Annotated in this window: 43 protein-coding genes and 2 tRNA genes (1 of these 45 running past the window's edge); 11 read left to right on the forward strand and 34 right to left on the reverse strand. The window is 38.6% G+C overall.

Annotation, left to right across the window (positions count from 1 at the left end; translation table 11 throughout):
* Window positions 1-61 precede the first annotated feature (61 nt).
* The 6 genes from HMPREF1321_RS00635 to HMPREF1321_RS00660 all read right to left on the reverse strand — a co-directional run bounded on the left by HMPREF1321_RS00635 (window position 62) and on the right by HMPREF1321_RS00660 (window position 15,711).
* Complete coding sequence (locus HMPREF1321_RS00635) at window positions 62-511, reverse strand: hypothetical protein (protein ID WP_009420959.1); 450 nt, start codon at window positions 509-511, stop codon at window positions 62-64.
* Window position 512: 1 nt separating this feature from the next.
* Complete coding sequence (locus HMPREF1321_RS00640) at window positions 513-968, reverse strand: hypothetical protein (protein WP_009420924.1); 456 nt, start codon at window positions 966-968, stop codon at window positions 513-515.
* 386 nt (window positions 969-1,354) lie between these two features.
* Complete coding sequence (locus HMPREF1321_RS00645) at window positions 1,355-13,207, reverse strand: T9SS type B sorting domain-containing protein (RefSeq protein ID WP_034575386.1); 11,853 nt, start codon at window positions 13,205-13,207, stop codon at window positions 1,355-1,357.
* Window positions 13,208-13,693: 486 nt separating this feature from the next.
* Window positions 13,694-13,766 (reverse strand) — tRNA-Met (locus HMPREF1321_RS00650).
* A gap of 71 nt (window positions 13,767-13,837) precedes the next feature.
* Window positions 13,838-14,947, reverse strand: a complete 1,110-nt coding sequence (gene alr / locus HMPREF1321_RS00655; RefSeq protein WP_002672735.1) for an alanine racemase — start codon at window positions 14,945-14,947, stop codon at window positions 13,838-13,840.
* The gene (locus HMPREF1321_RS00660; protein ID WP_034575388.1) at window positions 14,944-15,711 is read right to left on the reverse strand and encodes an enoyl-CoA hydratase/isomerase family protein; all 768 of its coding nucleotides are present in this window, start codon (window positions 15,709-15,711) and stop codon (window positions 14,944-14,946) included. Before HMPREF1321_RS00660 ends, alr begins: the two co-directional genes overlap by 4 nt.
* An 89-nt stretch (window positions 15,712-15,800) precedes the next feature.
* On the opposite strand from HMPREF1321_RS00660, the gene HMPREF1321_RS00665 reads away from it, so the two are divergent.
* Window positions 15,801-15,874: transfer RNA gene (locus tag HMPREF1321_RS00665), tRNA-Ala, on the forward strand.
* A gap of 560 nt (window positions 15,875-16,434) precedes the next feature.
* Here the strand turns inward: HMPREF1321_RS00665 and nqrF are convergent.
* The 11 genes from nqrF to HMPREF1321_RS00720 all read right to left on the reverse strand — a co-directional run bounded on the left by nqrF (window position 16,435) and on the right by HMPREF1321_RS00720 (window position 29,312).
* Window positions 16,435-17,748, reverse strand: coding sequence for an NADH:ubiquinone reductase (Na(+)-transporting) subunit F (nqrF, locus tag HMPREF1321_RS00670; RefSeq protein ID WP_009410222.1), 1,314 nt, complete (start codon window positions 17,746-17,748; stop codon window positions 16,435-16,437).
* A complete protein-coding gene (gene nqrE, locus HMPREF1321_RS00675; RefSeq protein ID WP_009421025.1) occupies window positions 17,732-18,475 on the reverse strand; it encodes an NADH:ubiquinone reductase (Na(+)-transporting) subunit E in 744 nt (247 codons plus the stop codon). Before nqrE ends, nqrF begins: the two co-directional genes overlap by 17 nt.
* A gap of 20 nt (window positions 18,476-18,495) precedes the next feature.
* The gene (locus HMPREF1321_RS00680) at window positions 18,496-19,143 is read right to left on the reverse strand and encodes an NADH:ubiquinone reductase (Na(+)-transporting) subunit D (protein WP_009420940.1); all 648 of its coding nucleotides are present in this window, start codon (window positions 19,141-19,143) and stop codon (window positions 18,496-18,498) included.
* 6 nt (window positions 19,144-19,149) lie between these two features.
* Window positions 19,150-19,887, reverse strand: coding sequence for a Na(+)-translocating NADH-quinone reductase subunit C (locus HMPREF1321_RS00685; RefSeq protein WP_009421015.1), 738 nt, complete (start codon window positions 19,885-19,887; stop codon window positions 19,150-19,152).
* Window positions 19,888-19,890: 3 nt separating this feature from the next.
* Window positions 19,891-21,120, reverse strand: coding sequence for an NADH:ubiquinone reductase (Na(+)-transporting) subunit B (locus HMPREF1321_RS00690; protein WP_009421023.1), 1,230 nt, complete (start codon window positions 21,118-21,120; stop codon window positions 19,891-19,893).
* Window positions 21,117-21,641 carry a ClbS/DfsB family four-helix bundle protein gene (locus HMPREF1321_RS00695; RefSeq protein ID WP_009410217.1) on the reverse strand — a complete coding sequence of 175 codons (525 nt, stop codon included), beginning with the start codon at window positions 21,639-21,641 and terminating at the stop codon, window positions 21,117-21,119. The genes HMPREF1321_RS00690 and HMPREF1321_RS00695 overlap by 4 nt, the downstream gene beginning before the upstream one ends.
* A 5-nt stretch (window positions 21,642-21,646) precedes the next feature.
* Window positions 21,647-22,522, reverse strand: coding sequence for a hypothetical protein (locus HMPREF1321_RS00700; protein WP_009420953.1), 876 nt, complete (start codon window positions 22,520-22,522; stop codon window positions 21,647-21,649).
* A gap of 40 nt (window positions 22,523-22,562) precedes the next feature.
* Complete coding sequence (locus tag HMPREF1321_RS00705; protein WP_009421004.1) at window positions 22,563-23,918, reverse strand: Na(+)-translocating NADH-quinone reductase subunit A; 1,356 nt, start codon at window positions 23,916-23,918, stop codon at window positions 22,563-22,565.
* 376 nt (window positions 23,919-24,294) lie between these two features.
* Entirely contained in the window at window positions 24,295-24,966 is a 672-nt protein-coding gene (folE, locus tag HMPREF1321_RS00710; RefSeq protein WP_009410213.1) for a GTP cyclohydrolase I FolE, read from the reverse strand.
* A gap of 37 nt (window positions 24,967-25,003) precedes the next feature.
* On the reverse strand, window positions 25,004-27,457 hold the full coding sequence (gene lon, locus HMPREF1321_RS00715) for an endopeptidase La (RefSeq protein WP_009421019.1): 2,454 nt from the start codon (window positions 27,455-27,457) through the stop codon (window positions 25,004-25,006).
* A gap of 592 nt (window positions 27,458-28,049) precedes the next feature.
* Window positions 28,050-29,312: an acetyl-CoA hydrolase/transferase family protein gene (locus HMPREF1321_RS00720; protein WP_009420929.1), complete on the reverse strand. Its 1,263-nt coding sequence runs from the start codon at window positions 29,310-29,312 to the stop codon at window positions 28,050-28,052.
* Window positions 29,313-29,426: 114 nt separating this feature from the next.
* Between HMPREF1321_RS00720 and HMPREF1321_RS00725 the strand changes: the two genes are divergently transcribed.
* Window positions 29,427-29,837, forward strand: a complete 411-nt coding sequence (locus HMPREF1321_RS00725; RefSeq protein ID WP_009418093.1) for a BrxA/BrxB family bacilliredoxin — start codon at window positions 29,427-29,429, stop codon at window positions 29,835-29,837.
* A 58-nt stretch (window positions 29,838-29,895) separates the two neighbouring features.
* Here the strand turns inward: HMPREF1321_RS00725 and HMPREF1321_RS00730 are convergent, their stop codons facing one another.
* The 4 genes from HMPREF1321_RS00730 to pdhA form a co-directional block, all read right to left on the reverse strand.
* Window positions 29,896-31,047, reverse strand: coding sequence for a serine hydrolase domain-containing protein (locus tag HMPREF1321_RS00730; RefSeq protein ID WP_009410209.1), 1,152 nt, complete (start codon window positions 31,045-31,047; stop codon window positions 29,896-29,898).
* A 16-nt stretch (window positions 31,048-31,063) separates the two neighbouring features.
* Window positions 31,064-31,939 carry a succinate--CoA ligase subunit alpha gene (gene sucD / locus HMPREF1321_RS00735; protein WP_002672787.1) on the reverse strand — a complete coding sequence of 292 codons (876 nt, stop codon included), beginning with the start codon at window positions 31,937-31,939 and terminating at the stop codon, window positions 31,064-31,066.
* A 214-nt stretch (window positions 31,940-32,153) separates the two neighbouring features.
* Window positions 32,154-33,770 (reverse strand): pyruvate dehydrogenase complex dihydrolipoamide acetyltransferase, encoded by a 1,617-nt coding sequence (locus HMPREF1321_RS00740; protein WP_009420951.1) that lies wholly within the window; start codon window positions 33,768-33,770, stop codon window positions 32,154-32,156.
* A gap of 35 nt (window positions 33,771-33,805) precedes the next feature.
* Window positions 33,806-34,804 carry a pyruvate dehydrogenase (acetyl-transferring) E1 component subunit alpha gene (gene pdhA, locus HMPREF1321_RS00745; RefSeq protein WP_002672792.1) on the reverse strand — a complete coding sequence of 333 codons (999 nt, stop codon included), beginning with the start codon at window positions 34,802-34,804 and terminating at the stop codon, window positions 33,806-33,808.
* 577 nt (window positions 34,805-35,381) lie between these two features.
* Between pdhA and HMPREF1321_RS00755 the strand changes: the two genes are divergently transcribed.
* Window positions 35,382-37,721: a beta-N-acetylhexosaminidase gene (locus HMPREF1321_RS00755; protein WP_009420996.1), complete on the forward strand. Its 2,340-nt coding sequence runs from the start codon at window positions 35,382-35,384 to the stop codon at window positions 37,719-37,721.
* A gap of 57 nt (window positions 37,722-37,778) precedes the next feature.
* Here HMPREF1321_RS00755 and HMPREF1321_RS00760 read toward each other — a convergent pair whose 3' ends face one another.
* From HMPREF1321_RS00760 to HMPREF1321_RS00785, 6 genes are read right to left on the reverse strand one after another with little or no spacing between them, the layout of a single operon-like run.
* Window positions 37,779-38,723 carry a GSCFA domain-containing protein gene (locus tag HMPREF1321_RS00760; protein WP_009420923.1) on the reverse strand — a complete coding sequence of 315 codons (945 nt, stop codon included), beginning with the start codon at window positions 38,721-38,723 and terminating at the stop codon, window positions 37,779-37,781.
* Between the two features lie 13 nt (window positions 38,724-38,736).
* Window positions 38,737-39,261: a methylated-DNA--[protein]-cysteine S-methyltransferase gene (locus tag HMPREF1321_RS00765; RefSeq protein ID WP_009420974.1), complete on the reverse strand. Its 525-nt coding sequence runs from the start codon at window positions 39,259-39,261 to the stop codon at window positions 38,737-38,739.
* A complete protein-coding gene (locus HMPREF1321_RS00770) occupies window positions 39,218-42,013 on the reverse strand; it encodes an AsmA family protein (RefSeq protein WP_009421036.1) in 2,796 nt (931 codons plus the stop codon). Before HMPREF1321_RS00770 ends, HMPREF1321_RS00765 begins: the two co-directional genes overlap by 44 nt.
* Window positions 42,014-42,037: 24 nt before the next feature.
* Window positions 42,038-42,457, reverse strand: a complete 420-nt coding sequence (gene aroQ, locus HMPREF1321_RS00775; protein WP_009420930.1) for a type II 3-dehydroquinate dehydratase — start codon at window positions 42,455-42,457, stop codon at window positions 42,038-42,040.
* Window positions 42,458-42,464: 7 nt separating this feature from the next.
* Window positions 42,465-43,184, reverse strand: coding sequence for a head GIN domain-containing protein (locus HMPREF1321_RS00780; RefSeq protein WP_009420992.1), 720 nt, complete (start codon window positions 43,182-43,184; stop codon window positions 42,465-42,467).
* Window positions 43,185-43,193: 9 nt separating this feature from the next.
* A complete protein-coding gene (locus tag HMPREF1321_RS00785; RefSeq protein WP_009421012.1) occupies window positions 43,194-44,231 on the reverse strand; it encodes a glycosyltransferase family 9 protein in 1,038 nt (345 codons plus the stop codon).
* A gap of 310 nt (window positions 44,232-44,541) precedes the next feature.
* Between HMPREF1321_RS00785 and HMPREF1321_RS00790 the strand changes: the two genes are divergently transcribed.
* Window positions 44,542-45,801, forward strand: coding sequence for a M64 family metallopeptidase (locus tag HMPREF1321_RS00790; RefSeq protein ID WP_009420948.1), 1,260 nt, complete (start codon window positions 44,542-44,544; stop codon window positions 45,799-45,801).
* Window positions 45,802-46,069: 268 nt separating this feature from the next.
* Here the strand turns inward: HMPREF1321_RS00790 and HMPREF1321_RS00795 are convergent, their stop codons facing one another.
* The gene (locus tag HMPREF1321_RS00795; protein ID WP_410492491.1) at window positions 46,070-48,490 is read right to left on the reverse strand and encodes a glycosyl hydrolase family 95 catalytic domain-containing protein; all 2,421 of its coding nucleotides are present in this window, start codon (window positions 48,488-48,490) and stop codon (window positions 46,070-46,072) included.
* Between the two features lie 131 nt (window positions 48,491-48,621).
* Window positions 48,622-49,587, reverse strand: a complete 966-nt coding sequence (locus tag HMPREF1321_RS00800) for a hypothetical protein (RefSeq protein WP_002672807.1) — start codon at window positions 49,585-49,587, stop codon at window positions 48,622-48,624.
* A gap of 126 nt (window positions 49,588-49,713) precedes the next feature.
* On the opposite strand from HMPREF1321_RS00800, the gene HMPREF1321_RS00805 reads away from it, so the two are divergent.
* The 5 genes from HMPREF1321_RS00805 (at window position 49,714) to HMPREF1321_RS00825 (ending at window position 53,148) form a co-directional block, all read left to right on the forward strand.
* Entirely contained in the window at window positions 49,714-50,058 is a 345-nt protein-coding gene (locus HMPREF1321_RS00805) for a CidA/LrgA family protein (RefSeq protein ID WP_009410752.1), read from the forward strand.
* Window positions 50,058-50,750, forward strand: a complete 693-nt coding sequence (locus tag HMPREF1321_RS00810; RefSeq protein WP_009420963.1) for an LrgB family protein — start codon at window positions 50,058-50,060, stop codon at window positions 50,748-50,750. The genes HMPREF1321_RS00805 and HMPREF1321_RS00810 overlap by 1 nt, the downstream gene beginning before the upstream one ends.
* A gap of 156 nt (window positions 50,751-50,906) precedes the next feature.
* Window positions 50,907-51,254 (forward strand): 50S ribosomal protein L19, encoded by a 348-nt coding sequence (rplS, locus tag HMPREF1321_RS00815; protein ID WP_002672812.1) that lies wholly within the window; start codon window positions 50,907-50,909, stop codon window positions 51,252-51,254.
* Between the two features lie 99 nt (window positions 51,255-51,353).
* Window positions 51,354-52,682: an exonuclease domain-containing protein gene (locus HMPREF1321_RS00820; protein ID WP_009420937.1), complete on the forward strand. Its 1,329-nt coding sequence runs from the start codon at window positions 51,354-51,356 to the stop codon at window positions 52,680-52,682.
* Window positions 52,675-53,148 carry a hypothetical protein gene (locus HMPREF1321_RS00825; RefSeq protein ID WP_009421003.1) on the forward strand — a complete coding sequence of 158 codons (474 nt, stop codon included), beginning with the start codon at window positions 52,675-52,677 and terminating at the stop codon, window positions 53,146-53,148. The genes HMPREF1321_RS00820 and HMPREF1321_RS00825 overlap by 8 nt, the downstream gene beginning before the upstream one ends.
* Here HMPREF1321_RS00825 and hemW read toward each other — a convergent pair.
* The 5 genes from hemW to HMPREF1321_RS12065 all read right to left on the reverse strand — a co-directional run bounded on the left by hemW (window position 53,122) and on the right by HMPREF1321_RS12065 (window position 56,491).
* Window positions 53,122-54,273: a radical SAM family heme chaperone HemW gene (gene hemW, locus HMPREF1321_RS00830; protein ID WP_083832698.1), complete on the reverse strand. Its 1,152-nt coding sequence runs from the start codon at window positions 54,271-54,273 to the stop codon at window positions 53,122-53,124. The genes HMPREF1321_RS00825 and hemW overlap by 27 nt on opposite strands.
* A 13-nt stretch (window positions 54,274-54,286) precedes the next feature.
* Window positions 54,287-54,832, reverse strand: a complete 546-nt coding sequence (gene ruvC, locus HMPREF1321_RS00835; protein ID WP_002672831.1) for a crossover junction endodeoxyribonuclease RuvC — start codon at window positions 54,830-54,832, stop codon at window positions 54,287-54,289.
* A 13-nt stretch (window positions 54,833-54,845) separates the two neighbouring features.
* Entirely contained in the window at window positions 54,846-55,379 is a 534-nt protein-coding gene (locus HMPREF1321_RS00840) for a hypothetical protein (protein WP_009410747.1), read from the reverse strand.
* Window positions 55,380-55,547: 168 nt separating this feature from the next.
* Window positions 55,548-56,240, reverse strand: coding sequence for a dipeptidase PepE (pepE, locus tag HMPREF1321_RS00845; protein WP_009421007.1), 693 nt, complete (start codon window positions 56,238-56,240; stop codon window positions 55,548-55,550).
* Between the two features lie 89 nt (window positions 56,241-56,329).
* On the reverse strand, window positions 56,330-56,491 hold the full coding sequence (locus HMPREF1321_RS12065) for a phosphinothricin acetyltransferase (RefSeq protein ID WP_083832703.1): 162 nt from the start codon (window positions 56,489-56,491) through the stop codon (window positions 56,330-56,332).
* A gap of 631 nt (window positions 56,492-57,122) precedes the next feature.
* On the opposite strand from HMPREF1321_RS12065, the gene HMPREF1321_RS00850 reads away from it, so the two are divergent.
* Together HMPREF1321_RS00850 and HMPREF1321_RS00855 are read left to right on the forward strand one after the other, a co-directional pair.
* Window positions 57,123-57,413: a DUF493 family protein gene (locus HMPREF1321_RS00850; protein ID WP_009410743.1), complete on the forward strand. Its 291-nt coding sequence runs from the start codon at window positions 57,123-57,125 to the stop codon at window positions 57,411-57,413.
* Window positions 57,410-57,671, forward strand: partial view of a DUF4290 domain-containing protein gene (locus HMPREF1321_RS00855; RefSeq protein WP_002672843.1) — the start only. 401 nt of this gene lie beyond the right edge of the window; 262 of the gene's 663 nt are visible here — the first part of the coding sequence; it begins with the start codon at window positions 57,410-57,412; its stop codon lies off the right edge, out of view. Before HMPREF1321_RS00850 ends, HMPREF1321_RS00855 begins: the two co-directional genes overlap by 4 nt.

Below are 57,671 nucleotides of genomic sequence, written 5' to 3' on the forward strand. Positions count from 1 at the left end.
TGAGCAACCGCACCCCACTATTAACAATAGCAGCAGTGCTAAAAATGTTTTTGTTTTCATTTTAATTACTTTTTTGAATGTTAAAACTTACATTGGCATTGTTAGGTAGTTTTTTAACAACAATACCATAGAGAAAAGTATCAGGTTTTGTTGCCAATCCTGATATTTTAACTGTTAGACTATAGTTATTAGCCTTTATTTTCACGAATTGGAAATGAAAATCAGCTTGATTAGCATAATTATCATATCCTAATAAAAGAGTTTCTGTTGTAAAATCTATATCCTTAAACTGTTCAAGAGTACTAAATTCTACATTAGAAAATGCACTATCCAATGCTTTTTTATTTTGTATCACTTTATAGGTGCCAAATTTTTCATCACCCAAATAAACTCTTATCTTAGATATTTCTCTTACAATCACAGCCTCAGGAGAAGTATCCTTGTCTGTTTTTGAACAACCACAACCCGCTATTACTAATAGCAGTAGTGCTAAAAATGTTTTTGTTTTCATTTTAATTACTTTTTTGAATGTTAAAACTTATATTAACATTGTCAGATATTTTCTTCACTATAATACCATAATAAAGTACTCTTGGTTGAGTAAAAAATGTATCCGAAAGACCAACTTCGAGAGTATACTCATTATTCCCTTTTTTTCTAAAATCGTAAGATTTCACCCCATAAGTATGAACAAAAAACTTACTTCCTAATAAAACAGTCTGTGTAGAAAAATCTATTTCTTTAAAAATAGTTCTTTCTCCTAGATTCTGATTAGGAAACAAATCTTGTAATTCTTTCCTACTCTGGATTACTTTTAGAGTATCTTTCTCAAGATTAATTCCCAAGAGTTGCTCTTGAGGAATTTCTCTTACAATCACAGCCTCAGGAGAAGTATCCTTGTCTGCTTTTGAGCAACCGCACCCCACTATCACCAATAGCAGTAGTGCTAAAAATGTTTTGATTTTCATAGTTATATTGCTTTTAAAGTTTTATGCTACAAAGTTACGAAAAAATTTGTTATAATATATTGTATTTTACAGAAATCTTTGTTGGGTCATCTATTTTATGATTTACAGCTATATTTTTATTATTCTTAAAATCCAGTGGCAAAGCTGAGCAATCCACAAAACACTTGTCTGCTGTTCTACAATACTCTCCATTTCTCTCAAAGGTCACCAAGCAATCAAGCTTCTTTAATCAATTTGTCTTAAAAAGCTAAGCCTCTACTTGTTTAATTTTTATAGATTTGTAAGGCTAAAGCCTTACTCTTTTTACGTTGAACTTCCATAATAAATTAAAAAAAAGAGCTGTTCAGCAATGAACAGCTCTTTTTAGTTATGAAAACTATTAACGATTATCGGTATAATGTAAAGTTGCCGTAGAACTCACGTTTGTCGTATAATTCATCGTTCACCTCAATGATATACCAGTAGTCACCAGCTGGTAAGCTACGACCGTCGTAATTACCATCCCAACCCTCTCCTGATCTGAGCAGTGCTACACGTCTACCATAGCGGTCGAAGATGTAGAAGCGAGCATTCACGTTGTTGTCTAAGTTTTTAGGTTTCCAAACATCGTTAATTCCATCGCCATCTGGAGTGAAGAAGTTCGGTACTTCAATGTCAAGATATTCTTTTTCTATCGTCATTGTACGTACACAACCTTGTGCATCTTCCACCTTCACTTCTATGATTTTAATGCGTCTGCCATTATCTATTCGTTCAGGGTCATTATGCTTGATTTTGTATACACGGTTATCGCCACTATCTACTCCGTTGAAGTAGTAAGTATAGCCCTTCACTGTGCTAGTTACCCCTCCTGTAGCTATCACTTCTATCGTATTGAGGGTAGTGTTGGTTACCTGACTCAATACAAGCGGAGTGATTTGATCTACCGTAAAGGTCTTGCTTGTTGTACAATATCCTGTGATAGGAGCTACCGCAGTGTAATGTATATGAATAGTTTGAGTGCGGGTTGTTCTATCAAAGTTATCGATATAAGCTATATTACCTACCGTACGAGTAAAGGCTGTACGACTTGCTGTACCGTTAAGACTATAAGTTATCTTAGAGTAATCTACTTCTGTATTTCTGAAACGTACTATCAAATGGTCTACATAGTTATTAGTATTCATTTCACAAGTACCTTCTTGTTCTACATAGCTTATAGCTATATCAGGGAACTCTTCTACAGTAAAGCTGAGTGTCTTAGTCATCGTACACTTATTAGTATCTTGTATCACTACTTGATAATAAGTGTTCTTAGGTGATGGAGCTAATCCTGAGAACGTTTCTGATGAACCTGCTGTTACTCCTGAGCGTCCGTCTATCTTTTGGTTATTATCAGCTCTCACGATATTCACTGTATAAGAACCTGTACCGCCTGCGATATTGTGAACTGTTACACTTCCTCCATTCTCACCATAGCAAGTAAAGAAGGTTGAGTTAGTCACATCGATATCAGCAGTAATAGGTTGTGGATTCGTAAAGGTATAGCTTCCTGCTACGGTTACTGAACAGTTCTTAGCATCTACTATATCCACACGGTAAGTACCTGGTTTAATACCTGTAAAGGTTGCTTCACCTTCATTAGTAGCTATTTCAGGTAAATCACTGCCCGTTGCCGATGTTCTCACTAAAATATAGTGATAAGGACGTGCTCCTCCTGTTACACCTGTTACTTTAAGAGTACCGTCATCAGCATCAATACAAGTGATTGGGGTTGTGGTTACTGAAATAGTAGAGGTATTGATACCACTATATGGGTCAATAGTCACACTCAAAGTACCTGTAGCGGTTGCACAACCTAAGGCATCGGTTACTGATATAATATAGCTACCTGCGTCTAAGCCACCAAACTCAATTCCTGGAGCACCTGCTCTCACATTAGTTTGTACGTGTGGAGTACCACCTCCTACAGGAGTAAGTGTTACAGTAAAGGTTTCTTGACCTCCTACTACTGTTAAGGCTGCTACCCCATTCTTATTAGCACAATCGACAGATACTTTTTGTCGAGCATCTCTCACTTCTATCTCAGCAGGGTTAGAAGGAATAGTAAAGCGTGTTTTCGGTACTTTACATCCTACTCCATTCACTGTTACTTCAATATCATATGAACCACCTTTCAAGTTCACAGTAAAGCTACGTGTACCTGCTGGTATCGTTGCCGAAGTAGAAGTAGCTACTGTAGCTCCCACTGAGGTAATGGTATAAGTATATCCATTTGTTGATTGATCGCCGTTAGAAAGGTCTGTATCCACTAATCCAAGTGTGATAGAACCATTGTCGTTATGGCAAACCGCTCTGACTGGGTTAGTTGATTCTATCGCAAAAGTATTAGGCTGTCTAATACTGTGTACTCCTGTAATGCTACAACCAGTACGTTCATTAATTACTTCTATTGTATAATTGCTATTACCAAAGCCACTTGAACCTATAAGTGGTACACTAAGGGTAGTAGCAGTAGTAGAAGTAATAGTCACAAATCCATTATCAGTACCTCGGATAGTATAGCGCAATGGAGTGCCTGCTATATAAGTAGGCGTTACCGTTAAGCTAATATTTATCACTTCATCTACCACACAAGTTACTGAGGTAGTTGTAGTAATGCTCATTGAGGTAAGAGCAAAGGCAGGAGCTACTGTTACGCTAGCGGTATTGGTACTACAAGTGCCTGAAGCGTCTTTTATGCTTACGTAGAAGCTACCTCCATTGAGGTTTGTTAAGGTGTACTCAGTACCTGTACCTAAACTATTACCTGCTCCGTCAAAGAACTCAGTAGTATAAGGTGGTATACCTCCTCGTATCTTAGTTACGTCTACGCTTACTTTTGGTGTAGTCATTCCTGCACCTCCCTCACATACATATTGAGTAGCTGAAAGAACATCTGCATCAAAGCTCAAAGGCTCTGGTGAAGTAAGTATTGTTTCTACCATTGCAGTACAACCTGTACTATTAGTAACGGTTATTTGGTATCTTACCCCTTGCGTAGTACCTCGTAGCTGTGTAAAGGTAGCATTATGAGTTCCTGCGGTTGAAGGCGTAGTGGTTACCGTTACGTTGCTACCATCGGTTAAGTCTATGGCACTTGTAATTCTAAATGTATAGGTATCAGGGTCGGTAGGGATAGCTACGTCTATGCTTCCTGTTGGGGTAGCTGTGAGACCTAAGTTACATTTTTCGTTATAAGCTTGAGTTACTATGGTCGATGGGTCGATAGGTGTTGGGTCTACCACTTGAACTTCTTTCACGATAGGACAATCGCGTGTTTCAGCATCAAATATACTGATGCGGTAGGTAGCAGCCTCAGTTGGGTTGGTAATAGTTACTATACCACCTGCTGGCAAGGCTACATTCTCTCTGATAATTTCACCTGCTAACGAACCGTTATCTAAACGCTCTAAGGTATAGCTGTATACACCTGTACCTCCAGTGGCTACTACGGTTATTTCAGCCGTAGGTGTAGCACACGTTTTTACTTTGCTTACGGTAGCCGTAGCTGTGATGATAGCCGTAGTACTGAATGTTGTACTAGTAGCACAACCATTCACATCTTTCACAACGATAGTGTGATTTATTAATGGGCTTACTTCTACCTCAAAGGCTTGATTAGCTATTGTCCAAACCACAGGCTGATCAGCACTACCATCTAAGGTGTAATAGTGGTTACCTTGACCTATCTGGTTGAGGGTCACTCTCACTGGTATCTTACCTGTTATATTGTTATAGGCTTGGCAATTCAAGGCTGTAACATCCGATATACTTGGTACATCAAACATTCCTATGGTTACAGCAGCGTGCTGTATACAGCCATAAGCATCGCTTACATATACATCCCAGTTACCTGCTGGCAAGTTGATGTAAGTAGAAGCTTGCGCAGTGCCTGTCATTACCGCTGGGTTATAAGCTCCACCTGCGGTTACATAACCGTAAGTATAGCTTGCTGTACCTCCTTTGATATTCAACCACGCTTGACCAAGTGTACTACAAGAGGCTTTCTGAGTAGCTATAGTAGATACTTGTAATGCTACCGCTGAGCGTTTTACTTCAAATGGGAAGGCTTTCACGCAACCTGTATTTTCAGTAAACTCAATATAGTATTTGCCTGCTGGCAAGTTACTATTGGTGTTTTGTGGGGTATGGAACGGAGCTGTTACACTTCCTCCTACACCTACTTGTTGGTGATTATCTTCTCTGAATATCTTCCAAGTAATAGCTGTTGTGCTACCTTGGAAACCTGTTAAGGTATAGCTTACTGTACCGTCATTACCTCCTGCACATTTCACATTGGCTACTTGTAAGGTAGCACCTAATGTAGAAGCCGTAGGCACTGGCATAGTAGCTTGTTGAGTATATCTACAACCTGTTGTGATGTTGTACACCACAAAGGTATATTGAACACCAGGTGTTAAGTTTGGTATTTTCACAGCTACTCCTGCACCAGAAGCAGTTCCTTTATACCAAGTATCAGTACCTCCATTAAGGTTAGTGGTTGTTACTTGTGTTGCTGTTGATGCATTTGGTGGATTTACAATTCCTGGACGATATACAGCAAAGTAAGCATTGGTAGTTGCACTGAATGTAGTGCCATTACTTGCCTTAATAACCATACTACTTGTAGTTGTACAACTTGTAGGCGTTTCAGCAGTGATAGACATTACATTAGAATTAGGATTAATTACAGTGCTAAGTTTAGTTTCACAACTATTAGCATCAGTAATGGTAATATCATAATTACCATAATCCAAACCAGTGAACTCTGTTGGCATATTATTAGAAGCGGTTAAAGTATGTGTACTTTCATAACCGTTCAAGTTATTTCTCAAATGTACTGCAAAAGGTGGAGTACCTCCTCCATTAACAAGAGTTACAGTGATAGCCGCTAAATCAGCTGCTGCTGAGGTACAGCCCATTTGTTTAGTAACCGTAGCAGTAGCAGTAAGCTGTGGTACTGCTCCTACAGTAAAGGTTTGGGAAGCCACACAACCACGATTATCGGTTAATTCAGCTACATAGTTACCTTGTGCTAAAGCAGTAGCTGATTGTACAGTTCCTCCAGTATCTTTAATCACTAAGGTATACGAAGCAGTACCTACATAGTAATCATTTGGTGTAATTGTTACTGAACCATTCGCTTTTCCACAAGTAGCTTTGGTAGTAGTGAACGGTTTCAAGAAGCGAGGTGAATCGCTTAATAAAGTGATGTAACGTTCAGCAGTACATTCGCTACCGTCAGGTTTATAGGTTACTTGGAATCTAATAACAGTAATAGTGGCTACGCTCACTGCTACAGTAGCTTGTGAAGGAGCCGTAGCTATGGTAGTATAAGTTACACCATTATCTACACTGTATTTAAATTCTTTCATTGCTGTTGGGATACCGCCTTGTGCTGTAAGGGTGTAGGTTACACTACCTCCTTTACAATCAGCATACTGTTGGGTAGTAGGCGATACCTGTAATGTCAATGGGTCGTATACTTGGGTAGTAACAGTTGTACTACAACCAAATCCATCAGTTATAACAAAGGTATGGTTTCCTGCTGGCAAAGCATCAGGATATACATAGCTATTAGTGTTGAATGAATAGATAGCTCCTCCCACACGTTGTACTTTATAATTACCATTACCACTGAGCATTGTAATAACTACTTTCTTCTCATCACCTGTTCTATAACAGTAAGATTGAGGTTCGGCAGTCGCTGAAATAGTAGCTTTATCTTCAATCTCAAAAGTAGTTTCTGTTTTACATCCATTAGCATCAGTTACTACTAAACTATAGGTTCCTGCTACAAGGTTATTAAACTCATAAGGGTTAGGCGTTTTAGCAGCTGGCTGTGGAGCACTTAAAGTACCTGTTACCAATCCCACTTGATACTGATAACCTGGTGTACCTCCCGTAGCCGATACTTTTACTTTAGCCTTTCCTCCATTGTAACAAGTTATTTTCTCCATTACTACGGCAGTAGGTACAATAGAAGTAGGTTCTCCTATCTTGTAACCCGTTTGTAAGGTAGTAATACAGTTTGGATTATTAGCATCTTGTACAGCTACTGCACCGTTTTGAGTAGCACTTAATCCTGTAATGGTAAAGACTCCTTGTGCGTCAAGGGTAGTCGTAGTCCAAACCGCTTGATAAGGATCAATAGAATATTTAACAGTATTAGAAGCTGGATTTATCACTCTAATACGCACTTGTCCGTCACTAGCTCCTTTACAGCTTACATTCTTCTCAGCACCATATTTCTCAATACGCATTTGCTTGAATTTCTCAATATTCACTAATTGAGAAACTTGTGAAGCACAATATTGTGTAGCCTGTGCTACTTTAATATTATCCACAGCATAATCATTGCCTAAGTTACCATAACTTGCGGCCGCTGTATTTACAATCTTAACGATAAGAATACCATCGGTAAGACCTGTTAATTCAGCTTCGGTAAAGGTAACACTTACATTCTTCCAGCTTGTAGCATTCACAGTGCCTACATTCTTGCCACGAAGCAGATCTCCATCGCTCTTGTGTAATTCTACACTGAAACGAGGTGCTACTCCTGAAGTACTTGAAATAAGATTCAAGGCATCAAAACTTACAGTTATAGGAGTAAGAGCAGTTGCTCCTGTAATGCGTTTTTCATACACTAATTCGCTACTACCATTTCCTGCAATAGCCAAATAACGTCCTCCCGAAGGGTCAGTAGGCGATGGTACCCAAGAGGCATTAGTACCTACTTGTTTAGTAACTACATAATTACCATCAGCTAAGTCACCATCAGTCTTACACACTAAACCTGTAGTGGCTCCTGATAAGCACTCATTAGCACCTTTGCCAAAATCTTCTACGTATAGTACATTAGGCGTAGTAGCTGTATTCAAAGTTTTATAGTACACAGTAATAGAGTGCGTACCTGGCGCTAACCATCTACTGAAAGTATTACCTGCGATAGCTGTTTTACCACTACCATCTATACTGTATTCATAAGTTTGACTAGTAGTTGAAGCTATCGTTACAGTTACCATTCCATAACCATTATCACAACGATAAGTAATAGGGTTGGCAACGGTAAGAGTTGGTACGGTTTGCGCAACAATATTCACAGGGATAACAATACGGCAATCCTTACTATCTTTTACATACACATTACCTGAACCTCCCATAAAGCCAACGTTATTGGTTCCATAAGTAGTTTCTCCATCAAAACTATAACGGTAAGGAGGTGTACCTCCTGCAACATTGTTTACCGCTATTTTATATTGATTACTTGCATCGCAATCTTTATCGGCTACTACTCCTGCAAAAGCTCTAAGAGGATCTTTAGTAGGGGTAATTACAATAGGTTTCTGACTGTAAGTACATATATTACCCCCTACATTCGATTTCATTTCTATCTCATAGCTTCCTGCGGGCAAACCAGTAAATAATCCTCCTGAACTTGTCTTGAAAGCAGGTGTGATGCGATTACCATTATTATCTAACTTATACAAGTTAATAGTACGATTTTGGTGTTGGCTACCTGCTGGGAATATCATATTGATATGTCCACTATTAGGATTGCTTTCGCACTCAATTTCTTGAGTTACCGACAAGGTATAGCTATGTGGATCTGGTGGTGTAATCGTTACCTTGTTAGACAAAGCAAACTTACCATTATCCATATCACCTACTATAAATACATACTCTCCTACTTGGGTAATATTTGGTACATCTACATCTACGCTTGTTTGGTGTCCTAACTGTAATGCAATAGGTGTAGCAGAAGCAATTGCCGTTTGTTCGTCAGCAAATTGTTGTACTCCATTGATACTCCAAATATAGAAACGATAAGTAGGTTTACCTCCTTCAGCTTTAAGTTGTAATTTAGCAGTGTTACAATCTTTCCAACCTTTGAAGGCAGCAGTCATTGTCATTTCAGTGAGCTTATCTATCGTTACATTACCATTATACTCACAACCTGGTATTTGTACTGAGGTAACCTTAATATCATAAGTATCTTGTCGCAAGTTAGGAATACGATAATCATTTGTATTGATATTGTCAGTTCTTAGAAGTACAGCTCCTTTGTAGATTTCTACCTTATAGTTTACACCACTAGTGCTAAGAGTTAATCTCACTGAACCTTGTGAATAGTTTGTTTCATCAATCTTATCAGTAAGGTTACCACTTAGTCCTGCTGTAAATACTTCAAAATAGAAGTTTTCATTACAATCTTTCAAGTGTAAACGATATTTACCAGCACTATTAGCTGTAAAGGTAGCGTTAGAATGTACCGGATTCCAACAATTATCATCGGTATTACGACAATCAGGAGAAGTTTCTGTACAACCTCCACTCCATTGTTGCCATTCAAAAGCAGTGTTTTTATAGCTTACCGTAATATTCTTACTTCCTCCTTGACAGAAGTAGAAGTGGCTTGTCCAACTACCATCACCAGGACAAGTTACCCCTATATTCTGAGCTTGTGCGCGAATAGGGTCAGTAGTAGGTGAAATACCTTGATAGTTGATAGTTTCTACTGTTACTACTGAAACTCCTTCACAAAAATTCGTTTTCTCTACTTTATAAACACCTGGTGAATTAGCAACAATTGATTGTTTTGTTTCTCCTGGTATGAGGCTTCCATTCTTATACCATTGATAACTTGTAAAGCCTCCTACAGCTTCAAAAGTCATCGCTCCAGTACCACAGAACACTTCCTGACGATTGCAATCCGTTGTATTTATGGTGATTGTTTCAGTACCTGCTTCCGTTTGTTGATTTCCTGTACAACCCGCAACTCCTCCTTCGTAGTCTATATTCATAGACGTTTTCAAGAAGTTCTCACAAGGTTTTAAAAAGTCATTACAATCGCCTACAAGTTTAAGAGGAATACGTATTGTACGAGCAGGGTCTCCTGCTTTAAGCGTAGATTGTAATTGTACGCCTCCTGCTGTACCTCCTATCACAAACTGATAGCTCTTAGTAGCATTGTTATAGCTACTTTGAGGATGAGGATTATTCACTGTGCCATCACCTGCCCCATTAAGGTCAGGGTTACCATTAGTAACTACGGTAGTATTAGCGGGAAGTTTTACATTTATAGTTGCTTTATTGATATTTTCTGAACCGTCGTTCTGATAAGTAAGTACATAGAAGAACTCCTGATTAGGGGTCAACTGAGTGATAGTATTTCCCGAAGTATCAGTATAACGATGGTTCGATTTTAGTTTAGTAGCGTTAGATTTCACTGTTACAGTGAAAGAACAACTAATGGTATTTCCTTTTACATCAGAAAACGCATAGGTAACGGTATGAACTCCTATATTGAAATAATATGGAGGTGTATGGCTCTTTGTAGTAGTGATAGTACCACTACAAGTGTTATAAGCCGAAGGCTCCTGCCAATTTACCGATTTACCACAGGCTCCCTGATCAGCAAAAACTGTAATATCATTAGGACAAGGTGTTCTAAACTTAATGGCATCACTTCCTGAAGCCACCTGTACAGTAGTAGATTTAGTGTATACTTTAGCATTACCACAACCTATACCTGGCTTCAAGTTATATTCAGCCAAATAGTGAGTAGTGGTCGTAATATCCTCAGAGAATGAAGGTCCCGATTGAAGTGGAGACGAAGTAGTTTTTTGTCCATTAGCATCAAGCTTAAACCATCGGATATCAAAAAGATGTCCTGATACTCCAAGAAATACTTTAACTGTATTAGTTTCGCATAATCCTGATTTATCCACTAATAAATAAGGATCAAAATCACCAGTACTATTTATCTCAATATCTTTATTTACTGTTTGGCAACGGTGAATAGTCCTCACCATATAGTGCCCCATAGGTAAATTAGAGAAAATATGATAATATTGGTTTTGTGACTGCTGGTAAGTTGCTTTTTTTACAAAAGTAGTTTGAGTAGAAGTAGCACTCGGTTTAGAGTACAGCTCATAGGTAACAGGGAAAGCCACTTGCTGTCCTGTTAAATCTACTGAAATCATACCAGTGTTGCTACCACTATTACATACTGCAGGGTTTAAAATAGGATTTATTTTTGTTAAATCTCCTATAGTAATTTCTCCGTAAATATTACCTCCTATGAAAGGGGTTGTAGGATCTGTTAATGACCAAATATCATAAATCCCCTTAGAATCGGTAAGAAAACCTAGTGTTGGAATTGCTCTATTACTATATAATCTATATTTTCCAGGTAATAAATTTGAAAAAGTTCCATTTGCTCCTTCCTTATAAATTTTAGTTCCATCAACCTTCACTGGTTCCCATCTACGCCTACCATTAGCATCCTCCACTTGTTTTTCTAAATATACTTGTTCTTGTCCATAGCTACGATAAGAAATAGAACGTCCTATATCATAGTTTATCTGTCCAACTTCACAATCGCGTTGATATTCTAATTTAGGAGTATAACGGATTGCAGGTAAAAAAATATCTTTTGTAGTAGTATTATTACAAACATCAGTAACAGTAATTCTGTAATTGCCAGAAGGTAGATTATTATAACCAAATGTACCTCCAGAGGAAGTAGTATATTCTATTGGATAGGTAATGGTACGTGTAACAGTAGCTGACCAAGCAATCTTGCCTTGATAAGTAACCGATTTAGTACCATCTACAGGAGCTATCTTAAATTTTAAAGGATAGTAATAATCATTTTGCAAGTTATAGAAACCAAAACCTCCTGTTCCTTCATAAGAACCATAGCCTATATTAATATTTTTCCAAATGTTATCAATCGGATTAGTAGATGTCTGTTTATTGTATATTACTTTTACTTCCGAAGTACAAGTACCTTTACAAGTAGATGGGTCAGTATAAGTGAGACGATAAAGTCCTTCTCCTGTACCACCATTTAGAGTAATAAGACCATTATGACCAGAAGTTATCCATTGTGCATGACCTGTAACAGGAATAGTTGCCAATGGAACATTTACCCAAGGACCTGCCGAGGTACCACTAGTACTTCGCTCTAATTTAAAGTTTTGTATCTCTTGCTTACTAGGCCATTCTATATAATATTTATAAGTTCCTCCATCTAAATTAGGAAGTTGTCTATTAGATTCAAAATATTTAACTTCATAATAAATCTGCAATAGTTTTTCAACAGTTCCACAAGTTCCTTTTTTATGGCGCTCATAGGAACGATTATTTGTAAATAATACTTCTGAAGAAGGACAAGAAGGTGTTGCTACTTGCTTGTCGTCCAATTTAACTCTTTCTACAATAGTATTTTTAGGTCCTTTTATAGTAATCTGTATTTCATCACCTTTACGCAGCTCGTGTGTATCTACTTCTACAGAGGTATTTCCATCATACTTAAGTTGTATTTTTTTATAGCGACGGCTTAAAATGCGTATTTCTGCATTTCCCTGCTGATTAAAATGATCTCTAAGTACTTCTCTACTCGCATAAGCGGGCAAAACAGCTCCTTTTTCCTTATCAACAAGTTCAATTTTAATCTTAAACCTATCGCAGTTTATTCCCAATCTGGTGAGATAACGCTTATTTGTTTTTATCTCAATACAATCAAAATTCTTTGTATCAGCAGGTATCTGTATATTCGGAAAACGACGTGTTTCCCCACAATCATTGTGTACATTTGTAATATCTCTTATTTGTACTTTTATAGTACTATTCTGAGGAATTCTATGCCCCGCATTACCTCTTACTTCTATATAATTATTACCTATAGGGCGAGTAAAACTTTGTGCAGGAACAAGTACTTGGTCATTCATATCAAGTAAAGTTACCTCAAAAGGACCAATTCCTCCACTAGGTATTCGGAATCTTACTCCTCCATTATCCTTTCCACAAGTAGGAGCTAAAGCCTGCAAGTTCTGGATATTCATTATCTTATAGCTAGAAATAACCTTTACGCTTTTAGCTTCAGAGTTTCCGTTTTTTGCATCATATACTGTTACCGTATAGTTACCAGGATTTAAACTAGTAAAAGTATATTGCCCTGAGGTACCTCCTGCCATTCTCTCTAAACCTGAATCAGTACCGTAACCCTCTAAGCGTACAAAATAACCTTCACTACCAGGCGCAGGACAACCCGAAGGAAGAGGTGATACTGGCTTTGCCTCTACCTTTAGCTGTGCATCGGAGTAACAAGTACCCGCCGTAGGCGTTACTTTTATGTCTATACATTGAGCTGACGCAACTCCTGCGAACATCAAAAACAAAATTGCTGATAAAAACTTTTTCATTATCATTAGTTATTAAACTATGGTATATAAAACTGCTATTCTTAAAACTAATATGTATATTATGTATACAGAGTTAGTGCGACAAAAGTAATCTTTTTTTTTTAATTACACATCATTAAAGTATATATTTTTACGTTTTTAAATCAAAAAAAATATAGGTTTTTCATTTCCAATATTTTACACTATGTTAAAGTCTTGTTAAAGTTTTACCCAAATGCATTTTAGATGTTTTTTAAGTTGTAAAAACTTTTCTTTTTGCAGAAATAAAATACGATTTCAATAATATTTTATCTAACAGATAATATAAGGCACATTAAAAATATCTATAGCGTTAAATTAAATATTGCTAAATTACTTTACATAAAAAGTGAAGAGATGTTTTCTATTTACGGCTACCTTCCTCGTGCAGGAAAATAGCCACAAATCCGATACACTTATTTTAAGAAGTTAGGCGTAATTAGTCTTTAAACCAGACTAATTACGCCTATTTTGTAGCGGGAACTGGACTCGAACCAGTGACCTTCGGGTTATGAGCCCGACGAGCTACCTACTGCTCTATCCCGCGATTTCTGGGTGCAAAAGTACAACCTTTTTTTTTATATACCAAAATTTTTTAGGTATTATTTTTTACACTTTTCACTCTTCTATATATACTCTCTTGATTCTGTGCGCCATAGAGGTAATAAGTTCATACGAAATTGTACCTGCCGATTCAGCTAATGTCTCAGCTGTATGGTCTTTATCAAATACAATTACCTCTCCTCCCTCTTCACAAGGAATATTAGTAACGTCTACCAATATCATATCCATACACACATTACCTATAATAGGCGCCTTCTTCCCATTGATAAATACAAAGCCTTTCCCCTTACCGTAAATACGGTTGATTCCATCAGCGTGACCTACTGGTATAGTGGCTGTTTTAGTAATATGGTCAGCAATGTAACCTCGATTATAGCCTAAACTATCACCTACTTGCAAAGTGTGTATTTGTGAGATAACGCTTTTGAGAGTCATAATAGGCGTAAGATATTGTTGTAGCTGAGCGTCATTGGCAAAGCCGTACATTCCTATACCACAACGCACCATATCAAACTGAGCGTGGGCATAATTCAGTATACCTGAAGTATTACACTGGTGGTAAATTACTTTATGAGAGAAAGTTTTGTTTATCTTTTCTTGAAAAGCAATAAAAGTCTTAATCTGATTTTCAGTAAACTCTTTCTCATTCATATCCTCTGAAGCCGCTAAATGAGAATAAGCCGTTTTCACTGTCACCGTAGTATTATTTTTTAACAAAGTAAGCTCTTGGTCTATTTCATTTAAATCAAACCCCAAGCGATTAAGCCCTGTGTTACATTTAAGGTGCACAGGATATTTTACCAAATGGTGTTTCTCAGCATACTCCAAGAATAGCTTTGTAATACGCTGTGAATATAATGTCGGTTCTAATTTATATTTTACAATATCATCAAAATTAATAGGTTGTGGGTGTAACACCAATATAGGAAGTGTAATACCTGCTTCTCTCAAAGCTTTACCTTCGGAAGTGTAGGCAACTGCAAAGTAATTCGCCAATCCTTTCTTTTGCAAATGTAAAGCTATAGGCACCGAATTATTCCCATAAGAGGAAGCTTTTACCACTCCCAAAAACAAAGTTGTAGGTTTGAGTCGGCTTTTTAAGTAAAGAACGTTTTTTTCTAAGGCGGTAAGGTTAATTTCTAAAACGGTTTCTTCTGTTTTCATTTATTCTTCAATTTTTCTAACATTAATTTTGTTTGCTCTGAAAGTACTAATTTTCCTGAAATAGCTGCATTATTTATGAGTTCTTGTTCCCAATGCTCAGTGTGTTGCCAAGTGATGCGTTTCATTTCCGACAAAGCTACTGGATTGGATTTCAGAAGCGTATCTATAAAATGGTCTATCGCTTCGTCCATATCTTTTGTATTTTCGAACACGCGAGCAATCAACCCTTTTTGTTGAGCCCAATAAGCACTTTTCCATTGGTCAGGAGCCATAAAAAGTTCGTTGAGTGTTGCTTGTCCGGCCTTACGTAAGATTGCAGGAGCAATCACAAAAGGACCTATGCCCAGTGAAAGTTCCGATAGCTTGATACTCACTGCTTCGGTAGCAAACACATAGTCTAAGGTAGCGAGTAAGCCCACTCCTCCACCAACAGCCTTGCCTTGAGCGCGCCCAATAATAAGTTTTTTACAGCGACGCATCGCTAAAAAAAGATGCGCAAAGCCCTCAAAGAATCGTTTTCCTTCTTCTTCATTGCTAACGGCTAAGAGTTCATCAAAAGAAGCTCCTGCACAAAAGGCTCTATCTCCTTCACTTTTGAGAAGTATAATGCTCACTTCTTCATTTTCAGAAAGCGCATCAATTTCTTTAGTAAGTCTGTTTAGCAACTCCAAAGGAAAGGAATTCGCATTAGGATGTCCAAAAGTAGTAACAGCCAGTTTTTTATCTATTTTCGTATACAACGAACCTTGCAATCTATCAGTCATTGTTATTATAAATTTATGGCAAAAGTATAACTTTTTTCGCAAATAGGTTTGGTAATTAGAAAAAATATTTTACCTTTGCGCTTGCAAACGGGGATGTAGCTCAGTTGGCTAGAGCGTTTGGCTGGCAGCCAAAAGGTCGTGGGTTCGAGCCCCATCTTCTCCACAAGCAAAAAAGATGATTAAAAGTTCTACTTTTAATCATCTTTTCTTTGTTTATTCTTCTTCTGTCTGCGAAGCTCACTCTGTTTATCTTTCGACATTCCTTCATTCACTGTTCATTTGCCCGAGCAACTTACACCGTTTATTTTTCGTTATTCCTTCGTTCTTTGTTCATTTGCCCGTGCGGCTCGCACCGTCTTTTGTTCGTCTTTTGTTCGTCTTTTGTTCGTCTTTTGTTCGTCTTTTGTTCGTCTTTTGTTCGTTATTTCATTATCTGCTCTTGTGGTTCACACCGTTTTTTGTTCGTTCATTTTTTTGTCTCACTTTTCCGTTACTACACTCCCTCTCCTTTGGAGAGGGCTGGGGAGAGGATATTTTGTTCGTCTTTCCTTCATCTGCCCGTAGGGCTCGCACCGTCTTTCATATAAGTTTTCTATAAGCTAAGCATACCTTATTCTGGCATTATTGACATTATCGACGTTATTAGTTTTTTCTCTCATTCCATTATCAATAAAAAAATCCGACCTATTGCTAAGTCGGATTTTTGTATAATATAGGTAGTGATTAACCACCAAAGTCGTCGAAACGAATGTTTTCATCAGGCATACCAAAGTCTTGACCCATTTTCTGAACGGCTTTGTTCATCATTGGAGGACCGCAGAAGTACAATTCTATATCTTCTGGGGCTTCGTGTTTGCTCAAATACTGTTCAATTACAGCGTTGTGAACAAATCCTAAGAAACCATCGCCTTCAGGATCATTAATATCTTTCTTCACTTTCCAATTATCTTCAGGTAGTGGTTCAGAAAGTACAATAAAGAATCTAAAGTTAGGGAATTCGCGCTCTAATTCACGGAAATGTTCTACATAGAACAACTCGCGTTTTGAACGACCTCCGTACCAATAAGTAACTTTCCTATTAGTTTTTAAGGTTTTAAAAAGGTGATACAAGTGCGAACGCATAGGCGCCATACCAGCTCCCCCTCCTACATATAACATCTCAGCGTTAGAATCATTGATGAAGAATTCGCCATAAGGTCCTGAGATGGTTACCTTGTCACCTGGTTTACGTGAGAAGATATAAGAAGAAGCTACCCCAGGATTTACGTCCATCCATCCTCCTTTAGCTCTATCAAAAGGAGGCGTAGCGATACGCACATTCAACATTATACGGCGTCCCTCTGCTGGATAGGAAGCCATAGAGTAAGCACGCTCTGCCGGTTCTGGATTCTTCATTACAAGAGGCCATAACTTAAACTTATCCCACTCCATTCTGAATTTATCGGGCTCTCCTGGGTGTTCTTTAGGGTGTGCAGTGATGTCAATATCGGAATATTTCACTTCACAAGCAGGAATTTCAATCTGAATGTATCCTCCTGGTTTGTAGTCCATATCCTCTGGGAGTTCTACCACAAACTCTTTAATAAACGAAGCCACATTATAGTTGCTCACTACAGTAGCTTCCCATTTTTTGATACCAAACACTTGCTCTGGTACGCCTATTTGCATATCTTGTTTTACTTTCACTTGGCAAGCTAAACGCATACCTTCTTTGAGTTCCTTCTTTGTAAAGTGAGGCGTTTCTGTAGGAAGAGCCTCTCCTCCTCCCTCATACACGTGGCATTTACATTGTAAACAAGACCCCTTACCACCACAAGCTGATGGCAAGAAAATCTTCTCGTTACCCAAAGTAGAAAGCAATGAACCGCCGATAGGTACTTCAATTACTTTGTCTTTATTAATTGTAATTTTCACAGGTCCCGATGGGGTTAGTTTCTGTTTTACGTAAAGCAAAATAGCTACTAACAGCAGGATTATTACCAATAATCCTATTACCGTTACCGTAATAGTTGTTAATATTTCACTTGCTAATATCATTGCTTAAATCTTTTGTGTTATGAGCTAATTTATCAGTTTTAACTTCTTGTTGGATAGTAGTCTCTTGTTTAGGAGCTTCTTTAGCTTCCTTTTTGCTGCTACCACCTGTAAGCATACCACCAAAACTCATAAAGCCGATAGCCATAAGCCCTGTAGTGATAAAGGTGATACCCAAGCCACGCAAGGGTGCAGGTACGTGTGAATAACGTATTTTCTCACGGATAGCTGCTAACGCTAAGATAGCGATAGCCCATCCCAATCCTGAACTGAACCCGTAGGCTACTGAAAGACCAAAAGAGTGAATAGTTTCCTCACGTGATTGCATAAAGAGTGACCCTCCCAAGATAGCACAGTTTACGGCTATCAAAGGCAAGAAAATACCCAACGAGTTATATAACGATGGAGAAAACTTCTCTACAATAATCTCTACCAACTGCACCATCGTAGCTACAGTGGCAATGAATAAGATATAGGTAAGGAAGCTCAAATCATAATTAGCATACTCTGGACCTAACCAAGCTAAAGCACCTTCTTTGAGGATATACTGGTTCAACAAGTAGTTCATAGGTACGGTAAGAGTCTGTACAAAAATAACAGCAACTCCTAAGCCTATGGCAGTAGATACTTTTTTAGATACAGCCAAGTACGAACACATACCTAAGAAGGTAGCGAAAATCATATTCTCTACGAATACCGATTTAAAAATCAGTGTTAAATATTCTAACATTTTCTTTTCTTTTTAAATGATTAATGACTGTCTTCTATCAAGGCTTTATTACGTGAACGTTGTACCCACACTACTATACCGTAAGTTACTAATGCCATAGGCGCTAACAACATAAAACCGTTGTTTTCATAGCCCCAAGCATATACACCTGTTTTCTTAATAGGGTCTCCTAATACTTGGAAACCGAGCAAAGTGCCTGAACCTAATAGTTCACGGAAGAAGGCGACGATAAGTAAAGCGATAGAATAACCACCTGCATTACCAATAGCATCTAAGAACGATTTTCCTGGAGGATTTCCTAAGGCAAACGCCTCAAAGCGTCCCATCAAAATACAGTTAGTGATGATAAGCCCTACATATACCGATAGCTGTTTGCTAAGGTCGTACACATAGGCTTTCAGCACAAAGTCCACCACGATTACCAAAGCAGCTGCTACAATTAGCTGGGCAATGATACGGATTTTAGGTGGTATTACATTTCTAAGTAAAGAAATGGTTACGTTACCCATTACAAGTACAAAGGTAAAAGAAAGGCTCATTACAATAGCGGCTTTCAATTGGGCTGTAATTGCCAAAGCAGAACAGATACCCAACACTTGTACCGTTACAGGGTTGTTATCCCATAGAGGGTCGGTTACTAATTTTGTATCTTTTTTTGATAGTCCCATAGTCTCTTATTTGTTTAAACTTTTAATATAGGATATATAAGGCTCTATGCCATCGCGTATCATTGCTTGCACTCCATTACCAGTAAGGGTAGCTCCTGCAATAGCATCTATTTTTCCATCTTCTTTACGTTTGTTTTCAGGGTCACCATTGCTTTTTGAAATTTGAATGCTTTGGAAATTACCTGCAGCATCCAATAAATGTTCCCCGATAAAGTCGTCCATAAAGAAACGTTCTTTGATATTGGCTCCTAAACCAGCAGTTTCTCCTTTATGGTCAAAGAAAACGCCACGTACGATAAGGTCTTTATCTACGGCTATATATCCCCAAATAGCATCCCACAAACCACGTCCGTTTACGGGAATGATGTAGAGGGTAGTTCCATCTTTTTCACCTACATAAAGAGGCAAACCTTCGCGATGACCATTGAAGTTGATAAGGTCGTTAGCACCTTCTACTTTTTCAGCGGTATTTCCTTTGATAAGGTATTGTTCTTTCACATAGTTAGGGAACTGTTTTTCAGCATCAGTTGTAGAAAGAAACTCTACTTTACCACCTCCGAGCTCACCTTGGTTGTGATTTACACCCATAGCGTAGAGAATGTTTTGTTTCTTTTCTAACTTTTTATTGTTACTGATATCGCTGCTCAATGCTGACGAAATACCAGCGAGCAAAGCTCCTACGATTACCACCATTATAATGGCGAAAATCACTGTATACGAATTACTTTCTGTTTTTACTGCCATAATTTATGCGGTTTTAGTAACTGTTTTTAAACGTTTTTTACGACGAGATACATTAGCTTGTACTACGAAGTGGTCGATAGTAGGAGCCAATACGTTCATTAATAGGATAGCAAGCATTACCCCTTCAGGGTAAGCAGGGTTGAAGCAACGGATAGCAATTGCGATGAAACCTGCTAAGAACCCGTAGATATACTTTCCTTTCGTAGTTTGTGCTGCTGTAACTGGGTCGGTAGCCATAAATACAGCTCCGAAAGCCAAACCTCCAATGAGCAAGTGTTGATAAGCTGGTACACTCCAAATAGTGTAGAACTGAGTACCTACCATACTTGGTGCTAAAGCATTGAAGATAGCGCCCATTACCCAAGCTCCTATAAACATACTAACCATCACACGCCAAGAAGCAATTTTAGTATAGATGAGGAATAAACCTGCTAAGAGGATAATGATAGTAGAAGTTTCACCTACTGAACCTGGGATAAACCCGAAAAGAAGGTCAGAATCGGTGTAGTGAATAGGGTGTCCTTGTGCCAAGTTACCCAAGATGGTTTCGCCTGAAACCGCATCTAAGTTTGCTCCAGAAGCAATTTCTTTAGAACGATCTAATACACCTGTTACCCATACTTTATCCCCTGTCATTGAAGTAGGATAAGCAAAGAATAAGAAGGCGCGAATGGTAAGCGCAGGGTTTAAGATATTCATACCTGTACCTCCGAATACCTCTTTACCAATGATTACTCCAAAGGCTACTGCTACAGCAAGCATCCAAAGTGGAATATCTACTGGAACGATAAGTGGCACCAACATACCGGTTACCAAGTATCCTTCCTCTACTTCGTGACCACGAATGGTAGCAAAGATAAACTCAATGCCCAACCCTACTACGTACGACACTACTACAAGAGGAAGTACTTTTATAAAACCAATACTAAAGTTTGTCCAATTCCAAAAATCTCCACTACAAAAAGCTAAGCCTTCAGCGGGGTGTGTTAAGTGACCGAAAGCCACTTCGTGCTGGTAACCTATATTGAAAATACCGAAAATCAAACAAGGAATTAGTGCCAAAACCACCATATTCATTGTTCGTTTTAGGTCGTCAGCAGCCTTAATGTGGGTACCTCCGTGGGTTACCTCATTAGGCGTATAGAGGAAGGTGTGGAGCGCGTTGAAAGTCGTCTCCATCTTCGTTCCTTTATACTTTTCTTTTAATGTATTTAATTTACTTTTTAAACTCATTTTCTTGATGATAAGTAATTATTCTTTTTTATTGATTTACGAATTAGTTTTAAAGCCCAATCGTAATGACTTGATGTTGCCGAAACTAAATAAGAACCTAACGAAGTTGTCTTCGTCCAAGGATATCTTTTCTTTGTAAAAAGTTCCTCATCAGTATGACTTTCTATAATATGAAAAACCTTACTATGTGAATCTTTAAATAGAGAAAACATTTTAGAAAACGGTACTTTTTGGCAACTCTTCCATATCTCTCGATTTAATTTAGGAGTGTCTTTCATAGTATAACCCTCTTTGGGTATTTTAGGTTTACCTCCTTTCATTCCTTCCTCATACCAAGATAAAAAAAGCAAATGCCAATGATATAAATGCCCGAGTACATCTCGGAGATTTCGATTCATTGTTCCCTTAGGAAACTCCTTTTCTCGTTTGTCTTCGGGAATAGTATCAATCAAAGAAATCAATTCATTGTAATTTCTTTCTGCTGATACTACAAGCCCTAATTTAGATTGCGGACGTGCCATAATGTTTAGATTTTACTTTTCAATAAGTCATAAACAGTTTTATCAATACTGAGATATTTTATAAAATCTTCGGTATCAAACTCTATCTTATCTTTCTTATTCTTTTTTGCTGTAGCGTTAGAAACTGAAAGATAATACTCATTAGCCGAGGTATATAAGGTAAAAACACTATGGTTAGTTCCTTTATCACCTCTTTGAATAACTGTAAAAAGTTGTTCCCAATTACCTTGTTCAGCTTGTTGTTTAAAGTCACTTACATTTTCTATATAAGAAAAAGCAGGTAATTCTTCTTCTTTAAACCACTCATCTGCAAGCTCGTTAAAAGGCTCTTTAGCTCTACCTACAGAGGCAACTATTCCCATAATCACAATTACTAAGAATTCAATTACCCAAATAATGGTAAGGAAAACTCCACTCACAGTATTCCCCTTTATAGCCCACGTCCCTTCTTCATTGATAAGTCCTATCAATCCAAAAAGGTCTGATGGATGCCCTAATAAGTACAGCAATTGTTCAATTTGCACATTACTTACGGCTACACCTATTTGCTTATTACCATACACTTCACTCGTATTGATAGCCAAATCAGCCCATACTACCCATTGCAGATAATAAGCAACAAGTGATGCTATGAGAGCAAACAAAATAGCTAAGCCATAATTACGTACTTTACCCAATCTAACTACTAAATAACCAACAGTAAAGGCTATAGCAAAACCAAAACCAAATGTTACTAAGAAGTTAAGATATATAATTGGAATATACCATATTAAGTACGCATAAATAGTTGCCAATATAGGCAATACTATTGTACATACTAATATGAAATACACAAATGATATAGGTGAAAACTTCCCTGAAGGTTTGTAATAATTAGACATATTTCAATTATTTAAAACTGTTTACTTACTTTTATATGAATCAACCTAATTCCGCCATCATTAAATCAAGTCCATCTCTGATAATTTGCTGATGTGGTTGTTTAGATACACATACAAATTCAGTAAGTGCAAAATCTTCTGGTGCTACTTCGTAAGCTCCTAAGTTTTCCAACTCGTCCAAATCCTTATACAAGCAGGCTTTAAGCAGTTGCATCGGATAAATATCCAACGGGAAAACCTCTTCGTACATACCTGTTACCACAAAAGCACGTTGTTCACCATTGGTATTGGTATTGAGGTCGTACTTTTTCTTAGGGTTCAACCACGAGAAAGTAAGCGAACGTGTAAGCGAAATCTTGTTGGTTACTGGTTTTGCCCAACCGAACAAATCATAATCATTTCCTTCGGGAATTGCTGTAATTTGGTCGTCGTAAAAACCTAAGAAGCCTGTTTCACTCACCTTAGTACCAGTAAGCACATCACCGCTAATAATACGGGTTGCAGCCACGTCTTTTACCTGGCTACCCACGACGCCACTGATTTGAGCTCCAGCAAGGGCTGTAACATAGTGAGGTTTCTCAATGCGCGAACCTGTAAGAGCTACTGTACGGGTGAGGTTCACTTTACCTGTTAAGAAGAGTTCTCCTATCACCACCAAATCTTGAGGCGTTACTACCCATACCACTTCACCTTTGTTTATCGGACTGATTTGGGCAATTTGTGTACTGACGTTCCCTGCTGGGTGAGGTCCTGACACATTGTGCACCACTATGCCCTTAAGGTTGCGGAAAGGTGACAACGAGCTGTCTTTGAAAACGGACACGTGTACTTTCCCTGTGGTGAGTTTAGCTAAGGCGGTAAGAGCGGTTTGCAGTGCTTGCTCTTTTCTTTTGAGCACATAGTCGTAATCGGGAGCGAGCGGATTGGTTTTGCAAGCCGACACAAAGATAGCCTTAGGCTTCCCGTCGGGATTGGCAATCACGTCATAAGGGCGTTGTTTGATAAAAGGCCAGCAACCTGATGAAAGGAGGTGTGCCTTAATATCTTCACCCTGCATCTCTTCTACGTCTTTCTTCCCATAGTCTTTGAAGGTTTGTTCTTGACTGGGCGCAATGTGTATTTCCAACACTTTACGACGCTCACCTCGTACAATCTCCTTAATGGTACCACTTACCGGAGAAGGGAACAAAACACGCTCATCACTCTTTGAAAAGAATAGTGCTTCACCTGCTTTCACTTCATTACCCTCACGCAATAAAAGCTTAGGAATAACACCATGAAAATCACTGGGTTTAATACCATACAAAGAGGCAAGCGGAAGCTGTTGTGTAGTTTTATCAGCTTCGCCTTCCAAGTGTATGTCTAACCCTTTTCGAATGCGGATGTCGTTTGACATATAAATAATATTAGTTAGTTTTATTAAATTAGGTGCAAATATACAAATTTATTTTTGATTTAAAATAATCTACTCCTTTTTTTTAGCTCAACATATGAAATTTACGTATAATATCTTCCTATTTCACAGCTAAAAAATAGCCCCCTATTTCATCTATAAACTTTTAAAATTCAATATTTAAACTACTATTCTTTACCTTTCCCTCTCCTAAAATCTTTATTCATAAAAAATACCCCTAAAAGTATCTAAACTTTTAGGGGTATTTTATTCTTTTAATTAACATCTGCTCAATATAACAAATATTATTTTCTATTACCTGCGGTGCTACAGCGTTCTGAGGCACAACATCACCTCCTTACATCAAACTTACATTAGTTTAATGGAATCTCGTGTCTAATTTTATATATTCTAAGAACTCCTTTCTTACCTCAGGGTCTTTAAATTTACCACCAAACTCAGCAGTAACCGTACTGCTATCAATATCTTCTATACCGCGAGAGTTCACACATAGGTGTTTGGCATCTATAATACAAGCCACATCTTCGGTACCGAGAGCGCGTTGCATCTCTTGTACTATTTGCATCGTAAGACGTTCCTGCACTTGCGGACGTTTCGCATAGTACTCTACAATACGATTCATCTTCGAAAGCCCTAACACTTTACCGTTAGAAATATAGCCCACGTGAGCACGCCCCACAATAGGTAACAAGTGGTGTTCACAAGTGGAATACACTACAATATTCTTCTCTACCAACATCTCACCATAATGGTAAGAGTTCTCGAAAGTAGACATCGAAGGTTTGCGCTCTGGTAATAAGCCTCCAAAAATCTCTTTTACAAACATCTTAGCTACACGTCTGGGAGTGCCTTTCAAACTATCATCGGTTAAATCCATTCCCAAAGTATGCAAAATAGCACGTACGTGAGTTTCTATTTCCGCTATCTTTTCGGTTTCACTCATCTGAAAAGCATCTGCTCTAAGTGGTGTAACTGCCGAAGTTGCTATATGGTTATCTCCTAATATATCTTCTTCTTGATTTTTATTCATTGTTCTTTATCTTATGAAAGTGCAAAAGTACTAATTATTACTCAAAGGTTAAAACTTTTTTGTGTTTTACATCTTGATTGGTAATTGCCAAACGTATCACTTCTTCCATATCCGTTACATAATGAAAAGTAAGTCCTTTAAGGTATTCTTGCTTGATTTCCAAGATATCTTTCTCGTTGTCTTTGCACAAAATATATTCTTTAATACCTGCGCGTTTCCCTGCCAAAATCTTCTCTTTAAGTCCACCTACCGGTAGTACCTTTCCACGCAAAGTAATCTCTCCGGTCATTGCCAAGTGTTTTTTCACTCTTTTTTGAGTAAAGAGCGACATTAGTGAGGTAAGCATCGCAATACCCGCACTCGGGCCATCTTTAGGGGTTGCCCCTTCGGGTACGTGTATATGCACATCGTAACTATCAAAGAGTTTCACATTGAGGTTATAGCGCTCAGCATTGGCTTTTAGGTATTCCAAAGCAATAGTAGCCGATTCTTTCATCACCTGACCTAAATTACCCGTGATATTAAGCACCCCCTTACCTTTCGATAAGGCAGATTCTATAAACAGAATATCTCCTCCTACACTCGTCCACGCCAATCCAGTAACTACGCCAGCTACCTCGTTATCTTCGTATTTATCGCGTTCTAAGCGGGCAGGTCCCAATATTTTTTCTATGGTCTCTATGGTAAGTTTAGGGTCATAGGCTTCTTCCATTGCTAAGTTTTTAGCTCCGTAGCGCACTACTTTCGCTATTTCTTTTTCCAAAGCGCGTACTCCCGATTCGCGAGTATAACCTTCCACAATATGTTCTATTTCCTTTTTGCCTAATTGCAAGTCAGTAGTTTTCATACCGTGTTCTTTGAGTTGCTTAGGTAATAAGTGGCGTTTAGCTATCTCGGTCTTTTCCTCTATGGTATAACCCGTTACGTTGATGAGTTCCATACGGTCTAGCAAAGCAGGCTGTATGGTCGAAAGGTCGTTCGCAGTAGCGATGAACATCACCTTAGAAAGGTCGTACCCCATCTCGAGGAAGTTGTCGTAAAACTCTTTATTTTGCTCAGGGTCGAGCACTTCTAGCATAGCCGAAGAAGGATCGCCTTGGTAACTATTGTTTCCTAATTTATCTATCTCATCTAATACAAATACAGGATTAGAGGTCTTAGCTTTTTTAAGCTGTTGCAAAATACGCCCCGGCATTGCCCCGATATAGGTTTTGCGGTGACCGCGTATCTCTGCCTCATCGTGCAAACCTCCTAACGACATACGCACGTACTCACGGCTCAAAGCCTTGGCAATAGAGCGTCCTAAGGAGGTCTTCCCTACCCCAGGAGGTCCATAGAAGCACAAGATAGGTGATTTCATATCATTACGGAGTTTAAGCACCGCCAAATACTCTATGATACGGCGTTTCACCTCTTCTAATCCGTAGTGTTCCTTATCAAGAATTTTCTGAGCGCGTTTTAGGTCAAAGTTGTCTTTAGAATACTCATTCCAAGGCAATTCCAATAATACTTCTAAGTAATTACGCTGAATGCCATAATCTGGACTATTAGGATTGGTACGTTGCAATTTGCTCAATTCCTTTTCAAAGAGCTCTTTTATCTTGTCGTCCCACTTCTTGGTTTTAGCTTTCTTTTTCAGCTCTTCCATCTCTTGCTCGTACGACACGCCTCCTAATTCTTCCTGAATGGTGCGCATCTGCTGGTGCAAGAAGTATTCACGCTGTTGCTGGTCGATATCAATACGCGTTTTCGACTGTACTTCGTTACGCAAGGTAAGGCGTTGCAAGTCGATATTCAAATATTTTAAGATAGCCGTAGCACGCTCTTTCAGCTCATCAATTTCCAATACGCCTTGCTTTTCCAAAACAGTAGCATTCATATTGGACGATATAAAGTTAATCAGGAACGATGTGCTCTCTATATTCCTAATAGCAAAAGCCGCTTCCGAAGGGATATTCGGATTTTCTTGCACAATCTTGATAGAGAGGTCTTTCACAGCTTCAATAGTCGCTTCAAACTCCTTATCGTTCGCATCGGGTTTCACATCCGGCATCTCTTTTATCATCGCTTTGATGTACGGCTTTTCTTCTACAATACTCTCTATCTCGAAGCGCTTTTTACCCTGAATGATAATAGTTACATTGCCGTCAGGCATTTTCAAAACTCTGAGAATACGGGCTACCGTACCAAAACGGAAGAGGTCTTTACCCTCGGGTATTTCGGTCTTCTCGTCTAATTGAGCTACAACACCAATAGTCTTAGTAGTAGCATATGCCTCGTTGATAAGGTGAATAGACGCATCTCTCCCCGCACTGATAGGCACTACTACTCCTGGAAATAACACAGTGTTTTTCAAGGGAAGAATAGGTAACACGTGTGGTATGCGTTCGCGTTCTATCTCTTCTTCATCTTCCAAAGTAAGAAGCGGAATGAACTCTGTATCTTCGTCTATATGTTCAGCCAAAAGGCTGTCAAAATTTCCTATATTCATATTTAGATCGTTACTATATGCCATTTTGTCAGCAATCACTTGTCTATATAAATACCCTCATTATATCTATACAGTTTAAAATCAATTTCTTATATACTACAAAATGTACATTGCTCCCTATGTATTACAATAGGTGTGCCATAAAAATTACCTCCTTCTTACTTTCTTCTTTACTCCGTCTTTACCGTCACACTCCCCCTATTACCTAGTGCCTAAGGACTATCATCTATTCCTTTTTATTTCGTATCGAAACTCCGTTTTTAACATTTTTTGCATTGTTGTATTATATTATGAATCAACTATTTATACACCCTTTCTATACCAATCGTCCAAGATTCGTATAAGCTTCCTATAAGCTTTCTATAAGCTAACCACACCTCTCTTACGGCTTATTTTTTACCTTTTACCTCAATACACTCTTCCGTTCTTCTCCGTTTCCTTCCGAATACTCCTAACCGTCCCAACACATCGCTTTTTCATCTCAAACTTTGGCAAAGTTCAATAAACTGATAATATTTCCTCTTTTCCAAATTTTCCAATTCTCTCATTTTCGAATTCTCTAATTACCCCCGCCTGTACGGCTCGTACTACCCTACTTCATCATAAAACTCCTCTCTAAGTTTTCACGGTGGTTAGGGTGCGCTATTGCAATCAATGCCTTAGCCCTTTCACATAAATTCTTGCCAAAAAGCTCAGCCACACCATATTCAGTAACGATATACTGCACGTGAGCACGAGTGGTTACCACACCTGCCCCTTGTTTGAGAAAAGGCACAATCTTGCTCTCTCCTTTGTTTGTGGTCGAAGGAAACGCAATGATTGATTTTCCTCCTTCGCTAAGCATTGCACCTCTTACAAAGTCTATCTGTCCACCAAATCCTGAATAAATAGCCGTTCCAATAGAATCAGCACATACCTGTCCTGTAAGATCCACCTCTATTGCTGAATTGATAGATATCATTTTCGGGTTCTGACGTATCACCGACACCTCATTAGTATACGAAGCTTCAGCTATTTCCACTGATGGATTTTTGTCAATAAAATCATATAACTCTTGTGTTCCCATCACAAACGAAGCTATAATCTTGCCTTTGTCTATCTTCTTTTCATAACCATTAATCACGCCCTTTTTCACCAAATCAAGCACTCCTTCTGTGAGCAGTTCTGTATGAATACCTAAGTTTTTTAGGTGTCCCATCTCTCCCAAAGTAGCATTAGGAATGTTACCAATACCCAATTGCAATGTACTACCGTCCTCAATAAGAGGCACAATATGTCGGGCTATTTGTTTTTCAATAGTATCAGGTTCTGTAAGATGCAATGAGAAGATAGGAGCATCGTGTTCCACTAAGAAGTCTATTTCATCAATATGTAGAAGGGCGTCACCGTAAGTACGAGGCATTTGCTTGTTTACTTTTGCAATCACATATTTTGCATTGCGTATCGCCGATTTACAAGCCTCTACACTCACACCCATAGAACAAAAACCAAACTTATCAGGAGGCGATACTTGTATAAGCACTACATCCACTTTAACGTGCTTCCTATCAAATAATAAAGGCATATCACTTAAAAAAATAGGGGTATAGGAACCATTCCCATTTTTCATAATATCTCGCACATTCCTCGACAGAAAAAAAGAATTTACATAAAAACTATCCTTGTATTTAGGGTCAGCATAAGGAGCGTCTCCCTCAATGTGAATGTGCCCTATACTTACATTGCGTAGTTCTGATGAACGCTCTACAAGAGCATCTACAAGTATTTCAGGTACAGCAGCGCCTCCGTGAATATAAACAAAGTCACCACTCTTTACAACCTTTAAGGCTTCTTGAGCAGTCGTAATTTTTGCCATTTAAAATAATATTAGTTAATGGCTCAAAAGTACTACATTAAATCCAATTGGCAAAATAATTAGTAATATAATTTTTTTTAGTACCTTTGTCCCCAATTTTAAAAACGAAGTATTATGTATCCACCTGAATTGGTAAAACCAATGATAGAAGAACTAACAGCGGTTGGTTTTGAAGAATTAAAAACAGCTGAGGCTGTAAAAGAAGCATTGAAAAGAGCAGGTACTACCCTAGTGGTAGTAAACTCTGTATGCGGTTGTGCTGCCCGTAATGCGCGCCCTGCAGTAATCTACAGTTTGCAAAACGCTAAGAAACCCGACCATCTTACCACTGTTTTTGCTGGGGTCGATAGAGAGGCTACTGAAGAAGCTCGTAACTTTATGCTTCCTTTTCCTCCCTCCTCTCCTAGTATAGCTCTGTTTAAAGATGGTGAATTAGTGCATATGTTGGAACGCCATCATATCGAAGGTAGAATGGCTGAAGCTATCGCTGAAAATCTCCAACAAGCCTATAATGAATTTTGTTAATCAATTTTCATTTCTAAAAAATCCTTTTGTGATACCAAAGATATCACAAAAGGATTTTTTAATACTGATTAGGAATACGCTCTGCCCCTTCAATAATAAAGTCGGTTAAGCGTTGTAAGTAGATATTAATTTGCGGGTCAGTTACATTAAACAGCAATACAATTACCAGTTGCTCATTTGGGTATACTGATAGCCAACCGTAACCTCCCACTCCCATTCCTGTGTGTCCAAAATAATCACGCCCATTCCAGTCTCGCTGGTTTTGCCAACATATACCATAACTCACCTCAGTATCATCAAAAGTACATTGCTTTTTTAGCATCTCGTTTTCTATAGGCTGAGAAAGAAAATTATGGCGCTCTATAGCAATTCCCATTTTAGCAATATCGTTAGAAGTAGAAAGAAAGCCTCCTCCTGCCAGCTTAAAGTAGTTATTCACATCAGGAGCTTTGGTGAGTCCTCCTTTTTTAGACCTTGAATAAGGTGTAGCCTCGTCTTTAATTATTTTTCCTCTATCAGGGAAAGTGCGCCACATATTTAAAGGCTTAAACACTTCCTCTTTAGCCACATTCTCAAACTTCTCATTCAAACACTTTTCTATAGCCAATGAAATCAAATTTATACCGTAGCTACTATACAAAAACTTTGTTCCTGGTGCCGACTGTAATATGTCATCTTTAAATAAATTCACTCCCTGTTCAATACTGTAAGCTTTATTTAAAGTATATTCATTAGCCCTATAAGTGCGTATGCCTGCTAAGTGTCCTGCAAGTTGTTTCACGGTAAAATCAAAAGGCTTTTGCGGGTAATCAGGTATATATTCATAAATTGAAGTATTCCAGTCAAACTTCTTTTGCTCTTGCAGTCTAGCCAATACCATTCCTGTAATAGCTTTCGACATACTCGCTACCCTAAATAGCGTATTCTTAGGGTCAATAGTTGTCTTTTTGGTAATATCAGCATATCCATAACCTCTTTGCCATATTATTTTTCCTTGTTTGGCTACAGTTACAGAGGCTCCTGGTATAATTTGTTCTTGTATTAGGTATTGTAATATTTTCTCAGCTTCAGTACGTGCATCGTCAAACGAGATTACTTCAGAAGGATTTCTTTTAAATACATCTACATCTTGAAGTTTCTTTTGTGCAAATAATGAATTAAAAAATGAAATAATAGTGCTAAACAAAACAATAAGTATTAGTTTTTTCATAAATTATTAACAAATGCTATTTTTTCATTATTTCAGCTACTTTCTCCCCTATTTTAGCAGGCGAATCTACTACGTGAACACCACATTCGCGTAAAATACGTTTTTTAGCTTCAGCAGTATCATCAGCACCTCCTACTATAGCCCCGGCGTGTCCCATTGTTCTTCCTTTAGGAGCTGTTTCACCTGCTATAAAACTAACTACAGGCTTTTTATTACCATTGGCTTTTATCCATCGGGCTGCTTCTGGCTCTAACTGTCCACCTATTTCACCTATCATCACAATACAATGAGTCTCTGGGTCATTCATCAACAATTCTACAGCCTCCTTAGTAGTAGTACCAATAATAGGGTCTCCTCCAATACCAATAGCTGTAGTAATTCCTAATCCTTGTCTTACAATTTGGTCAGCTGCCTCATAAGTAAGTGTCCCTGATTTCGAAACTATCCCCACGTGTCCTTTCTTAAAGATAAAACCTGGCATAATGCCTACTTTTGCTTCTTCAGGCGTAATCACTCCCGGACAGTTAGGCCCTACCAAGCGGCAATCTCTATTCTTTATGTAGGCTGCTACTTTCACCATATCAGCTACCGGAATCCCTTCTGTAATAGTAATAATTACTTTTATCCCTGCATCAGCAGCTTCCATAATAGCATCAGCTGCAAAAGCGGGTGGCACGAAAATAATAGATACATCAGCTCCTGTTGCCTTCACAGCATCAGCTACCGTGTTAAACACTGGCTTTCCTAAATGTGTTTGACCTCCTTTATTAGGGGTAATTCCTCCTACCACATTAGTGCCATATGCAATCATTTGTTCAGCGTGAAAAGTACCTTCGCTTCCTGTGAAACCTTGTACTATTACTTTTGAATTCTTATTAACTAATACACTCATTGCAATTATTTTTTTTGTTTTCTTATAGCAAAGATAAATAAAATTTCTATACTTTCAAAATCTTTCGTAAAGAAATCGATTATTATTTTACCTTCTTCTTTTTATTACATTAATTATCAATCTATTGCATTATTACTTTTTTCATCTATTCTCATAACAAAAAAGGGCTACCCACATAGGCAACCCTTTTGTAATATGCTGTCCTCAACACTCGTTATGCGAGCATTGTTACAGGATTCTCAATATAAGCTTTGAGTGTTTGTAAGAATTGAGCTCCAGTAGCCCCGTCGATAGTACGGTGGTCGCAAGCAAGAGTTACTTGCATAGTGTGACCTACTACTATTTGTCCGTTTTTCACTACAGGTTTCTCAACAATAGCTCCTACTGAAAGAATAGCAGAGTTAGGCTGATTGATGATAGAAGTAAATACATCTACCCCAAACATACCCAAGTTTGACACGGTGAAAGTGCTTCCTTCCATTTCGGCAGGAGTAAGTTTCTTGTTGCGTGCCTTACCAGCCAAGTCTTTTACCAAGGCGCCTATTTGAGTAAGCGTTAAAGTATCCGTAAACTTGATAACAGGTACTACCAAGCCATCTTCAATAGCCACAGCCACCCCTACATTCACGTGCTTGTTGTAAAGGGTTGTATCGCCTTTCCAAGAAGTATTTACTTGAGGGTGTTTTTTAAGTGCCATTGCGCAGGCTTTCACTACCATATCGTTGAAAGATATTTTGGTGTCTGGCAAATTGTTAATTTGAGCGCGAGATTCCATCGCGTTATCCATATCAATTTCTATTGCCAAATAGTAGTGAGGTGCAGTGAATTTAGACTCTGCCAAACGTTTCGCAATCGTTTTGCGCATTTGTGAGTTTTTCACCTCTTCTGTTACTTCCACTCCCACAGGAATTACAGTTGGGATAGCTGCGGTAGCGGTTGCAGGTGTAGCCGTAGTAGCGGTAGCAACCTTAGCACTTGGTGTAAAGTTTTCTACGTCTTTCTTTACAATACGTCCGTTTTCACCTGTTCCTTTCACCTCAGTAAGGTTAATACCTTTATCTTGTGCTATTTTCTTAGCCAAAGGAGAAGCAAATACGCGGTCGTTTGCATTAGCTACCGAAGTAGTGGCTGATGTGGCTGTTTCAGCCGGTTTGCTTTCAGCCTTAGGAGTTGCAGGAGCCGAAGTTGAAGCTCCGCCAGCTTTCACGGCTGCCAAAACTGCGTTTACATCAGTACCCGCAGGGCCTATAATCGCCAATAATGAATCTACTGCTGCACTTTCTCCTTCTTTTAGACCTATATACAATAAAGTACCTGAATAAAATGATTCAAACTCCATTGTAGCCTTATCGGTTTCAATTTCAGCTAAGATATCACCTTCTTTTACAGTATCACCTACCTTTTTGAGCCAAGAAGCCACAGTACCTTCCGTCATTGTATCACTGAGTCGAGGCATTGTTACCACTTCTACTCCTGCTGGTATAGTAGCACCAGCAACAGGAGCCGTAGTTACCTCAGCAACAGGTTTTGCTTCTTCAGCTTTAGGAGCCGATGCTTGAGCTCCTCCAGCTATAAGTGCCGAAATATCTTCACCCTCTTTACCTATGATAGCCAATAAGGTATCTACTTTAGCACTTTCTCCTTCTTTTAAACCTATATACAATAAGGTTCCTGTATGGAATGATTCAAATTCCATCGTAGCTTTATCCGTCTCGATTTCTGCTAAGATATCGCCTTCATTTACTTTATCGCCTACTTTTTTAAGCCACTTTGCTACAACACCCTCTTCCATAGTGTCGCTCAAGCGTGGCATAGTAATAATTTCTGCCATTTATGTTGTTATATTTAATTAGTGTTTCCTTTTTATTATAATCTACTGGGCAAGAAAGGGTAATTTTCTTGGTCGTAAACCACATCATACATAATATGTGTTTCTGGATAAGGTGATTCTTCTGCAAATTTCTCACACTCAGCCACACGTTCTTTCACACGTTCGTCGATAGCTTCTAACTCAGCATCGGTAGCATATTTCTTCTCTTTGATAACCGCAAGTACATTGGTGATTGGGTCTTGTTTTTTGTACTCTTCCACCTCTTCTTTAGTACGGTAGTGTTGCGCATCCGACATTGAGTGTCCACGATAACGATAAGTACGAATGTCAAGCAAAGTTGGTCCTTCTCCACGGCGAGCGCGTTCTACTGCTTCATACACCGCTTCGGCTACTGTTTCAGGGTGCATACCATCTACGGGTTGGCAAGGCATTTGGTAACCCAACCCGAGCTTCCAAATATCCACGTGGTTAGCAGTTCTTTCCACCGATGTACCCATTGCGTAGTGATTGTTTTCTACAATAAAAACCACAGGCAATTTCCACAACATAGCCATATTCATTGTTTCGTGAAAAGCTCCTTGGCGCACCGCACCATCACCCATAAAGGTAAGTGTAACCGCCTCTCTATTGAAGTACTTATCGGCAAAAGCCAAACCAGCACCCAATGCAATCTGTCCTCCTACGATACCGTGACCACCATAGAAGTGATGTTCTTTCGAAAAGATGTGCATAGAGCCTCCTAAACCGTGAGAAGTACCTGTACCTTTACCGTACAATTCAGCCATAATACGTTTAGGGTCTACGCCCAAACCTATGGGGTGTACGTGGCAACGGTAAGAAGTAATCATTTTGTCTTTGGTAGGGTCAATAGCGTGCAAACAACCTGCAGCTACCGCTTCTTGACCGTTGTATAGGTGCAAGAACCCCCTTACTTTTTGTTGAATATAAACTGCAGCGAGTTTATCTTCAAATTTCCTCCAAAAAAGCATATCCTCGTACCATTTTAGGTACACTTCTTTATCAAATTTTTTCATTGGTTTTTGATGTATATAAAAGTCTATTAGTATTCTTACAATAGTATATTTTCTATTATGTTCCGCTATGAGTCCCTCTTAAATTGACTCTTCCTTCGTCTTTCCTTTATCTGCCCGTGCGGTTCGCACCGTCTTTTGTTCGTCTTTTGTTCGTTCTTTGTTCGTCTTTCCTTCGTTCTTTGTTCGTCTTTCCTTCGTCTTTCCTTCGTCTTTTCTTTATCTGCCTGTGTGGCTCGCACCGTCATTTGTCCGTCTTAGCTTCAAATAGCCTTCGATTTTCAATCTTATTTCCTTCTTATAAAAACTTTTTACACTTCATTTCTCATTTGCTAATTCTCAAATTTGCTAATTTGCTAATTACGACTGCCTGTGTGGCTCGCACCGTTATTAACTTCGTATTATTGGCATTTTTGGCATTATGGTATTAAACTTTTCAGCTTTTACCTCTTAGCTTTCTGAGCAGTTTTAAATCACTTTCTAAAAATATTTGCAAAGGTGCAAAAAAAATATCACCTAACCAAAAAATATTCAAAAAAAATTTTATACCTTTGTCCCATTAATTCAAATTTTAAATGTAATGAAGATAAAATTAACTTCCGTACTTTTGTTATTGATAACGATTATTTCGTGTAAATCAACTACAAACAATCAAGGAGAGAGTACTGCTAATTATGAGGTAATTCCACTACCCGAAATGATTACCACTCCCCAAGCTGATGCCGATAAACCTTTCGTGCTTACGGCTGATACCAAAATCACCTATCCAGAAGGCGATGCTTCTTTACAGCAGTACGCTGGATTCTTGCAAGAGTATATCAAAAAACAAGCAGGAATTGAAGTGAATATCGCTCCTAACCAAAACAATGAGACCAACACTATTGCCTTGTTGCAAAATTACCAAAACAACAACAAAGAGGCTTACCAAGTAGTGGTGAATGCCAAGAACATTACTGTAAATGGAGCTTCTAAAGCGGGTACTTTCTATGGAGTACAACTCTTGAGAAAATCTATTCCGGTACAAAAAGTAGGCAAAGTCATCTTCCCTGCTAAAGAAATAACCGATAAACCCTATTTCGCATATCGTGGTGCACATTTAGATAGTGCCCGTCACTTTTTTACTGCCGACTCTGTGCGCATTTATATCGATATGTTAGCACTCCACAATATCAATAAATTCCATTGGCATCTCACCGATGATCAAGGTTGGCGTTTTGAATCTAAAAAATACCCCGAACTTACTGTGGTAGGAAGCACTCGTAGCCAAACTATGGTAAACAAACAGTGGGACACCTTCGATGGTAAACCTCACGGAGGCTTCTATACTCAGCAAGAAATGAAAGACATTGTAAAATATGCCGCCGACCGCAATATTACCGTTATTCCTGAGATAGACCTCCCAGGACATATGGTTGCTGCTTTGGCTACTTATCCACAATTAGGCTGTACAGGAGGCCCTTATAAAGTAAGAGAAACTTGGGGCATAGCCGAAGATGTACTTTGTGCTGGCAACCCCGAAACTTATGATTTCATTAAAAATATATTAGAAGAAGTAACTGAAGTATTCCCTTCAGAATATATCCATATAGGAGGTGACGAATGTCCTAAAGATAGCTGGAAGAAATGCCCTAAATGCCAAGCTAAGATAAAAGAGTTAGGTATTAAAGGTGATGCTAAACACACAGCCGAAGAATACTTACAAAGTCACATAATTACATTCGCTGAAGATGTATTAGCTAAAAAAGGTCGCAAAATCATTGGTTGGGACGAAATCCTTGAAGGAGGTTTAGCTCCTAATGCTACTGTAATGTCTTGGAGAGGTATCGGGGGCGCTATAGAAGCAGCTAAGTCTAATCACGATGCTATTATGACCCCTGTTTCTTATTGCTACTTCGACTATTATCAAACAGATAAAACCGATAAAGAACCTCTTGCTATTGGTGGTTATGTACCGGTAGAACGTGTTTACTCTTTCAATCCTTACCCCGATGCACTTAATAAAGAGCAACAAAAACACATCTTAGGAGTACAAGCCAATGTTTGGACAGAGTATATCAAGACTTTCAAACACGTACAATATATGGTATTGCCTCGTTTTGCAGCCTTAGCCGAAGTACAATGGGAAGACCCTGCAAAACCTAAAGACTACAATCAGTTTTTACAACGCTTAATGCGCCTGCTTCCTATCTACCAGTTAGAAGGTTATAACTATGCTAAACACATATTCGACCTTCGTGCCGAAGTAAAACCTGAGGTAGGTGATATACAAGTAACTCTCTCTTGTTTACAAGATACACCTATCTATTACACTACCGATGGGAGTGAACCTACTAAAAGTTCTAACGTGTATAAAGAACCTTTAAAGCTCACCCAAGATACCCATCTAAAAGCTAAAGTATTCGGTCAAGAAACCGAAAGTAGCTTCGAACAACAGTTCCTTTTCAACAAAGCAACCGTACGCCCTATTGAGTTCCTCAGTAAACCTAGTCAAAACTATACTTTTGGGGGCGCTATTACCTTAGTTGATGGTAGAAAAGGGGGTACTAATTCACGCTCTGGAGAATGGTTAGGTTTTAGTGAAGCACCTTGTGAAGTGGTGATTACTCTAAAAGAAAATACTCCTGTAAAAGAAGTGCGCTTCAATGCTCTTATTGAAACAGGTGATTGGATTTACCCTCCAACCAGCTTTGAAGTATCGGGGTCTAAGGACGGTAAAAGTTATGATTTACTCGCTAAAGAAAACTATGCGCTTCCCAAGGAACCTCTCAAAGAAATAAAAACTTACTCTCTTTCTTTCCCAGAAAAAGAAGTAACCTATCTAAAAGTGAAGATAAATGAAGTAAACAAAATTCCTTCTTTTCATCAAGGAGCAGCTGGTAAACCTGGCTTCCTCTTCATCGATGAAATTCAAGTATTGTAATAGGCTTACATAACAATAAACAAAAAGCTATCTAATAGTTCTCATTAGATAGCTTTTTTATATCTCAATATGCGGGTATTTCTTCTTAAAAACCTCTATTTTCTGTCGTAATTGTATTTGAAACTGCTGATAATTCTCTGTTTTAGGGTTAAACGGACGATGTTGCAACCCTTTCTGTATGGCATCTATTTGTTTCATATCTGCCTGAGTAGCCTTATCTATATAGGTTTCTACTAAGCGTTCCCAAATATAGTCTATAGCCATTTCCGATGGGTGTACCATATCATTAGCGTAAAAGCGGTAATCGCGAAGTTCATCTAAAAGCAACTCATAGGCTGGAAAATAAGTGCACACCCCCGATGAAAGTACCGAATAAAGTGCTACCAACAAATGTGCTTTGCTCACTTGGTTTTCTAAAAAACCATCTTTCAAGTGTCGTACAGGCGAAATAGTGAAAACACATTGCAAGTCCTTATTCACCTTCTTTAACAGTGCTATAATATGGGTAAGGCTCTCCCCTATCTCTTCTACTGATAATAGTCGTTTTGAGAAGTGTTGTTGAGGCACTTTATGACAATTTGCCACTATCTTATCAGTACTGTTATAGATGTATACCCAAGCTGTACCAAGAGTGATAAAACAGAAATCGGCTTTTTGTAGTGTGTTATAAAGTGCTGTTTGTTGTATATTGGCAAGATGAACAGCTTCCTCTAAATTCGGTTTGCTCATATCCGAATGAAAGTCGAAACTGTGCCAAAGTTCATTGTGCAAAAAGAAATCTTCAGCCTCATAAGGAGTGTGTTCTATTGCTCTGTTAAGCACATTTTCAATAGCTAAGGGGTGAAAGAGTATCCCAAAAGGGTTTACCGTAACAGGAATTTTATAATAACTAAACTTTTGTGCCATATTCACAGCAAAGCAAGAACCTATACTCAGTATCTGCGAGTGATAAGTAATCCTTTTAGTAGCCTCGTGTATAGGTACAATTGTTCTAAATTCCATAACGATAAAATAATTAAACGTTACTCCTTTCTAAATCCAACAGAAATTGCTTCCTCTCAATTCCACTAGCATATCCTGTAAGTGTCCCGTCCGAACCTATAACACGATGACAAGGAATAACAATTGAAATACGGTTTTTCCCATTGGCATTAGCAACAGCTCTCACGCCTTTGGGATTCCCCACAGCCGTAGCCTGTTCTTTATACGACCGCACTTCCCCATACGGAATAGTTTGTAACACTTTCCATACTTCTTCTTGAAAAGAAGTCCCCACCAAAGCTAGCGGCAGACTAAACTCTTTACGCTCTTTGGCAAAGTACTCTCTCAATTGTTTCTCCAACTCCGATAACAACAAACTATCCTCAGCTACTTGTGTTGCCCCGTAATGCTTTACGAGTATTTCTTGGTCTTTAAGCCAGTTTTTACTATCAACAAAGTCAAGCATACAAATTGCCTCATCAGTAGCTATGGCAAGCATCTCACCTATGGGGGTGTTAATTCTCTTTTTGTATAGTTTCACCATTTTGTTCTTCTTCATTGATAGCTTCTGTGTTATTAGGGTCGTATTCCGTTTCTTCTAAATCTTTGGACTTTTTGCCTAAACCTATTTTAGGGTTTTCTTGTGTTCCCGTTACTTTTATAGGAATTCCAATAATCCCCAAGGGTGGTAAGCCCAAACGCATCTTAAAGTTCAATCTACCGTCAAAGCTACTCTGTCCTTCTATACGTGGTCTAAACCCTGAAACCTTAAACTTAAACCGCTCTACCGTGATAAGATTATTCTTTATACTACTCTTGATGTCAATAGTGGAAAGATTAGCATCTCTCAGTCCGTCTGTACCTGTTCTATCACTGATAACATTAAAAAGTTTAAACCCTTTTAGTTGAACGTTCTTCACCGATAGCACTCCTCCTCCTTTTATTGAAGGATAAATAGGTGACATCTCATCATCTAGCTTCCCTTCTACGGCGTAATCCAATGAAATAATACCTTTGGCATCTTTTGCCATTGCCACCATTTCTCTGAACATCTTCACTTCTTTGTAGGCTCTTTGCACGTCAAAGTCTTTAGCTTTAATCTTAAAACTAAAATTAGCGCGTTTAGGCGTTTCATCTGCGTATTTAGCATCTATTTGTGTAGAAACTCCTATAATATTAAAACTGACGTTTTGCAAAGCTAAGGTTCCTCTATTAAGCTGAGTATTACCTCTCAAATTGTGAATAGTAAGTCCTTGTAAAGCTACATTTTTAAGGTTGGCATTCAAGTTAAAGTTAAAGAGCTTAGGAACAATCACCACCCCTTTTTCAGTTGGAGTATCATTGGTAACCGTTGCTTCCTTCGCTTCTTTTGTTTCTTGAGCAGGGGCAGAAGTATACATAAACTCATCTACATCAAGATAGTTAGAGCTTACCGTAAAGTTTCCTTTCAGCACTTGGTTGTTTGATAGGAAGAAGTTAATAGCGTTGCTCATCCGTCCGTTCATCAAAAAGTCCGATTTCCCATAGGTAGCACGGAAGTCGGTAAAGTGCATATTGTCTTGATTGAAGTGAAAGACCCCTTGCTGAATGATAAACGGTTTAGGCAAGTATTCTGTAGTGGTTTTGATATTACGCAGTTCTATCACTCCCTTATTGTGCAAAAGATGATAACGCCCGTTAGTAGCATCGCTCTGAGTGCCTTGCAAGGTAAGGTCGGCTTTGGCATAACCTTCTAATTCCAAGCCTTTTTGTGAGAATACTTTATAAATTTTGGCTATGTCTAACTCTCCTTTGGCTTGTATATCATATCGGATATCGTCGAAATTCTCCATCGATAAATTCACCGTAAAAGGCTTTCCTTCAAACAAGAACGTCGCAGGAGACACATTTACTGCCAAAGTTTTCATCGAGCCATCAGTGTTTTCTATATTCCCTTTGAAGTGAATATCAGTAACCGGATTGGGGTAGTAGGGCGTCTTTACATAACCATCGGAGAACTCCAAAAGCCCTTTCGTAATAGGGAACAATCGTTGTTCAGGTGCATAAGTACCCTTACTCTTCACGTTTGCCAAGAGCATTCCTTTCAGTTGGAAGTCCTTCATATCCATCAAGTGCATCACATTCTCCACATTGATGTTTGCTCTCACTTTAGCATCAATTACAGGAGGCTTTATCCCATCAAGACTTACAATGCCCGAGAAGTACTCCTTACCTATATCAAAGTAAATCGAATCGAGCTTTACTGCCACTTTATCTACGTTCAGCGAAGGCAATCTCGTTTCTATGTTCAAGTACACATTCTCAGCCGGAGCTGGTACTCCCTTATAGCCTACATAACCATCTCTTACTTTCATTTTTAGATAAATATCGGGACTCAAATTCTGTGAGGCTATATATTGCCCTTTCATCGAAAAGAACACATCGGTCTTTCCTTTAAGAGTGGCTTTCTTGTGCCATTGTGTAAATTGGGGAGGCAAGGCGGTAAAGAAGTCGTCAAGATTGCTATCCTTAGATTCTATTTCCAAGTCAATGTCATATCCATTGCTCAAAAAATCTAACTTTCCTTTAAAATCCACAGGCAATCGGTTTATCTTTAAGTTGTTTTGCTGAAAGATAAAAGCTAGTGAATTTGTATTAATCTGGGTAATTAGCTCTGCGTTTACGTGTTTGTTCTTAAAGTAGGTTTCCCCTGCAAAAAGAAAATCCAATGATTGTATTTCTGCTTTGGTACGCAAATCGAAGATAGAAGCCTCTAAGCCTCCTTTTCCTAAGTAATTAAAACCGTTGGCTTGAAGGTAAATCTCTGTCGATTTATCATCGTATATCAGTCGGGTATTTCTCAGCTCAATACGCTGTAAATTCACCCGTGTATCATCACTCTCCGAGGTGCTTTCTTCTCCCGATGATTTGTAAACGTTATAATTAGCCTCGCCTTGTTTGTTTACTTTTATATGCACAAAAGCATTTTTAAGGTATATCTCCTCTATGTCTATCTTCTTAGAGAACAACAAATCCTTTACATCTATCCCCAAAGAAATTTGCTTTACTGCCACAAGCGTATCATTCTCATAGGGTTTAGAGCCCTTCATCAAGAAGTTATCAAGGTTAAGCGTAAGCGATGGGAAATGGGTAAAGAAAGATAACTTAGCTTTAGAAAAGTTAATTTCTCCGTTCAGATTATCATTGGCAAGCTTCTTAACTTTCTCAGTTACGTACTCAGGGTACACCATTGGAAAAATGATAATGAATGCCAATAGCAATGCTATCAGCACTCCCAATATCTTTAAGCTTTTGAGGATATACTTCTTCATCAAAACAATAAAAGCCTAATCCGTTTAATCTATAAAACTCTGTAGTGCCAATTCATAGCTCTTCAAGCCAAAACCTCCTATTACACCCTTCACCACCGGCGATAAAAACGACTGATGCCTAAACGTTTCACGCGTAAAAGTATTAGAAATGTGCACTTCTACTACGGGCGATGTAATGGCTGCCACCGCATCGGCAAGGGCTATGGAAGTATGTGTATAGGCTCCTGCATTCAGTATAATGCCATCATACTCAAAACCTATATGGTGTAACTTGTCTATCAGTGCCCCTTCGTAATTACTCTGGAAATAATACAATTCAATATCTGTATATTTCCTATGTAGTTCTTTCAGGTAATCCTCAAAGGTCTGATTGCCATAAACCGAAGGCTCTCGAATGCCCAACAGGTTCAAGTTGGGTCCATTGATAATGATGATTTTCTTCATATCTACGTTATTCTTCTATTTTAATACGCCCTATCCCTTTCACACTTTTCTTAAATACAGGCGGATTTCCTTTCACAGTAATGCCTCCTGCTCCTGCTATAGAAGCATCTACCTCTTGCGTTACATAAGCCGATATACCTCCTGCTCCCGCTATGCGCAAAGTAGCTTTTTCAGCTTTAAGCTCATCAGCATCTACATCGCCAGCTCCTTTCACGTATATACTTAGGTTTTTGGTTTCTCCTGCAATGTCTATACCTCCTGCTCCAGCCACTTGTAAATCAAGTGAAGTAGCCGTTACCGATGCTTCAAGGTCACCACTACCCTCTAATTTTACTAACAAAGAACCCACTTGCAACTTCTTTTCTGTAGATATATCCACAGCTCCTTTCCCTACTACTCTCTTTAAACGTGTGTCGATAGGTACGTACACAGTAATAGAGGTTTTGAGTGAGTATTTCCTATCAATGCTTATATAAAGCACATTGTTGGAGACTTTAGTCTCTAAATACGAAAGTACCTCTTTCTGTCCTTTCACTTTTATTTTGCCTACCTCTCCTTCTGTAAGCACAAGGTTATAAGCTCCCGAAACTTCTATAGCGTCATAATTCGCTACTTTTCTGTCTTCGGTGATAACTTCTTTGTCTTTTTCTGTCTTCTTTTGGCTGTATCCTATGCCTACAACTAATGTTACAAGGATAAATGTAATAAATCTTTTCATATATTTCATCTGTTTTAATTATTTCTCTTCTGTTAAGTCACTTAGTATAGCTTCTGTTTTCGCTATAATCTCTTCAATCGTAATAGTCTCTATGGCTTTCTCATAACCTTTGGGGTATTTCTTCCCATATACCGAAGTAGGAATGAGTGGATACTGCTCTCTATCTGCCAAAAGAGCATTCTCCTTAGGCTGTAAATAAGGATAAAACCCCGCATAAGGGTGCGTCACTCCCCATAAGGTAAGCGTCGGAATTCCATACATCGCCGATAGGTGCGCATTCCCACTGTCCATTGCTATCATTATATCTAAGTGCGAAATGAGCTCCAACTCTTGTTTAAACGAGAGCTTCCCTACCATATTTTCAGCATTAGCTAAGTTTATTTTGCTCACCTGCTCTTCCTCTTCTTTTCCTCCTCCAAAGATGTAAATCTTGCCACTGTCATACCGTTGAGAAAGTGCCGTTATCACCTCGCACATCTTTTCAAATGGATACTGTTTACCTATGTACGACGCAAACGGAGCAACCCCTATACGCACTCCTTCACACAGCAATTTCTGTACCGTTTCACTCGGTTCTTCTGGCGGTAAAATATATGGTTCACTTAGGTCAATCGGGAAACCCAAAGAAGCAAACACATCAGCATATCGCTCATACGAAGGCTTTAAAGGCTCAAAAACTTTACACTTATAGCTGGTAAGTGCTCTCTTTTCTCTACGTCCTTTGTCTATTTGCTTGAAAGGTATTTTGCTACCCTTAAAATAGAATTTCAGTACATTAGTGCGCAACACATTGTGAATGTCTGCCACACCGTCAATTCCCTTCGCCATCAATTCCTTATACAGTTTGTACAGTCCCAATAAACCACTGTGTTTCCCGTTAATTTCAGGAGTGAATACCTCCAAGTTAGGAATATGTGAAAACATCGGTGCAAATAACGGTCGCGTGAGGTAAGTGATTTTTACATCGGGATATTGCTCCGAAAAAGCTGTTACAACCGGCACACTGATGGCTACATCTCCCATCGCCGACATTCTAAAAATAGCTAAATGTTCCATTTTGTTTTGGTATTTAAAGTTTTATTAGTACCTTTGGCTTCTCAATAGAAAGGATACCTTTGATAAAGTTGTTTTTGCTAATTCACTTAGTGAAAACAGAATATTATTCTATCTTATCTTCGATTTATAGATAGGTAAGGTTCGAAATTAGTTCATTATACCTTCGTCTATCTTCCAAGATTCGTATAAGGTTTGTATAAGGTACCTATAAGATAGTATATTTTTCTGTATGGTATCCTCCTTCACTCTCGCCTTATAATTGAGATTGAAAATTGTTAATGGATATGCAAATGTAGTAAAAATTTATAATATGAGACACTTATTTTTAGTTTTTTTTATTGTACAGTCCGCTTTCGCTCAAAATAATACCGTTTTCGATTGCTCCAGAAGCCTTAGAATCGACTTTAATCTATTAGCCAATGCCCAGAGTATAGAGGTAATTTTTCAACAGCTCAAAAGTGAACCTCATTGGGGAGGCTCGCACACTCATCTTGTTTTTCCGAACTTAGGGAACCTGCGCCTTCAACTGTTCGACGGCGAAACTCTCGTCTTCTCAAAAGGCTTCAACTCCCTCGCCGATGAGTGGAAGGAAATCGAAGAAGCCAAGACTGAAAAACGACTCTTTTATCACGCTATGCAAATTCCCTTTCCTAAAAAGAAACTGTCTCTGCACATCGATAAACGAAACCGTGAAGGTGTTTTCGAAACGATTGCTTCTCGTGAGATTGACCCTAACGACTATTTTATAAAAGAAGAAAAGACCGTTGCCTTCCCTGTGAAGAAAATATTGTATAATGGTGAGGCTTCCAAAAAAGTAGATATAGCCATCTTAGCAGAAGGATACACCCAAGCCGAAACCGAGAAATTCTATGCCGATGCGCAACGTATGACCGATTATATGTTCACCATTTCCCCTTTCGATAAGCTCAAAAACAATTTCAATGTATATGCCATAGCCGTACCTTCTCAAGAAAGTGGCACCGATGTACCTGGAAAGAACATTTTTAAAAACACTGCATTTAACTCTTCCTTCTACACTTTCAATCAAGAACGCTACCTCACCACCAACAGTATTTGTGAAATAGCCGATGCTGCCTCAGTAGTCCCTTACGACCAACTCTATATCTTGGTAAATACTGAAACTTATGGTGGCGGTGGTTTCTACAATCACCTAAATTTAGGCACTGCTGATAACGACCTTTCTGAAAAGGTATACATACACGAGTTCGGACACGGTTTTGTAGGTCTCGCCGATGAATATTACTACGATTGGGATCCCACTTTTCAAGAGATGTACAATACTAAAATTGAACCTTGGGAAGAAAACATTACCTCATTGGTGAATTTTGAGAGCAAATGGAAGGATATGGTAAAAAAGAAGACTCCTATCCCTACCCCTCGCACTCCTAAATATAAAAATGTTGTAGGTGCTTTCGAAGGAGGAGGTTACACCAGTAAAGGCATTTACAGTCCTGCACAAGACTGCCGTATGAAATCTAACGAACCAAAAGGCTTCTGCCCCGTGTGTGAACGTGCTATTCGCAAAATAGTAGACTTTTACACAAAATAAAGAGGAAGCCATAAAACACCCTCTCAACGCTCACCTCGTGATATAGATATACAAATATAAAAGACGCACTAAGAAAATCTTAGTGCGTATTTTTCTTTTATGGGTCGCTACACTTTGCCAAAGTTTTTGCCTGTGTGGCTCGCACCTTTGGCAAAGTTGATTACCTCAATAATCAATTTCTTTTAGTTATATTGTAGGGGCGATTGGCAAATCGCTCTCACAAAACAAAACTTTTTGTACAGGCTTCTTTTCCTTTTATTGAGCTCTTTTAATAAATATTATATGTTTTGTTCTTCTCTGTTCTGAACGTTATCACTTTATCTTTATTACTTCCTTTTACAATCGCCTTTCCTCTACTATAAACATTCTTATTGGCAGGTAATAACACACTGCATTCTCCTCCATTTAGCGAAGTAATTTCAGCTTTCTCCAATTTGAATTGTTGCCACTCAAAATTTACTTCAAAACCATTGCGAGCTCTCATACCTTTCATAACGCCGTTTTCCCAATCGGGGTGAGAAGGAAGAGCAGGTAAAAAGCGAATAACATTACCCTTCCCGTGACTCTGTAAGAGCATTTCAGCTATGCCCGCTGTACCTCCAAAGTTCCCATCTATTTGAAACGGAGGGTGTGCACAAAACAAATTAGGATAAGTGCCTCCTCCTTGTCCGTCAGTTATATTAGGGTTTACAGGGTGTAATAATTGGCGCAACAAAAGTAATGCGTGATTGCCGTCTTGTAGTCGTGCCCAAAAGTTTATCTTCCACGCACGTGACCACCCCGTACCTGCATCACCGCGTATTTCTAATGTCTTTTTAGCGGCTTTGGCTAAATCTGGTGTATCCCAAGGAGTAATCTCATCATATGGGTATAAGCCGTAAAGATGAGAAACGTGCCTATGTTGTGGTTCAGCATCTTCCCAATCGTCAAGCCATTCGTTAAGGTCTCCTTTTTTACCTATGCGATTAGGAACTGTATTTCTGCTGATACGTTCCCATTCTGTGCGTTTCTTACTGTCTAAACCTAATATCTTAGCTGCATCACTTGTATTAGTAAATAGTTCTCGCACTATTTGCATATCCATAGTAGGAGCCACACAAGTAGTTCCTATTTGTTTTTTACCGTCTTTCAGTTCTGGTAATACATAAGCATTTTCAGGAGAGTTTGAAGGGGCTGTTACCCAATAACCCGTTTTGGGGTCTTTAATAAGCAGACTCTCAAAGAAGGTTGTAGCTTCTTTAAGCACAGGGTAGTACTCTCTTAGGAAGTTAATATTTTTAGTGAAGAGATAATGTTGCCAAATATGTTCGCATAACCAAGCGCCTCCCGTAAGAGTAGAACCCCACGTCGCCGATTCACCTGGCGAAGTATAAAACCAAGGATTGCTAATAACGTGAGCCACCCAACCATTAGCATTGTAATAGGCTTTCGCTGTTTTGCTTCCATTGGGTACTAAGTTTTTAGTAAACCTTTGTAAAGGTTCGGTAAGCTGCGACAAATTGGTAGGCTCAGCAAGCCAATAATTCATCTGTATATTGATGTTTAAATGGTAATCGCCATTCCAAGGTGTTTGATACTCTTCAGCCCATAAACCTTGCAAATTGGCAGGCAAAAGCCCTTCACGTGAAGAGGAGATAAGCAAATAGCGTCCAAAGTTATAATACAAAATAGGTAATAAAGCATCTTGCTCACCTTTATAAAAGCGTTCCAATCGCTCAAAAGTAGTAAGACCTTCCGTATTGGCATTCGCTTTTCCATACCAGCGATTACGGTTAAACAATCGCTGAAAAACAATACTACTCTCAGCTTTCGCTTTATCAAAACTCATAGGGGCTTTTTGCAAGTACTCATTAGCTTTTTTAGTTACTGAAATATCCAAAAGCCCTCCCTTGTTAAAGTTATAATTAGTTACAGCACTTATCCTTAAAGTAATTTCTTTTGCCGACTGTATAGCAATAGCTTTATGAGTACTCTCTATCTTTCCATCAGTTTGTACATCAACTACCGATGCAAAGTGCATTCCTTCTTTACCACCGTTGGGTAACACACCATTAAGAGTGATTTTATTATTCTGATAGGTAATCGTAGCATTCTCTTTGCGGAAGAGTGAAATATCTAAATTAAGCGGTGAGGTAGCTTTTATTTTCACCCATATCACATCGTTTTTAAAGTCAGCAAAAGCTGTTTGTCCTATTGAGTTATTATCTCGTTTAAACGAAGTAACAGCCGTTGCTTCATCAAGGCGTAATACTCGTTTGTAATCTTGAATAGGTGACGTGGTTTTCCAATCTAAAAGCAGTTCTGCCAATACTTGATAACAACCATAGCTACAGTTAGCACCTTGTCCCAAACAAGAGCCTTTCCCTTTGGCTACAAAATGCTGTTGTAAGAGTGCTTGTGCTTCTAAGTTTTTCCCTTGTAAAAGTAATTTCTGAATTTCTTTCAGATAGTTGTGCGCATTAGGGTCATCAGCTTCTTGTGTCCCTCCTGACCACAACGAGATTTCATTGAGTACAATTCTATCTACATCAGTCTTTCCAAAGAGCATTGCTCCTAAACGTCCATTTCCAATAGGGATACTTTCAGTAAAATGATTTGCTGGTTTGTGAAACACTACTGATACATCTTGAGGTTGTGCTTTGAGTAGCGTTCCTAAAAATAATAACATAATTAATAAGTTGGTTCTCATAAGATTGGTATATTTTTTATTAAGATGTCGCAAAAGTACAAAACAAGTAGCGTACTTCCAAATATTATTCAAAAAAAAAACAGCTCCATACTATTTATGGAACTGTTTTTATTTTTTATATTAAGAAACTGCTATTTCAACAATAAATTTGCTGAACCTACTTCGTTGAGGCGGTCATCATAAACAGTTACTTTATAAGTGCCTTTATCAAACTCTTTTCCTGTTCTGCTGATAAAGTCACACACATCCACATTCTTATTGTCGTAGATGAAGTGAGTAGCTGTACTATAATTCACTGTGTTTTCTCCTTCTGAGGTAGAGTCGTTAGCTCCTAAGGTAACTCCCGATGGTGAAACTACTTTCACATAGAAGTATCTTGAGCCTGATTTTGCTATTCTGTTAGCTCCTACAGTAAAGCAAACTCTTAATTTCTCAGCTGCACGACCTCTTTCGGTAATTTTGTTCTTAGTGCCTTTTACAGCTTCTATTGTAAGTTTGCTAATTTGAAGTGCAGAACCGGCTTCTACCACTTTCTTTAAGCTATTGGCTTGGCGAGCAAGTGAATCGGCTTTAGCACTTGTGTCGTCTAATTTTACTGACACACTGTCTAAATCCTTTCTGATAGCAGTGTTGGCACGTGCCAATGAGTCGTTCTTTCTGATTAAGAAATCACGCTCTTTGGCAAGAGCAAACGCTTGGTTTTTAAAACGAGCCAATGCCGAAACATTAAGTTTCATATTCTGCAATGAATCGATGTACTTGCCAATCTTGTCACGCGCATCAAGCAAATCCTGATTCACGTTTTTGTTATCGTCCACTACTTTGTCGTAGCTTCCTTTCAAAGCGTTCAAATCTTTAAGCACTTGCTCTTTCTGAGAGTTAAGATCTGCTTCCGTTGCCTCTTTGTTTTTGTTAAGAGAATAGGTATAATAACCTAAGCCTCCTGCTACCAAAGCCAAAATAGCAATTAAAATCTTCGATAAAACACCACCTCTCGGTCTGTCATCATCATTGGGATATGAAGGATACGATTGCCCTCCATCTGTTCCATTGGACGCTGAGTCCATAAAAATAGGTTTGTCGTAATTATTACTCATAACTTATGATTTTTACTCCGCAAATGTAGGTAAAAAAATATATAACAAGCAAATTTTTATATTTTTTTTAACACTATTAAAAAAGAAATAGTACTTTTGCAACCGTTTTTTAAGTACAAAATTATTATGTTAATACGTTATTTTGCAATCGTTTTCGGCTGTTTAGGCTTAGGAGAACTCATCGTTGCTCTCACACACATTCCTTTTCCTTCAAGTATCATAGGAATGCTCTTTCTCACCCTATTTTTAGAGCTTGGTTGGGTGAAATTACAGTCTATAAAAGCTCTCTCAGATTTATTAATTTCTAATTTAGGATTGTTTTTCGTACCCCCAAGTATTGGCATTATGGCATACTTTAAACAGATAGGTGAAAACTTTTTAGCTATCTTCCTTTCTATTATCATCAGTACCGTAGTAGTGATTGTTATAACTGGTCACGTATATCAATTCTTCCGTAAAAAATTAAAATAATGAAACCTTTTGTAGAAAACGAAGCCTTCCTTTTGGCTATTACTTTTATCCTCTATTACGGGGTATTACTTTTGCAACGCAAATATAATTCGGTTTTTTTAAATCCCGTATTAATCACTGTTTTAATGCTTATTTCTTATCTAATAATCTTTGGTATTTCTCCTCAAAAATATGAAGAAGCCGGTAAGTATATCGATTTTTGGCTCAAACCTTCTATTGTAGCCTTAGGGGTACCTCTGTATTTACAGCTCTCTAAGATAAGAAAACAGCTGATACCCTTAGTGCTCTCTCAGTTTGTAGGTAGTTTAGTAGGGGTGCTTACAGTTTGTTTGGTAGCCAAATGGTTAGGGCTCGAAGACGATATCGCCATTTCATTAGCCCCTAAATCGGTTACTACCCCCATTGCGTTGGAAGTATCGCGTATGCTCAATGGTATTGAACCTATTACAGTAATGGCGGTAATGACCACTGGTTTCTTAGGGAATCTTTTTGGTATTACCTTCCTGAATTGGTTTCGCATCAAAAGCCCTATGGCTAAAGGTATTTCATTAGGTACTGCTTCTCACGCTTTGGGTATTATGGCGGCGTTCAACCTAAGTGAAAAATATGCGGTATATGCTAGTTTAGGAATGATTTTTAACGGCATCTTTACCGCTGTATTAGCACCCCCAGTAGTACATTTGCTTTTTTAAGTAACTTATCACATCTCATTAGCATATTACAAAATTTTTCTTTTACAGGTATCTTGCTAATTCAAAAAAAAGTACTACCTTTGCCCCCGATTTGGAGTAACCTCTGGCGAGAGTCGTGAATGTTGCCCATTGATAACATAATTATTTATATTTTTTATGGAACCATTATTAAAGTACGTACAAGACAACTTTATCGAAAAAAAAGACTTCCCCGATTTCTCTGCTGGTGATACTATCACTGTGTATTACGAGATTAAAGAGGGTGATAAAAAACGTACTCAGTTTTTTAAAGGCGTTGTTATTCAACGCAAAGGTCACGGCGTAACCGCTACTTTTACTATTCGTAAAATGTCAGGAACCGTAGGTGTAGAACGTATCTTCCCTATCAATATGCCTGCCCTTCAAAAAATTGAAGTAAACAAAAAAGGTAAAGTAAGACGTGCTCGCATTTACTATTTTAGAGGACTTACTGGTAAAAAAGCCCGTATTAAAGAAGTTCGCTAATCAGTTAAACAAACTTATAAAAGCAAAGAGTAAGACCTTCCTTCCTCTTTGCTTTTTTCTTTTCTAATACCTAATCCATAAAACCTAACACCTAAACATTTGTACGCAATACTCGACATAGAAACCACAGGAGGTAAATACAATGAAGAGGGCATTACCGATATCGCCATCTATCAGTTCAACGGGCACGAAATAACCGACCAGTTCATATCATTGATAAACCCCGAACGCCCCATTCAAGAGTTCGTTACTAAACTCACAGGCATCAACAACAAAATGTTGCGCAATGCTCCTAAATTCTATGAGGTTGCCAAACGCATTGTCGAAATTACCACCGATTGCATTATCGTAGGTCATAATGCCGCCTTCGATTACCGCATCTTGCAAACTGAATTTCGCCGCTTAGGATACGACTTTGTCCGTACAACGCTCTGCACCGTAGAACTATCCGAGCGACTCATTCCCAATAAAGAATCATATAGTTTAGGTAAGTTAGTGCGCTCCTTAGGTATTCCTGTAAGCGACCGGCATCGCGCCTCTGGTGATGCCTTGGCTACCCTAAAACTCTTTAAATACCTACTCGAAAAGGACACCAAAAAGGATATCATTACTACCTCTGTCAAGCAAGATATTCGTTTAGAAATGGCTTCTCGTCATCTAAAAATACTCGACACTCTCCCTGAAACATTAGGGATTTTTTATATGCATAACGAAGAAGGTAAGGTCATTTACATCGGGAAACACAAAAATATCAAACAACAAGTAAACAGGCTCTTCACTTCTCCGTCCAAACGCGATAGATACTTGCAACGCCATACTTATCGAGTTACTTATCAAGAAACAGGCAATGAACTCATCGCTGCTTTAAAAAGGTTAGAAGAAATACACCTCAACCTCCCAAAATGCAATAGGCGAAATCCTGAAAAAGAAATAAATATCACTTATGCACTCACTTCTCACTTTAATACTAAGAGATATCTTTGTTTTTCAATAGAATTATTATCCACTCAAAACGAAATTATCACTACTTTTGAAACCAAAGAACAAGCCCAGCACTTTTTAAATCAAATCACTGAAGAGTACCATTTAAACGAAGTAGATTTCAATAACGAAACCGTAGAGGAGTATAACTCGCGCGCCTCTGAGGTGCTTTCAAAATACGGACTTGTGCACCGAAACGTAGCTATTGTAGATAAAGGTAGAGTAATAGGCGAGAAAAGCATTATTTTAGTAGTCGATGGCAATATTCAAGGCTATGCCTTCTTTAATCTGAATTTCCAGCTTACTCAATTAGAGATGTTACAAAACCTCATCACTCCTTTACCCAATTCATTAACAAACCGTCACCTCTTGCACGCTTACTTGCGACGAAAACCCAAAGTAAAAGTGCTAAATCTAAGCGAACAAAAACCTTATCATAATGAATAAACGAATTTTTATTACGCTTTTAGGAGCCTTTGCCCTTTTAGCCGGTTGCAACCAAACAGATAGCAATGCAAATGTTACAGCGATGAAAGAATCAGCTGAGAAGATTTCAAAACTCTCCGATTCTATCAAGAAACTCGATGAACAACTCATCGAAGCACTTAACTTCAGCCTCGAAACAAACGAGTTAGCACAACAGTATTTCGAAGATTTGAAAATTGACAATCCTTCACAAATTGTTGTCAATGCTTTAATGGAGATGAACGTAAAGGACACTAAAAACCCTTACATCAAATCTGAAAGCAATGGGAAGTTCTTGTTTAATAAAATAAGAATACTGAATGAAAAATGGGTGATTTGTGAATTTACTGATGGTGAATTGTGGGGTGACCTACTTTTGGAATACCATATCGACGGGAATCTAAACCCTACCTTCAAACCACTAAGTGAGGTCATCCACCCTAAATAAATCCGAAGCTATACCATCTGAGAGAAATCTGCCTTTGCGCGTTACTTTCAGATGGTTTTCTTCTATAACTAAAAGCTCATCGGCAAGGTACTTCTGTGCTTGTTGTAACAAATATTGGCAGTAACCTTCCCCAAATACTGTTCTCACTTCTTCCAAATCAATCCCTACCATCGTGCGTATACGCGTGATGATGAGTTCGTTATATCGGTTATTAAGGGTAAGTTCTTCTTTTTCCTGTGGCAAAATCCCCTGCTGTATTTGTTGTATATACTTAATGTTATGAGCGATATTCCAACTACGCTCCTTCCCGTTAAAACTGTGGGCTGAAGGACCTATTCCCATATAGGGCTTGCCAAACCAATAAGCCGTGTTATTCCTGCTAAAATACCCTTCTTTGCCAAAGTTTGAAAACTCGTATTGTATAAAACCCTCTGCTTCCAGTGTATCTATCAACATTTGAAAGTGAGTGTAAGCCTGCTCATCGCTTATTGGCGCGATTTTCCCCGTAGCAATAAACTTGTGCAAAGCTGTTTTTTCTTCTACCGTAAGCGCATAGGCTGAGATATGCGGAATATCGAAAGACAGTGCCTTATTGATATTCTCCTGCCAGCGTTCCTCACTCATTTGGGGAATGCCGTAAATCAAATCAATCGTGATATTATTAAAATACTGTGGAGCTATCTGTAATAAAGTCTCTACTTGGCTTACCGTATGCACTCTGTTCATCAATCGCAAGTCCTCTTCAAAAAACGACTGCACTCCCAAACTGAGCCTATTGATACCCAAAGAGCGTAATTGTTTCAAAAATTGCTCGGGAGAAGTAGCTCTAAAAAAGTCATCAGGATTAGCTTCTAAGGTAATTTCAGCTATGGTATTTACCTTGTAATGTGTGAAGATAGTGCGAAAAAGTTGTTGTAATTCCTCATACGAAAGGATACTGGGCGTCCCTCCTCCTAAGTAGATAGTCTGTAACTCACTACCTACGGCTTCCCCTTTGCGCAAAATGAGTTCCTCACAAAGGGCATTCACCATTTCTCCTTTTCTTTTCAGAGTAGTCGAAAAATGGAAATCACAATAATAACAAGCACGCCTACAAAAGGGAATATGAATGTATAAGCTATACAAAATGAAGTATTTTTTAACCTATACGGTCTTGATTTTGTTTTACAAAAGCGTCCCAACCACTATAACTTTGTTGTTTTTGCGACTTGCCACCGTTAAAAAAGTGACAAACAGCCACCGCCAGACCGTCGGTTGCGTCAAAGTGTTTAGGGAGTTCTTTTATATTCAGAAGTTGTTGAAGCATTTTGGCTACTTGTTCCTTGGAGGCACTACCATTACCCGTAATAGCCATTTTCACCTTTTTAGGTTCGTATTCAGTAATAGGAATTTCACGCGATAGCCCCGCTGCCATCGCCACTCCCTGCGCTCTTCCAAGTTTCAACATCGATTGTACATTCTTGCCAAAGAAGGGCGCCTCAATAGCCAATTCATCAGGCTTATAGGTATCTATCAGCTCCAAAGTGCGATTAAAAATCACACTTAGTTTTAAGTAGTGATTGCTGTATTTACTAAGTTGAAGCTCATTCAGCTGTAAGAGCTTCATAGTATCTCTTTCCACCTGAATAAGCCCAAACCCCATAATAGTAGTGCCTGGGTCGATACCTAAAATAATGCGTTCCAAAAGCTACGACCAATTATTTAACGTTAATTTCAATAGGCAAATTAAATTGCGTACTCACGTTCAGTCCGTTCTTGGTAGCTGGTACGATAGCATCTTGCTCTGAGAGCGCCGATAAATTAGCGCGTAATGAGTCTTCAAAGGTTTCACTATCAGTACTTAGTAATTCTTTTGTCTTATCATTGGCTTCTATACCTATAAGCACTATTTTACCTGTATTATCCACTTTTATATTCAGTAATACACGGTCGGTAACAGGCTCTGTTACTTCATAAGGGGCTTTTTTCAAACGCTCTTGAAAAAGGGTTGTAAAAGTCCTCTCAAAACATTCTTTCTGTCCTATCTTCGTCGTTGCTGTATCACATACCCCTCTAAAAATAGGATAAGAGTCTACGTCTTCCTTCACTATTTCCGAGAATTTTATTTCAGCTATCGAGTCCAACTTATGTTGCAATTTTGCTTCTTTCTGCTCAGGAGTGAGTTGGTTACCATTGTCGTTACACGCTACAAGTGCCAATGATAAGGCTAAAAAACAAAAGTAAAATTTCATAATTAAATGTTTAATAAGTGTTTTTACGGCTCAAAAGTATTACAAAAAATTGATTTACAAAAATAAATAACACTTTTTCTTCGTAAAAATATTCCCTTTTAATCTTCTTTTTCATCAAACCTATTATATAATAACCTGATTATAAGTATAGTACATTCCTTCCTTTGCCTACAACAAAATTTCCGTACTTTCGTAAGGTTCTTGCTCTTTTAGGAAAATTCTAGCCGTCAAATCACCTTTAAGGCTAACCTTCTCATCTTCCACACGTAGCCAACTACCTTCGCGCAAACCTATCACAGGAGTATCGTTAAAAACGTGGAATTCCTTAATTCGCGTTTCGCGAGTTTCTCCCTTGTGTTTACTTTGGGGGTCTGGGTCAAGGTAATGAGGGTTGATATTAAAAGGCACAAGCCCTAAGGTTTTAAACGAAGGCGGGTAAACAATAGGCATATCATTAGTAGTCTGCATTGTCTGTCCAGCGATATTGCTCCCTGCGCTTGTTCCCATATAAAGCGTCCCATTTTCTACTGCTTCACGCAATACGTCCATCACTTCCAATCCGTACAACTGATTCACCAGCACGAAGGTATTACCTCCGCCTGTAAAAATCGCTTTTGCCTGCCTAATAGCCTTTTTAGGGTCAGCGAATGTGTGTAAGCCCACTATACTCTTCCCTACCCTATTGAAAAACTGTTGCGCAATCTGAGTATATTCATCGTGCGTAATCCCACTGGGGCGTGCATAAGGCACAAATAATATTTCGTCAATTCCTGCAAAGAAATCAATCAATTCATCTTGTAAATAAGAAAGATAAGTACCCCCATATACAGTAGAAGTACTCGCTAATAATATTCTTTTCATCACTGTTTTATTTAGTTATAACACGCAAAGATAATAAAAAATCAAATAGCTTGTATCCCTTCCTCCTTTATTTTACCTCCATTTTACCTTTACTTTTCCCTCGCCACATTCCCCCCCTCTGAGGTAGCCAGCGACAGCTGGGTATGTGCACCGCGAGAGCGGAGTATGTGTAAGGAGGGAGGTTTGTCTCCTTTTCCAGCTTGTCCCCCTTCGGGGGTTCGGGGGCTTACCGAATAAACGACTCGCCACATTCCCCCTCTCTGAGGTAGCCAGCGACAGCTGGGTATGTGTAAAGGGGGAGGTTTCTTTTGATTTTCCGTCATACTTCCCCCTAGTGCCTATGACCTAAGGCCTAGTGCCTCTTCTCTTTTCTTTCGCCTCGAAACCCCGTTTTTAACATTTTTTACATTGTTGTATAATATTATAAATCAACTATTTATATACCCTTTCTATACCAATCGTCCAAGATTCGTATAAGCTTCCTATAAGCTCTCTATAAGCTAACCACACTCATTTTACCTCTTACCTTTTACCTTTTACCTCAACACGCCTTTCCGACCTTTTCCGTTTTCTTCCGAATCCTCCAACCTCTCCTCTAACCTGTCCGACCCGTCTGAAAAGTCCGACCCGTCCATTCCCCTTGGTGGTATTATTGGCATTTCTGGTATTATTAGCATTTACCCCATTTCCTCATTTTCTCATTCTCTCATTTCCTCATTTTCCACTGGCAAAGCTAATTATCGGTATTTCTAGTATTATTAGTATTATTGGCATTAAATACACTTTTTTACCTTTTGCTTTTTTCTTTCCAACTTTTTTCGTACCTTTGCACTCAATCTGAAAACTGTTCTCTAAACTATATAGTAAAAATAAAGAAACTCAATGAAAACAGAACAAGAATTAGCCGAATTTTACGAGCGCTTAAAGAATGAACTCATCGAGACTTCGCTCTTCCCAACTCGTTATCTCTATAAATTTGTAATACCTACTGATGAAGCTAAACTCAATCAGCTCAAAGAGGTATTTAAAAATACCGATGCCGAAATCACCACACGCCCATCGTCTAACGATAAGTACACAGGTGTTTCGGTAAGCCTTACCGTTAAAAACCCCGATGAGGTAATTGCCTATTACAAAGAAGCTGGTAAAGTAAAAGGAATATTATCATTATGACGACCTTAGAATATAACACCGAACGCCCTCACTTAATCATCCCCGAATACGGGCGACACATTCAAAAAATGATAGAAAAAGCGGTACTCCTTAAAGACCGCGATACACGTAATAAAACGGCTCGAAGTATCGTCGCCGTAATGGGAAACTTATTCCCTCACTTGCGCGACGTCCCTGATTTCCAACATAAACTTTGGGACCAGCTCTTTATAATGTCCGATTTTCAGTTAGACGTCGATTCTCCTTATGAAAAACCCA

The sequence above is a fragment of the Capnocytophaga sp. oral taxon 412 str. F0487 genome (assembly GCF_000271925.1).
In the GTDB taxonomy this organism is placed as follows: domain Bacteria; phylum Bacteroidota; class Bacteroidia; order Flavobacteriales; family Flavobacteriaceae; genus Capnocytophaga; species Capnocytophaga ochracea.

What these genes read in the sequence shown, in the direction of transcription:
- HMPREF1321_RS00635 (WP_009420959.1), bottom strand. Translation starts at nt 511, where the DNA reads ATGAAAACAAAAACATTTTTAGCACTACTGCTATTAGTAATAGCGGGT.
- HMPREF1321_RS00640 (WP_009420924.1), bottom strand. Translation starts at nt 968, where the DNA reads ATGAAAATCAAAACATTTTTAGCACTACTGCTATTGGTGATAGTGGGG.
- HMPREF1321_RS00645 (WP_034575386.1), bottom strand. Translation starts at nt 13,207, where the DNA reads ATGATAATGAAAAAGTTTTTATCAGCAATTTTGTTTTTGATGTTCGCA.
- alr (WP_002672735.1), bottom strand. Translation starts at nt 14,947, where the DNA reads ATGAAAACAGAAGAAACCGTTTTAGAAATTAACCTTACCGCCTTAGAA.
- HMPREF1321_RS00660 (WP_034575388.1), bottom strand. Translation starts at nt 15,711, where the DNA reads ATGACTGATAGATTGCAAGGTTCGTTGTATACGAAAATAGATAAAAAA.
- nqrF (WP_009410222.1), bottom strand. Translation starts at nt 17,748, where the DNA reads ATGATATTAGCAAGTGAAATATTAACAACTATTACGGTAACGGTAATA.
- nqrE (WP_009421025.1), bottom strand. Translation starts at nt 18,475, where the DNA reads ATGTTAGAATATTTAACACTGATTTTTAAATCGGTATTCGTAGAGAAT.
- HMPREF1321_RS00680 (WP_009420940.1), bottom strand. Translation starts at nt 19,143, where the DNA reads ATGGGACTATCAAAAAAAGATACAAAATTAGTAACCGACCCTCTATGG.
- HMPREF1321_RS00685 (WP_009421015.1), bottom strand. Translation starts at nt 19,887, where the DNA reads ATGGCAGTAAAAACAGAAAGTAATTCGTATACAGTGATTTTCGCCATT.
- HMPREF1321_RS00690 (WP_009421023.1), bottom strand. Translation starts at nt 21,120, where the DNA reads ATGAGTTTAAAAAGTAAATTAAATACATTAAAAGAAAAGTATAAAGGA.
- HMPREF1321_RS00695 (WP_009410217.1), bottom strand. Translation starts at nt 21,641, where the DNA reads ATGGCACGTCCGCAATCTAAATTAGGGCTTGTAGTATCAGCAGAAAGA.
- HMPREF1321_RS00700 (WP_009420953.1), bottom strand. Translation starts at nt 22,522, where the DNA reads ATGTCTAATTATTACAAACCTTCAGGGAAGTTTTCACCTATATCATTT.
- HMPREF1321_RS00705 (WP_009421004.1), bottom strand. Translation starts at nt 23,918, where the DNA reads ATGTCAAACGACATCCGCATTCGAAAAGGGTTAGACATACACTTGGAA.
- folE (WP_009410213.1), bottom strand. Translation starts at nt 24,966, where the DNA reads ATGAATAAAAATCAAGAAGAAGATATATTAGGAGATAACCATATAGCA.
- lon (WP_009421019.1), bottom strand. Translation starts at nt 27,457, where the DNA reads ATGAATATAGGAAATTTTGACAGCCTTTTGGCTGAACATATAGACGAA.
- HMPREF1321_RS00720 (WP_009420929.1), bottom strand. Translation starts at nt 29,312, where the DNA reads ATGGCAAAAATTACGACTGCTCAAGAAGCCTTAAAGGTTGTAAAGAGT.
- HMPREF1321_RS00725 (WP_009418093.1), top strand. Translation starts at nt 29,427, where the DNA reads ATGTATCCACCTGAATTGGTAAAACCAATGATAGAAGAACTAACAGCG.
- HMPREF1321_RS00730 (WP_009410209.1), bottom strand. Translation starts at nt 31,047, where the DNA reads ATGAAAAAACTAATACTTATTGTTTTGTTTAGCACTATTATTTCATTT.
- sucD (WP_002672787.1), bottom strand. Translation starts at nt 31,939, where the DNA reads ATGAGTGTATTAGTTAATAAGAATTCAAAAGTAATAGTACAAGGTTTC.
- HMPREF1321_RS00740 (WP_009420951.1), bottom strand. Translation starts at nt 33,770, where the DNA reads ATGGCAGAAATTATTACTATGCCACGCTTGAGCGACACTATGGAAGAG.
- pdhA (WP_002672792.1), bottom strand. Translation starts at nt 34,804, where the DNA reads ATGAAAAAATTTGATAAAGAAGTGTACCTAAAATGGTACGAGGATATG.
- HMPREF1321_RS00755 (WP_009420996.1), top strand. Translation starts at nt 35,382, where the DNA reads ATGAAGATAAAATTAACTTCCGTACTTTTGTTATTGATAACGATTATT.
- HMPREF1321_RS00760 (WP_009420923.1), bottom strand. Translation starts at nt 38,723, where the DNA reads ATGGAATTTAGAACAATTGTACCTATACACGAGGCTACTAAAAGGATT.
- HMPREF1321_RS00765 (WP_009420974.1), bottom strand. Translation starts at nt 39,261, where the DNA reads ATGAAGAAGAACAAAATGGTGAAACTATACAAAAAGAGAATTAACACC.
- HMPREF1321_RS00770 (WP_009421036.1), bottom strand. Translation starts at nt 42,013, where the DNA reads ATGAAGAAGTATATCCTCAAAAGCTTAAAGATATTGGGAGTGCTGATA.
- aroQ (WP_009420930.1), bottom strand. Translation starts at nt 42,457, where the DNA reads ATGAAGAAAATCATCATTATCAATGGACCCAACTTGAACCTGTTGGGC.
- HMPREF1321_RS00780 (WP_009420992.1), bottom strand. Translation starts at nt 43,184, where the DNA reads ATGAAATATATGAAAAGATTTATTACATTTATCCTTGTAACATTAGTT.
- HMPREF1321_RS00785 (WP_009421012.1), bottom strand. Translation starts at nt 44,231, where the DNA reads ATGGAACATTTAGCTATTTTTAGAATGTCGGCGATGGGAGATGTAGCC.
- HMPREF1321_RS00790 (WP_009420948.1), top strand. Translation starts at nt 44,542, where the DNA reads ATGAGACACTTATTTTTAGTTTTTTTTATTGTACAGTCCGCTTTCGCT.
- HMPREF1321_RS00795 (WP_410492491.1), bottom strand. Translation starts at nt 48,490, where the DNA reads ATGAGAACCAACTTATTAATTATGTTATTATTTTTAGGAACGCTACTC.
- HMPREF1321_RS00800 (WP_002672807.1), bottom strand. Translation starts at nt 49,587, where the DNA reads ATGAGTAATAATTACGACAAACCTATTTTTATGGACTCAGCGTCCAAT.
- HMPREF1321_RS00805 (WP_009410752.1), top strand. Translation starts at nt 49,714, where the DNA reads ATGTTAATACGTTATTTTGCAATCGTTTTCGGCTGTTTAGGCTTAGGA.
- HMPREF1321_RS00810 (WP_009420963.1), top strand. Translation starts at nt 50,058, where the DNA reads ATGAAACCTTTTGTAGAAAACGAAGCCTTCCTTTTGGCTATTACTTTT.
- rplS (WP_002672812.1), top strand. Translation starts at nt 50,907, where the DNA reads ATGGAACCATTATTAAAGTACGTACAAGACAACTTTATCGAAAAAAAA.
- HMPREF1321_RS00825 (WP_009421003.1), top strand. Translation starts at nt 52,675, where the DNA reads ATGAATAAACGAATTTTTATTACGCTTTTAGGAGCCTTTGCCCTTTTA.
- HMPREF1321_RS00840 (WP_009410747.1), bottom strand. Translation starts at nt 55,379, where the DNA reads ATGAAATTTTACTTTTGTTTTTTAGCCTTATCATTGGCACTTGTAGCG.
- pepE (WP_009421007.1), bottom strand. Translation starts at nt 56,240, where the DNA reads ATGAAAAGAATATTATTAGCGAGTACTTCTACTGTATATGGGGGTACT.
- HMPREF1321_RS12065 (WP_083832703.1), bottom strand. Translation starts at nt 56,491, where the DNA reads ATGTGGCGAGTCGTTTATTCGGTAAGCCCCCGAACCCCCGAAGGGGGA.
- HMPREF1321_RS00850 (WP_009410743.1), top strand. Translation starts at nt 57,123, where the DNA reads ATGAAAACAGAACAAGAATTAGCCGAATTTTACGAGCGCTTAAAGAAT.